This is a genomic window from Caballeronia sp. SL2Y3 (genome assembly GCF_022879575.1).
GTDB lineage: Bacteria > Pseudomonadota > Gammaproteobacteria > Burkholderiales > Burkholderiaceae > Caballeronia.
Genome location: NZ_CP084260.1, coordinates 909,205 through 966,875, shown reverse-complemented (window position 1 = coordinate 966,875; position 57,671 = coordinate 909,205). Strand labels below are relative to the sequence as shown.

Below are 57,671 nucleotides of genomic sequence, written 5' to 3'. Positions count from 1 at the left end.
CGCAAGCCGTTTTCCCATACGCTCGCCGGCACGCCCGCTGGCGGGGCCGAAGCGGGCGCCGAGGCAGGCACGGCTGACCCGTTCTGAGCGACCGCGCCATCGGTCGATACGGCGATGCTCTCAGGCGTCACGTCCTGCCGCGGCGTGAGATCGGGCGGCAGGTCCTTCTGCTCGATCACTTGCGCGGGCGCCATCACGGTGAGCCAGTTGCACAGGTTTTCGAGCTGGCGCACGTTGCCGGGAAACGGCAGCGACGCGAGATAAGCGAGCGCGCTGTCGGACACGCGCTTGGGCTCGACGCCCAGATCGCGCGCGCTCTTCTGCAGGAAGTGCCGCGTGAGCAGCGGAATGTCTTCGCTGCGTTCGCGCAGCGCCGGTAGACGCAGCCGGATCACGTTGAGGCGATGGTACAAGTCCTCGCGAAACAGGCCCTGCCGCACGCGCGATTCCAGATTCTGGTGCGTGGCGGCGATCACGCGCACGTTCGCGCGCAGCGGATTGTGGCCGCCGACCCGATAGAACTGCCCATCGGACAGCACGCGCAAGAGCCGCGTTTGCAGATCGAACGGCATGTCGCCGATTTCGTCGAGAAAGAGCGTGCCGTTCTCCGCCTGTTCGAAGCGGCCCTGCCGCATGGCCTGCGCGCCCGTGAACGCGCCACGCTCGTGACCGAATAGTTCGGACTCCAACAGATCCTTCGGGATCGCCGCCGTATTGAGCGCGATGAACGGCCCGTTGGCCCGCGGGCTATGTCGGTGCAACGCGCGCGCGACAAGCTCCTTTCCGGTGCCTGATTCGCCTGTGATGAGCACGGTCGCCGCCGAATGCGACAGGCGGCCGATCGCGCGGAACATGTCCTGCATCGCAGGCGCTTGTCCCAGCATCTCGGGCGTCTCGGTCACGCGCTCATCGTACGCGGCCTCGCCGCGCATGCTTTCGTCGACGGCGCGGCGAATCAGTTCCACTGCCTTGTCGATATCGAAGGGCTTGGCGAGATATTCGAATGCGCCGCCCTGAAACGCGGCGACCGCGCTATCCAGATCGGAAAACGCCGTCATGATGATGACGGGCAGTCCAGGCAGCCTGTCGCGCACCGTTTGCAGCAGTTCGAGCCCGGAGCCGCCGGGCATGCGGATATCGGATACCAGCACTTGCGGGCTTTCGGTTTCGAGCGCGGCAAGCGCGTCGCGCACGCCCGAAAAACTGCGCGTCGTGAAGTTCTCTCGTGCGAGCGCTTTTTCGAGCACCCAACGGATGGATTGGTCGTCGTCTACTATCCAGATCGGCTTCATATCGTTCGGCGAGAAGTCTTCGTGTGGTTCGGTGTATGCCCGTCGAAACGGTCAGGCTTCGTGGCTTCGCGCGAGAATCGCGGCCCGCAGTCTGGTGAATGTCGATGTTGGTTGATTCGCGTGTCAGTTCCCTGTGTCAGTTCCCGAAAGGCAGCAGGATGGCGAACTCCGTGCAGCCCGGCTTGCTCTCCACTTCGATCAACCCGTCATGCTGCTGCACGAACGACTGCGCGAGCGTGAGGCCGAGACCGCTTCCGTCTTCCCTGCCCGACACGAGCGGAAAGAAGATGCGGTCGCGGATATCGCCGGGAATGCCGGGACCGTTGTCAGTGATATGCAAGTCCAGTGCCAGTTTGTGCAGGCGCTTGCCGATAGTCACCTTGCGCGCGATGCGCGTGCGCAGCTCGATCTTCGCGTCGCCTTGCGAGATGCGCTCCTTGAGCGCCTCCGCCGCGTTGCGCACGATGTTGAGCAGCGCCTGAATCAGTTGCTCCTTGTCGCCGCGCAGGTCGGGCACGCTCACGTCGTAGTCGCGTTCGATGGTGAGGCCGCGCGGGAACTCCGCGAGGATCACCGCGCGCACGCGCTCGCAGACTTCGTGAATGTTGACGTCGCCGACGATATGCGGATGCCGGTGCGGCTCCAGCAAGCGATCGACGAGCGTTTGCAGGCGGTCCGATTCCTTGATGATGACCTGCGTGTATTCGCGCAACTCGTCGCGTTCGCGCCCGCCAAGCTCGAACTCCAGCAGTTGCGCCGCGCCGCGAATGCCGCCGAGCGGATTCTTGATCTCGTGTGCGAGATTGCGGATCAGTTGCTTGTTGACCGCCGTCAGATCGTGGATGCGCTCTTCGCGATCCGTGCGCAGATGGCGCTCGTTCTCGAAGAGTTCGAGCAGCACGTAATCGGGCGCGGCTTCGAGATATGCGACGATCGCATGCACGTGAAGCGGCTCGCGCCCCGCGCGTTCGAGCGCCGCGTCGAGCCGCGTCGCGTTGAAGCGGTTCTCCGCGATGGAAGCGATAGTCGTCGCCAGTTCGTCGGCGTTCGCGAAGAGTTCGGGCCAATGCGTCTGCATCAGTTGCTTGCGCGACATCTCGAGCATCGACTCCGCCGACGGGTTCGCGTACGCGATCCTGAGATTGCGCTTGTCGAGCACGAGCACGACAGTCGGCAACGCTTCGAGGCCGGGCAGCAGGCCGGTCGCGGCGAGTTGCGTGTCGTCGGAGAGCGCATCGGCGTGACCCTTTCGCGCCTTGATCAGATTCTTGAGCACCATCGTGCAATGATTGAGGTCGTTCGTGCTACCGATCTTCTTCTCGTTGCGTGACAACCGCGAGCGATTAAAAAAGGGACGGCGCGCCGTCCCTTTTCCGTCGTTCTTCATGACATGCGGCGAGCGCGCTTCATCGAATCGAAATCAACGAAACGCGCTGCCTTCATGCGTTACAGCGAGTAGTACATCTCGAACTCGATCGGGTGCACCGCCTGACGATAACGCTGCAGCTCGTTCGTCTTCAGTTCGATGTATGCGTCGAGCATCGAATCCGTGAACACGCCGCCGCGCGTCAGGAACTCGCGGTCGCCGTCCAGCGCGTCGAGCGCCTGATCCAGGCCCGCGCAAACGGTCGGGATCTTCGCGTCTTCTTCCGGCGGCAGGTCGTACAGATTCTTGTCCGCGGCTTCGCCCGGATGAATCTTGTTCTGCACGCCGTCGAGACCCGCCATCATCAGCGCGGAGAAGCACAGGTACGGATTCGCGAGCGGATCCGGGAAGCGCGTTTCGATACGGCGGCCCTTCGGGTTGCTCACGTGCGGAATGCGGATCGACGCCGAACGGTTGCGAGCCGAGTAAGCCAGCTTCACGGGCGCTTCGAAGTGCGGCACGAGACGCTTGTACGAGTTCGTACCCGGGTTCGTGATCGCGTTCAGCGCGCGCGCATGCTTGATGATGCCGCCGATGTAGAACAGCGCGAATTCCGACAGGCCCGCATAGCCGTTGCCCGCGAACAGGTTCTGGCCGTCCTTCCAGATGGACTGGTGAACGTGCATGCCCGAGCCGTTATCGCCGACGATCGGCTTCGGCATGAACGTCGCCGTCTTGCCGTACGTGTGCGCGACGTTGTGGATGATGTACTTCATCTGCTGCAGCCAGTCCGCGCGCTGAACCAGCGTCGAGAACTTGGTGCCGATTTCGTTCTGGCCCTGGCCCGCCACTTCGTGGTGGTGCACTTCGACCGGAATGCCGATTTGTTCGAGCAGCAGACACATTTCCGAGCGGATGTCCTGGAACGTGTCGACAGGCGCTACCGGGAAGTAGCCGCCCTTGGTGCCCGGACGGTGGCCGGTGTTGCCGCCTTCGAATTCCTTCGCCGACGACCACGGCGCTTCTTCCGAGCCGATCTTCACGAATGTGCCCGACTGGTCCGTGTTCCACTGCACCGAGTCGAAAATGAAGAATTCCGGCTCCGGACCGAAGAACGCGGTGTCACCCAGGCCCGAGCTCTTCAGATAGGCTTCGGCGCGCTTCGCGAGCGAGCGCGGATCGCGCTCGTAGCCCTTGCCGTCGGCCGGCTCGACCACGTCGCAGGTCAGAACCAGCGTGGATTCTTCGTAGAACGGGTCGATGAACGCGGTGTCCGCATCCGGCACGAGCAGCATGTCCGACGCTTCGATACCCTTCCAGCCGGCGATGGACGAACCGTCGAAAGCGTGGCCGCTTTCAAATTTGTCTTCGTCGAATGCCGAGACCGGCACGGAAACGTGTTGTTCTTTGCCGCGCGTGTCGGTGAAGCGAAAATCGACAAACTTGACGTCCTCGTCCTTGACGAGTTGCATGACGTCGGCCACGGATTTACTCATTACCTATCTCCTGATTAACAAAAGTCGGCGAATCGCTCCGCCGCCTCGACCAATTCTGCACTGCCGTTTCAATCGAGGGTGGAAAAAGCAGCTTCTATGCCATGCGCGTCATGCGCAGGCTAAATGACTGATGCAACGGCGTTTTTGGAGCAGGCGCCAGACGTGTCCGATTGTGCGACGTCGCCCGAGCCCCGCCGATAGCACCATCAAGGTGCATCCATCCTAGCACGGCCATCCAGGCGCACCTTCGCTGTGCTCGTCCCGATTCACGCACCGAAATAGCGCTCGAGATGTTCCGAGTTGCGCGCGTAGCCGCCAAGCTAGAATCAATTCTTTAAGCGAACGGAGACACCTCGCCATGAGTACGCTCGACCAACTGTACGGCAAAGCCGCGAGCCGGGCCGCCGAGAACAACCTCACCTACGCAGGCGCGCTCCTGCCCGCCGAAGCCTTCGAGTTCCTCCAACTGGAACCGCGCGCTCGCCTCGTCGACGTGCGCACCCGCGCCGAACTCGACTGGGTGGGCCGGCCCGCGATCAACGGCGAGCAGTACGCGCACATCGAATGGATTCGCTATCCCGGTTCGGTGCCAAACGCTGAGTTTATCGAACAATTAAGACAAATCGCCACTCCGGACACGCCGCTCGTGTTCTTATGCCGCAGCGCCGCGCGCTCGAAGCTCGCCGCCGTCGCCGCGCAGAATCAGGGGTTCACGAAAGCCTACGACCTGCTGGAAGGCTTCGAAGGCGACAAGGACGGACAAGGGCACCGCAAGACGGTGTCGGGATGGTGCTTCCGCGGATTGCCTTGGATCGGGGCGTGAGGCGGCGCGTCGGGCGCTAGCGGTCGAGCAATGCCCGCGCGCGGGCGACGGCGGCTTCGTCGACGGGCGCGAGCCCTTTGCCGCCGATCCGCACGCCCGAGCCGAAATGCACCGCCCGCACGCCTGTCGCAGCGACGAAAGGCGCGACCGCGTCCACGGTCAGCCCGGCGCCTGCCAGCACGGTGCAATGCGTGCCTTGCGAACGTTCGACGAGCGATCTGATCTGCGTTTCCGCTTGCAGTACCGACGGTTGGCCGCCCGACGTCAGCACGTTCGTGATGGCGTCGAAGCGAAGCAGCGTGTCGAAGGCGGCGGATAAATCGCGCGCCTCGTCGATCGCGCGGTGGAACGTGAGCGGCAAGCCATCGGCGGCGGCGATTACGCGCGAGAGCGCATCGGTATCGACCTCGCCGTTCTCGCGCAGCATGCCCACGACGATCGCATTCGCGCGGCTCTTCGCGATGGCGCGGACGTCGCGCAGCATGACGGCCAGATCGTCGTCATCGTAGACGAACGAGCGGCTATGCGGACGCACGATCACGTTCACCGGAATGCCGACCGCGTCCACGACCGCTTCGATCAGACCGATACTCGGCGTCAGCCCGCCCTCGCCCATCGCGGTGATCAGTTCGATGCGGTTCGCCCCGCTGCGCTCGGCGGCGCGCGCGTCCGCGACCGTCGTCGCGATGACTTCGAGCAGAATCAACGCGCGTCCTCCGGCGGCACTTCGACGACCTCGCCGCCCAGCGCCGCCACGCCTTCGCGCAGCGCCTCGAACGCGGCGTTCGCGCGCTCGGGATCGCCCTTCACGCCCAGATCGATGTGCGGCCGCGCATAGAGCGCGCCGCGCGCCGCATCGCCGACGCTCGGCAGGCTAAACGCCCGCACGCCGGCGAAATCGCGCTCGATGGCGACCATCAGCGGCGTGATGCGCGATTCCGGCAGCCCGAAGACGAGCAGCGAACGCTCGACATACGGCGTCGCGTGGTGCAGATGCGCGTATTTCGTGTCGAGCACCCATTCGATCATCGGCCACGCCATGACCGGAAAGCCCGGCACGAAGTGATGATCGCCGACAGAGAAGCCCGGAATCTTGTTGTAGCTGTTCGGAATGATCTCGGCGCCTTGCGGGAACATGCCCATGTTCAGCCGATGCAGGTTCTCGGGCGAATCGAGATCCGCAGGCTGGTCGCCCGCCATGTCGCGGATGCGCGCGCGGATCAGCTCCGCCGCTTCCGGCTGCAACGCGAGCGGCACGCCGAGCGCCTTGGCCGCGCACTGGCGCGTGTGATCGTCGGGCGTCGCGCCGATGCCGCCCGTCGAAAACACGATGTCGCCCGACGCGAACGTGCGCGCGAGCGTCGCGGTAATGCGCGCGGGATCGTCGCCGACGTATTCCGCCCAGTCGAGCGACAGCCCGCGCGCGCCCAACAGTTCGATGACTTTCGGCAGATGCTTGTCCGTGCGCCGCCCGGACAGGATTTCGTCGCCGATGATGATGACGCCAATGCCCATGAGTGCCTCTTCTTCCTGTTGACCGCCGTTCAGGACTGCGCCGTGATGGCCGGATAACGCGGCTCGTTCGCCCGCAGCCGCGCGAGCGCGTGCAGGCAGTAGTGCGCGAACCACAGCGCCGAAAACACGAGAATGAACGCATACGCCCAGATCGTCACCGCGGCCACGACCGGAAACAGCGGCAGGAGCCAGACCGACCACGCCCACAGCAGCGTCGGAACGGAGCTCAACAATCCGCTCACGATGCCGATGGCGAGCAGCGGCCAGCGCGATTCGCGCACGATCGCGCGCCGTTCGTCGGGGCTCGCGTGCATGGCGAGCGCGTCGTAGGTCATCACGCGATACGTGAGCCAGCCCCACAGGAGCGGCGGAATCAGCGCGAAGAAAGGCGGGATCAACCAGAGCGGCAAGGTCACGACGAGCGCCACGAGGCACACGAGGGTCGTCAGCACCGAATGCCCGAGGCTGCCGTACCACGAGCCGCCGCGCCGCGCTTCGAGCGCCGCATAGTGGCCCTTCGGAGGGCGCGTGAGCAGCTTGACGACGCCCGGCATCGAAAGCGTGGCGATCAGCAGGAGCACCGTCACGACGATCAGCGGAATCGTCACAATGACGACGAGGAACGGCGCAATGACCGCATGCAGCGACGAAAAGCCGACGGCATCGAACAGGCGGTACATCGCGGAGGTCAGCGCCCAGCCGTCGAGCCAGCCGTTCGCCGCGCCGGTGAGCGTCTGCCAGAAAAACCACAGGATCGCGCCCCAGACGGCGGTGGCGACCGCGAACGGCATCAGCGTGAGCCAGAGCATGCGCGGATGGAAGACGTTCGCCAGCGCGCGCACGAACGAACGCAGCAGATCATTCATGCGTCGTGATGAGTCGTTTGAAGAGTGAAGCGACAGGATAAACCAGCGCGGGTTCGGCGCGCTGGCAACCACTTGAAAGCGATTGAAAGCTCAGAGGGCAGCCGGCCGCTTGCCGGAATCCGCCGCGCGCCGTGCCGCAAGACGCGCGCCGATGCGCTTGAAGGCGAGCCAATGCTGCTCGAAGAAGCCGTCGCCGTAATTGACGGGCGCCAAGCCCGGCGCGCCCAGCTGATCGCGGATGCCGGTCGGCTCGACGGTGCGGTCGAACGACGCCGAGCGGAACAGGATGTCCCAGAACGAAAACAGCACGCCGAAGTTGCAGCCGTACGCCGTGCCTTCGTGACCATAGCCGATCGCGTGATGACGGCGATGGAACGCGGGACTCACGATCAGCCGGTCGCCCAGCCAACCGAAATGCAGGCGGATGTTCGCGTGCTGCACGCTCTGCATCAGGTTCGTGATGGCGACGAGCACGACGAACTGCGACGGCTCCACGCCGATCACGAGCGCGACAGCGGCGAAGAAGCTCGCTTGCAGGACATCGTCGAGCAGGTGGTTGCGGTCGTCGGACCACAGGGACATCTTCTGCTGGCTGTGATGCACGGCGTGCAGTTCCCACCAGATGCCGAACCGATGCTCCAGCCTGTGATACCAGTAACCAGCGAGGTCCAGCAGAAGCAGATAGATGGCGAACGTGACGAGCGGCTGCGTGGTCACGCCAGGCCACAGATTGTCGATTTCGAGCGTCGGCACGCTGTGAATGCGCAGCCAGCTTTGCACGGAATCGAAAATAGGCTGGAACGTGAAGAAGAAGAACAGATTGAGGATGCCGAGCTTCACGATCCACGTGTAGAGCACGTCCACGCGCACGCCCTTGCGGTCCTGCCATTGCTCGGCGGGGCGCAAGGCTTCCAGCGGGCGCAGGATCGCGTACATCGCGATCACTTCCAGCACGCCGACGATCACCCAGTACAGCGCGTCGTACGTGTCTTCGTCGTAGTCCATCATGCCGATCTTGAAGAGCAGCGGCTGCACGACGTCCACGTACAACGTGGTCTGCACGGAAGAAACGAAGCTGTCGAGGACCGAGAGAATGACGTGAAACATGGTGCTCCGTGGAAGTCGGCCGGCCTTGGGAAATGACGCCCAGCGGCCCGTGACTCAATCGTAGTACAGGGCGCCCGCGAGCGCCCTTCTGTCACCGTTCGCCGCCGCGTTCAGGCGCCGTTGGGCGCCGTGACCGGCGCGCGGTCGAGGAAAAAGATGCCGTGCGGCGAACGTCCCACCGCGATGGTCTGGATAAGCTTGCGGTTTGCAAGGTCGATCACGCCGACATGCTTCGCGAAGCGGAACGTCACCCAGAGATACTTTTTATCGGCGGAAAGTTCCATGTCGTCCGGTCCGGGCAAGAGACCGGTGATATCGCCGACGTTCGTGAGCGTGTCTTCGTCGATGATGCTGATGGTGTTCGCCACGCGGTTCGACACGAGCACATGCTTGCCATCCACCATCGAGCGGAAGTTGTGTGCGCCTTTGCCGGTCGTGATGGTCTTCACGACCTTCTGGTTGCGCCAGTCGACGACGGCCACATAGTCCGCGCCCGTCATGCCGACGAGGAGGAACTTGTCGCCGGGCGTCAACCAGACGCCGGCCGGCACCTTGCCGACCTTCATCTTCCACTTGACCGTCTGCGTCGGCAGGTCGATGGCCGCGATCTCGCCCGACACCTGGAGCGAAATGAACGCGGTCGTGCTGTCGTTCGAAAACGCGATGTGGCTCGGCATGGTCGCGAGCGGCAGCCGCTTGGCGAGGCTCAGGTTCTTGCCGTCGTAATGGTAGATATCGAGCCGGTCGAGGCGCAGGCCAGTGGACACGAACCATTTGCGGTCCGGCGAGAAACCGATCTGATACGGGTCCTCGATGTCCTGCACCCAGCGTTGCACCGCGCCCGTTTTCGGGTCGACGAACATCAGGTTGTTCGACACCGAATTCGCGACGATCAGCGACGAATTGTCGGGCGTCGGCATCAGGTGATGCGGCTCTTTGCCGGTCGGCACGGTGCCGATGACCTGATGCGTGTTTTCGTCGATCAGGCTCAGCGTGGCTTCTGCCGAATTGAGCACGATGACGTTATTGGCGAAGGCCGCGGTCGCGGCAAACGCTGCGACGGCCGGAACCGCGAAGCGCGCGGCGCTGGCGACGGCCGCGCGGAGGCGGCCGGAGAAGAATGTGGAGCGCATGAATGTACACGTCGGAAAGCAGGCGTCATTGTAGAACGTTTGCATGCTCCAACGCGTTGACGATGCGGCTCTTTTTGCGCAATTCGGTGCGCGTGCGCAAGAAATGCCGCCTGTTGGCGCAGCTTTCCGCCACGTTCGCGCAAGAACGCGGACGCGTCACCGCTGCATCGATTCCCAGACCTTGTGAAGACGTTTCACCGATATCGGCATCGGCGTACGCAATTCCTGCGCGAAGAGCGACACGCGCAGTTCTTCCAGCAGCCACCGATACTCCGCGAGCCGCGCATCCGCGACGCCGCCGCGCTGCGACAAGGTCCGCTGATACTGCTGCACGAGCGGCAGCAATTCCGCCATCAGGCGCGCGTCGCGGGCGGCGTCGGCCTTCAGCTTGTCGATGCGCAGTGCGATGCCCTTCAGATAGCGCGGGAAGTGCGCCAGCTGCGCGTACGGCGTATCGATCACGAAGCGTTTGCCGATCAGCCCGCTCAACTGCGCCTGCATGTCGGCGTACGCGGTGGCGAAGGGCTTCGCCTGCGCGAGCTTCTTCGTCAGTGCGGCGTATTCCGCGAGAATCGTCCCGGCGAGGCGCGCGATTTCGTTCGCCAGCAACGTGAGGCGCCCCTTCGCGGCGTCGCGGCGGGCGTGAAAGCTGGCGTCGTCGTCGGGCAGCGGGTCTTGCAGGCACGCGCGGTCGAGCGCCGTCTCGACGATCTGGTCGCGCAACTCGTCGGCGGTGCCGAGCGCCATGTACTGCATCGACATTTCGCGCATGCCCGGCAGGTTTTTCTCCAGATAGCGGATCGGCTCGCGCAATTGCAGCGCGAAAAGCCGCCGCAAGCCCGCGCGATGAATGCGCGCCGCTTCCTCCGGCGAATCGAACACTTCCACGTCGCAGTGCGTGATGCGATCCACCAGCGCCGGATACCCGAAAAGCGTCTGCCCGCGCCGGCGGATTTCGAGCAACTCGGGCAGCTTGCCGAAGTTCCACGTCGTCAGGTTTTCGTAGAGCGCGGTGCTTTCGGCGGGCGCGGCCTGCGCGGCCGGTACGTTCGAATCGCCCCCATCGCCGCCATCGCCCGAAAGCGCGTCGAGCGCGACGCTCGCCGCTTCCGCCGTGAGCTTCTGAAAGTACTGCTGCGCCTGTCCGCCGAGTTCCCCGCGCAGTTGCGCGAGATTGCGGCCCATCGCGAGTTGCCGGCCGTGCTCGTCGATCACCTTGAAGTTCATGAACAGATGCGCCGGCAGCGTTTCGAGCTTGAAATCCGCGCTTTTCACGGCGATTTGCGTCTGTTCGCGGATATCCGCGATAAGCGCGTCGATGAGCGCGCCCGCGCCGAACTTCGGCCCAGCGTGACGCTCGGCGAAGGCGGCCGCGTATTCCGGCAACGGCACGACGTGCCGGCGCAGTTTCTGCGGCAGCGACTTCAGGAGCAGTTGCGTCTTCTCCTTGATCATGCCCGGCACGAGCCATTCGACGCGGCGCGCGTCGATCTGATTCAGCCCGTAGAGCGGCACCGTGAGCGTCACGCCGTCGCGCGGCGCGCCCGGCTCGAAGTGATACGACAGCGTCATCTCGATGCCCGACATCGTCATGCGCTTCGGGAACAGATCGGTCGTGACGCCGGCGGCTTCATGGCGCATGAGGTCGTCGCGCGACAGGAAAAGCAGTTGCTGCCTGCCCTCTTTCTTCTGTTCGTCGCGATACCACCGCTCGAACGCCGCGCCCGTCCAGATGCCTTCGGGCACGAGCGAATCGTAGAACGCGTAGATCAGTTCGTCGTCGACCAGCACGTCCTGGCGGCGCGACTTGTGCTCCAGTTGCTCGATATCCGCGACCAGCTTGCGGTTATGCGCGAAAAACGGCAGACGCGTGTCGAACTCGCCTTCGACGAGCGCGCCGCGAATGAAAAGCTCCCGCGCGTATTTCGGGTCTTGCTTGCCGAAGCTCACGCGCCGCCGCGCGTAGACCGTGAGGCCGTAGAGCGTCGCGCGTTCGAACGCGACGACCTGCGCCGCCTTCTTCTCCCAATGCGCGTCCGAAAGCGACTTCTTCAGCAAATGCGCGCCGACCGTTTCGAGCCATTCCGGTTCGATTTTCGCGATGGTCCGCGCATACAGCCGGCTCGTCTCGACGAGCTCGCCCGCCATCACCCAGCGCCCCGCTTTTTTCAGCAGCGCCGAGCCCGGCCACAAATGGAACTTGATGCCGCGCGCGCCGAGATAATGCGGCTCGTCGTCGGCCTTCACGCCGATGTTGCCGAGCAAGCCGGTCAGCAGCGACAGATGCACCTGCTCGAAGGTCGCATCCGATTCGTTCAGGCGCCAGCCGTGCTCGCGCACGACGGTCAGCAATTGCGAATGCACGTCGCGCCATTCGCGCAAGCGCACATGCGACAGGAAGTTCGCGCGGCACGCGTCGGCGAGCTGCTTGTTCGACTTCTTGTGCGCGACGGCTTCTTCGAACCACTTCCAGATGCGCGTCCATTGCAGGAATTCGGAACGCTCGTCGACGAACTGGCGATGCTTCTCGTCGGCCTGCTCCTGCGCTTCGATCGGCCGGTCGCGCGGGTCCTGCACCGAGAGCGCGGAGGCGATCACGAGCACTTCGGTGAGCGCGTGATGATCGCGCGCGGCGAGGATCATGCGGCCGACGCGCGGATCGAGCGGCAGGCGCGCAAGCTCGCGGCCGAGACTCGTCAAGGCGTTGTCGTCATCGACCGCGCCGAGTTCGTTCAGCAATTGATAGCCGTCCGCGATCGCGCGGCCCGGCGGCGGCTCGATGAACGGGAACGTCTCGATTTCCGTCAGATGCAGCGACTTCATGCGCAGAATCACCGACGCGAGAGACGAGCGCAGAATCTCCGGATCGGTGAAGCGCGGGCGCGACTGCAAGTCGGCTTCGTCGTAAAGCCGGATGCACACGCCGTCCGCCACGCGCCCGCAACGGCCCGCGCGCTGGTTCGCGGCGGCCTGCGACACCGGCTCGATCTGCAACTGCTCGACCTTGTTGCGGTACGAATAGCGTTTGACGCGCGCGGTGCCCGTATCGACGACATAGCGGATGCCCGGCACCGTCAGCGACGTCTCCGCGACGTTCGTGGCCAGCACGATGCGCCGCGCGTTCGACGGCCTGAACACGCGCTCCTGCTCCTGCGCCGACAGCCGCGCGAAGAGCGGCAGAATCTCCGTATGCGGCGGATGATGCTTGCGCAGCGCCTCGGCGGCGTCGCGAATCTCGCGCTCGCCGGGCAGAAACACGAGCACGTCGCCGGGGCCTTCGCGGCAGAGTTCGTCGACGGCATCGACGATGCCTTCCATCAGGTCGCGGTCGGTCTTGCGGTCGCTGCGCTTTTGCGGCGTGCCCTGCGCGTTCTTGATCGCCTCGCTTTCCTCTTCGATCGGGCGATAGCGGATTTCCACCGGATACAGCCGCCCGCTCACTTCGATCACCGGCGCGGGCTTTTCCTCGCTGCCGAAGTGGCGCGCGAACCGCGCGGCGTCGATGGTCGCGGACGTAACGATCAGCTTCAGATCCGGGCGCTTCGGCAGGATTTCCTTCAGATAGCCGAGCAGAAAGTCGATGTTGAGGCTGCGCTCGTGCGCCTCGTCGATGATGATGGTGTCGTAAGCCTTGAGGAGCGGATCGGTCTGCGTTTCGGCGAGCAGAATGCCGTCGGTCATCAGCTTGACGGACGCGCCGGGCGCGAGATTGTCCGTGAAGCGCACCTTGTAGCCGACGACTTCGCCGAACGGCGTGCCGAGTTCCTCCGCGATGCGCCGCCCTGTCGCCGAGGCCGCGATCCGGCGCGGCTGCGTGTGACCGATCAAGCCCGCGCCGCCCGCGCCGAGACCGCGTCCGAGCGCGAGGCAGATTTTCGGCAGTTGCGTGGTCTTGCCGGAGCCGGTTTCGCCGCTGACGATGACGACCTGATTCGACTCGATCGCACGCGCGATCTCTTCGCGGCGGCCCGAGACGGGCAGCGCCTCGGGGAAGGTGATCGGCGGGATGGGGTTCGGCGTGACGGTGCGCGGTTTGTCGCGCTTGCGGTCGGGGCGGGCTTCGGCGTGGGCCGGCGTTGTGTCCTGCGTTGCGATGCGGTCAGCGCGTTCGGCGGCGGCCGCGTGCGTGTGCTCGTCGGCTTTCGCGCGGCGGGCCTCGCGATGCGATTCGCCGTCGTCGGCACGGGGCGCGTCGTTCGTTTCGCCGACCGACGATGCCGCCTCGCGTTCTTGCGACCGAGCGCGCGCCGATTCGCGCTGTTTCGATTGCGCCGGCTTTTGCGCGCCGGGAACACCGGCCGATTGATCCGCGCGATGCCGCTCCGCCGCGCTCGCACCGCGCCGGTCGGGCTGCTCGACGTTCGTGCCGTTTCTTGCGCTGTGGCCAACGTCCGACTGGTCCGCATGATGCGGCTGCGACGGGCTCCTTTCGCGCTGATTCGATTGTGCCGATCCCGCGCCGCGCACAGCAGGCGATTGCGTTTGGCGACTCGGCTTCGCCGCCTCTGCGCCGCGTTGATTCAATTGTGCCGGGTTCGCGGCGCGTTCCGCGTTCGAGACAGCCGCTGGTTGCGCCGCGCGATTGGGCTTCGTCGCGCCGGCACCGTGTTGGGTAGATTGTTCAGGCTTGACGGCACCTTCCGCGCCGAATACACCGCTCGATTGAATCGCCCGGTCCGACCTCGACGCATCCGCGCCGCGTTGGCCCGGCTGTGCCGCATTTGCGCTGTGCTCCGCGCTTCGGCCAGTTCGCGATTGCGTTGCGCGATCCGGCTTCGGTGCAACTGCGCCGCGTTGATCAGATTGAACCCGCTTCGCACCATCGTCCGTGCTTCGGGCAACGGGCGACGATGTCCCGCGATCAGACTTCCCCGATGCCGGTTCACGTTGGCTCGCCTGTGCGGGCCGTGCGGCGCTTTCCGCGCTCGACACATCAGCGCGATGCGTTTTCGCAGCACCCGATCCGCGCTCGCCCGCGCTTCGCCCTTGCGAACCCGCATCGCGCGAAGGCGATGGCTGCGTCTGCCTCGCTTCGCCTGCCGGCGCCTGCGCCCCCGCAAAGCGCCGCGCCGCCAGCTCCTTCTTGCTGAGCTCGGCCGATTCGCCCGGCGCGTCGTCCGGCCGGGCATCGCGCAACAGGTTCTCGCGCAGTTTCTTCAACTGCTCCTGAGCGGTGAGGGTCTTATCGGCGGACTGCGGCTGGCCCGGCTGAACGGGGCGTCTGGAAACATTCGGCATAGCGTCGCATTATAATCCCGGCATGAATTCCCAAACCGACCTCACCCTCGCGTCGCAGCCGCCCGCAAGCGAAGCCGACGCGCCGACTTCCCTCGGCCAATTCGTCGACTGGATGCGCTCCGTGGCGCCCTATATTCACGCGTTCCGGAACAAGACGTTTGTCGTCGCGTTCGGCGGGGAACTCGTGCAGGAAGGACGGCTGAACGCGCTGGTGCAGGACGTCGGCCTGCTCCACGCGATGGGCATTCAGATCCTGCTCGTCCACGGCTCGCGTCCGCAGCTGGACGAACAGTTGAGCCTGCACGGCGTCGAGTCGTCGTTCTCGCATGGACTGCGCATAACGGATGCCCGCGCGCTCGAATCCGCGAAGGAAGCCGCCGGCGAAGTGCGTCTCGACATCGAAGCCGCCATCAGCCAGGGCCTGCCGAACACGCCGATGGCGCACGCGCACATCAGCGTGGTGTCCGGCAACTTCGTGACGGCGCGGCCGGTCGGCATTCTGGATGGCGTCGATTTCCAGCACACGGGCGTCGTGCGCAAGATCGACGGCGACTCCGTTCGCCAGTCGCTCGCCAGCAACAAGATCGTGCTGCTGTCGTCGCTTGGCTTCTCGCCGACGGGCGAAGCCTTCAATCTGTCGATGGAAGACGTCGCGTCCGCCGCTGCCATCGCGCTGCGCGCCGACAAGATCATCTTTGTGACCGAAATTCCGGGTCTCGTCGATCAGGAAGGCCAACTGGTGCGCGAAATGTCGCTCGACGACGCCTACCGCCTGCACGAATCCGGCGAATTGCAGGGCGACACCGCGTTCTATCTGAAGCACGCCATTCGCGCGTGCCGCGGCGGCGTCGCGCGGGCGCACATCATTCCGTATGCGCTCGACGGCAGCGTGCTGCTCGAACTGTTCCTGCACGACGGCGTCGGCACGATGATCTCGTACGAGAACCTCGAAAGTCTGCGCGAAGCCACGCCCGACGACGTCGGCGGCATTCTCACGCTGATCGAGCCGCTCGAAGCCGACGGCACGCTCGTGCGGCGCGGGCGTCATCAGATCGAGCGGGATATTGATCACTTTTCGGTCATCGAGCACGACGGCGTGCTCTTCGGCTGCGCGGCGCTGTATCCGTACACGCAGGAGCGCATCGGCGAGATGGCGTGTCTCACGGTCGCGCCCGAAGCGCAAGGTTCCGGCGACGGCGAGCGGCTTCTGAAGCGCATCGAGCAGCGCGCCCGCGCACGCGGCCTCACGCGCATCTTCGTGCTGACGACGCGTACCGAACACTGGTTCCTGAAGCGCGGCTTCGTGAAGGTGACGGTGGACGACCTGCCGGAAGACCGCCGCCGCCTCTACAACTGGCAGCGCAAGTCGCTCGTCCTGATGAAACAGCTTTGAACTGACAACGGACGCGCGCCGCGCTTGTCCGGATTGCAAATCATGGAACCGGTAGGCCACGCCGACACCGGTCGATAAAGGAGAAACACAGATGGCCCGAATGGTTCAATGCGCAAAGCTCGGCAAGGAAGCCGAGGGACTGGACTTCCCGCCGCTGCCGGGCGAACTCGGCAAGCGTATCTACGAGACGGTCTCGAAGGAAGCGTGGCAAGGCTGGCTCAAGCAGCAGACGATGCTCATCAATGAAAATCGCCTGAACATGGCCGACCCGCGCGCGCGCCAGTATCTGCTGAAGCAGACGGAGAAGTATTTCTTCGGCGAAGGCGCCGATACGGCCTCCGGCTACGTGCCGCCGCAAAGCTGATTTCCGGCTCGCAACCGTCGCAAAAACCGACCCTTCGAGGTCGGTTTTTTATTGCTTGCACGTACTGTTTAGAACATCGGAGACTGAGGACACGATTAGGCGCAATCCTAAGTCCAGTAAGGGATTGCGGCGCTCCCGATGCGCCCGGAAATCAGGCCTGTTTGCAGATCGTCTGTCATCGTGTTATCATCTTCCTCGTTATCAACAGCAATTCACCATCATTCACGCGCGGCCTGCCCGGCATAGCGTTTACCGGGTAACGCGTGGTAGTGACAGTTTTTATACAAAGAGGCTTGTCGGTTAAGCAGTACGCCGGCCTTTTTCGTTCCAAGCCTTAGTTTTCGCCGACGTTGCGGTTCCACCCGCGGCTGCCTCCCGGCTCGCCGTCCGCGCGTCCAATTCGTTTGTTTTATCCGAGTGCAATTTCGCGACTTCCACCGCGAGGCACCGGCACCGCTTTTCTTCGATCGTCAGCTTCGGGCCACTGTCCGACGCTCGGCGGAGCCATTCGCTCTCGTTCCGACGATCGCAACGGCTCGCGGCGCCGTCGCGAAACTGCACTATCCGGCCCATGCGCTGCTCAGGCGGCGCGCCCGATGCTTTTCGCGAGCATCCGGCACTCGACACGGAGTCTTCAACGTATGACCGCCCTAAACGACGGCCTCTGGCGCAAGCGCCACACATCGAATCAAGCTAACGGACTTTCCCTCGACGACATCACCATCGTCGATCAATCCCTGCTCAAGCGCGCGGTCGGCGCCATGGCCATCGGCAACGCGATGGAATGGTTCGACTTCGGCGTGTACAGCTACATCGCCGTGACGCTCGGCAAGGTGTTCTTCCCCTCGTCCAGCCCGACCGCGCAGTTGCTCGCGACCTTCGGCACCTTCGCGGCGGCATTTCTCGTGCGCCCGCTCGGCGGCATGGTGTTCGGGCCGCTCGGCGACCGCATCGGCCGCAAGCGCGTGCTCGCGATGACGATGATCATGATGGCCATCGGCACCTTCTGCATCGGCCTGATTCCGAGCTATGGAAGCATCGGCGTGATGGCGCCGGTGCTGCTGCTCGTCGCCCGCCTCGTGCAAGGCTTTTCCACGGGGGGCGAGTACGGCGGCGCGGCGACGTTCATCGCCGAATTCTCGCCGGACAAGAAGCGCGGGTTCATGGCGAGCTTCCTGGAATTCGGCACGCTCGTCGGCTACGTGCTGGGCGCGGGCGTCGTCGCGGTGCTGACCGGCGCGCTCTCGCAAGATGCGCTCTTGAACTGGGGCTGGCGCATTCCGTTCCTCATCGCGGGGCCGCTCGGCCTGATCGGTCTGTATATCCGCATGAAGCTGGAAGAAACGCCCGCGTTCCAGCGCGAAGCCGACAAGATGGAAGCGGCCGCGCACGAAACGACCAAGGCGCAGTTCCGCGAAACGCTGCTCGCGCAGTGGAAGCCGCTGTTGCAATGCGTGGGCCTCGTGCTGATCTTCAACGTGACCGACTACATGGCGCTCTCGTATCTGCCGAGCTATCTGTCGGCGACGCTCAAGTTCAACGAGACGCATGGCCTGTTCATCGTGCTCGTGGTGATGGTGCTGATGATGCCGCTCACGCTTCTCGCCGGGCGCCTCTCCGACACCATCGGCCGCAAGCCGGTCATGCTCGCGGGCTGCGTCGGACTGCTCGCGCTGTCGGTTCCGGCGCTCTCGCTGATCCGCATGGGCACGGTGCCGTCGATTTTCGCCGGCATGATGATCCTCGGCGCGCTCTTGTCGACGTTCACCGGCGTTATGCCGTCGTCGCTGCCCGCGCTCTTCCCGACGAAGATCCGCTACGGCGCGCTCGCCATCGGCTTCAACGTGTCGGTGTCGCTCTTCGGCGGCACGACGCCGCTCGTCACGGCATGGCTCGTCGGCAAGACCGGCAATCTGATGATGCCCGCGTACTATCTGATGGGCGCGTCGGTGATCGGCATCGTCTCGGTGCTCGCGCTGCACGAAACGGCGAAGAAGCCGCTGAAGGGCTCGCCGCCCGCGGTCGCCACGCACTCCGAAGCGCATGCGATCCTGCGCGGCCATCGCGAGGCGGCCGAGATGGACGACGGCTTCCCGGAAGGCACCGTCCGCGCGTAAGCGACTGCTGGAAATAGAAAGCGCGAAAGGCCGGCGTCTGACAAGACGCCGGCCTTTTTCATGCGATGAGCGTGACGATGCGCGCCTCGATCCCCGCCTCGCCGATGTCGAGCAGGCCGACGCTGATCGGCAATTTGAAGCGGCGCGGCCCCGCGCTGCCCGGGTTCACGAAAAGCACGCCGCCGCGCCGCGCGACGACCGGCTTGTGCGAATGCCCGGTCACGACGACATCGACGCCGTCGAGTTCGGCGGGAACATCGGCGATATCGTGCACGATGTGGATCGTCGCGCCGGCCACTTCGATGCGCGCGTGCTCCGGCAGATGCGCGACGCTCGCGGCCACATCGTTGTTGCCGCGCACGACCGTCAGCGGCGCGAGTTGCGCGAGCGCGTCGAGCACTTCGTGCTTGCAGATATCGCCCGCGTGAATGATGTGCGCGCACTCGCGCAGCGCGTCGAGCGCCTCGGGGCGCACGAGATTGTGCGTGTCGGAAACGAGCCCGATGCGCGTCGTCGGCAAGTCAATGCTCCTCGCTCGCGAGCATGCGCTCGATGCGCCGGTCCGGCACGAGCCAGCCGGCCGCGACGACCGTATAGATGACCGCCGCGATCCAAGGCTGCCAGAACGACGCGGCAATCGCCAGCAGATACAGCAGCACCGACAGCTTGCCTTTGCGGTCCGCGCCGACGGCGCGTTCGAGCCGCGCATTCTCGCCGTGCATGGAAATCAGCACGCGCGTCAGGATGTACCAGGCAACGGCCGTCATGAACAGCACGAAGCCGTAGCACGCGGTCGGCACGGCGCTCAGATGGCTTTCGCCCATCCAGTTGGTCGTGAACGGAAAGAGCGACAGCCAGAAGAGCAGATGCAGGTTCGCCCACAACGCCGAGCCGTTGACGCGCCCGATGGCGTGCAGCAGGTGATGGTGATTGCTCCAGTAGATGCCGACATAGACGAAGCTCAACACGTACGCCGCGAGCACCGGCACGAGCGGCGCCAGCGCGGCGAAGTCGTGGCCGTGCGGCACCTTGAGTTCGAGCACCATGATCGTGATGATGATGGCGATGACGCCATCGCTGAACGCTTCGAGCCGGGTTTTGCCCATCGTGGGTCCTTGCGCGTGATCGACGGCCTGCCGTTGCGCGCGTTCTCTGGCGCGCCGGTCCGTCGGCGATTATGCGTGAGGCGCGCGAGGTTGTCGAATGGCTTTCAATACGCGCGAGTTCGCGGCGGATCGCGCGTCGTCGCGGTTTTGGCGCGACCCGGCGCAATGGTAGAATCGCGTCCGCCCTGCCGGGGTGATGAAATTGGTAAACATAGCGGACTTAAAATCCGCCGCCTCACGGCTTGCCGGTTCGAGTCCGGTCCCCGGCACCAGGTTTGCATCGTTCTTCGCACGAACTCGTGACGATGCGTGCGGCGGTTATTTCGCGCTCCTCATGAAACGCGCGGCAGGCGCCGCTACAGCCCGTGCCCGAGAATGCGCGAGACGTAATGCCGTCCCCACGCCTCGCCATGCGCCATCGCCTCCGCGACGGTCGCAAAGGGTCCGTGATCGCCGGTCATTTCGCCGGAGTCGCTGGCGAGCGTCGATCCGTGGAGCGGTCGCCCGTCGAGCCGCGCCACGCGCATGCGCACCGCGTAGCCCTCGGCGGACGCATCCACCTGTTCGTCGGCCGGCGGCGACTTCGGCAACGTGTCGAGCGCGAGCACCTAATCGCCTACTTCGATGTCCTTTCGCATGGCGGCAGCCTCCGTCGCGAACGCATTCGCTGATTGTGCTTCCGTGCCGGCCCGCGCAACAAGCGGCCTGCTCTTCGCGCGAAGCTGGCACCGGGGCGCACCGCCCGCGCCGTGTTATAAAGCATCGCCGCACATTCACCTCACGCTCCGATGCGCGCGCCGCGTCGGGCATCGACCGACTGACCCGATGAACACACGCTCTCGCCTGCTCCTGGCCTTCTCGTTTCCGCTGATGTTGATGGCGGGCTGCACGTCGTACTACCGCAATGTCGAAACGTGCAAGGACAAGGTGCGCGCGGAGTATCCGGAAGCAGCGAGCGCGCCGCTCAAGATCACCGGCTCCGGTGCCGCTTATCATGGCTCGCGCGTGGTCGTCCGAGGCGTCATCGCGACGCCGCCGACGGCGCCCGCAACCAGGAAGACGGACGTCCCCGCCGCAGCCGAATGCACGTTCAGCGAAACGACGCTCACAGGCTTCCGATGGCTAGCGCCCGAGAAGCTCGCCCCGAAGCCCGCCGCCGACGAAGACGAATGACGCGCGCGGTCCCGCGAGCGCCCTGAGCAAACGTCGCGCGTCTCCAGTATGATCGGCGGCTGGCCGAACGCCGCCTTCTTGCCGTCCGACGGAACGAACTCATGTCCGCGCAATCGCATCAGCCGCCTCACTCATCGTCTCACGCTCACGCGCCTGAACCTCATCCGCATTATTCGCGCGCCACGCTCTGGCTGCTCGCGACCATCGCGGGCGTCTCGGTCGCCAACATCTATTTCAATCAGCCGCTGCTCGGCGACTTCCGCGCGTCGTTTCCGCAGAACGCGTATCTGATCGGCGCCGTGCCGACCGCCACGCAGCTCGGCTATGCCCTCGGCATGCTCGTGCTCGCGCCGCTCGGCGACCGCTTCGACCGGCGCATGCTGATCCTGCTTCAGCTTGCCGCGCTCGGCGTCTCGCTCGTCGCCGCATGCGCCGCGCCGACGCTCGCAGTGCTGATCGCGGCGAGTCTCACGATCGGCGTCGTAGCGACGATCGCGCAGCAGGCCGTGCCCTTCTCCGCCGAACTCTCGCCGGCCGCCGAGCGCGGCCACGCAGTCGGCACCGTGATGAGCGGCCTCTTGCTCGGCATCCTGCTCGCGCGCACGGTGTCGGGTTTCGTCGCGCAGTACTTCGGCTGGCGCGCGGTGTTCGGCGCATCGGTCGTGGCGACCATCGCGCTCGCCGTCGTCGTGATGATGCGGCTGCCGAAGAGCCGGCCGACATCGACGCTTTCCTACGGCAAGCTGCTCGTCTCGATGTGGCATCTCACCGTCGAGAATCCCGGCCTGCGCGAAGCGGCGCTGACGGGCGGCGCGCTCTTCGCCGGCTTCAGCGCGTTCTGGTCGCTGCTCACGCTCTTGCTCGCGGGCGAGCCGTTTCACATGGGACCGCAGGCGGCGGGGCTGTTCGGCATCGTCGGGGCGGCCGGGGCGCTCGCTGCGCCGCTCGCCGGCAAGTCGGCGGACAAACGCGGGCCGCGCGCGGTGATCTCGCTATCGATTGGGCTCGTCGCGCTGTCGTTCGTCGTGTTCGCGCTCTCGGCGCGCAGCATCGCGGGGCTGGTGGTCGGCGTGATCGTGCTGGATATCGGCGTGCAAGCCGCGCAGATATCGAACCAGTCGCGTATCTACGCGCTGAAGCCCGAGGCGCGCAGCCGCGTGAACACGGTCTACATGGTGGCGTACTTCATCGGCGGCGCGGCGGGCTCGGGGCTGGCGTCGCTCGCGTGGCATGCAATGGGATGGACCGGCGTCTGCCTCGTCGGCCTCGCGGCGACGGGGCTCGCCGGTTTCAGTCATTGGCGCGGGCGCGAGCGGCGGCTGGTTTCGCGTCAGGTGCGCGAGGAGTGACGAGCCGCGACGACGGTTTTGCGTAGGCTTACGCGAGTCGAGCGGCAACCCTCGACCTCGCTTTCAATCCTCCTCAAACCCGCTCCCGCGCATACTCCCACAACGCATCGAGCACGCGATCGAACTCCAGCGACTTGTCGAAGAAATGCCGCGCGCCGTATTGCAGGCACCGCTCGCGATACGCCGGCAACGCGTGGTTGGTCAGCACGACGACGAAAGCGCCCTCGGCGATGCCCGACCGGTCCGCGTTCTTGAGCCACGCGAGCACGTCGATGCCGGAGCCGCGCTTCAGTTGCAGATCGACGATGACCGCGTCGAACCGCTGCGACGATAACAGCGCAATAGCCTCGTCGGGCGCATCGGCGAAAGCGGTCACGCGCCACGGACCGAGCGCCTCAATCGCTTCGGTGAGACTGCGCCGGATCAGCGGCGAATCTTCGATCAGCAGCACCGCGAGCGGTCCGCCGCGCGGCTCATGCCGCTCTTTCGAATCGTCGGTGATGATGTGGTCGCCCACGGCAGGCATCCTCCGCAAGCACTATTCGATCAATCCGTTCTTGATCGCGTAGTACGTCAGATCGGCGTTGTTCGAGAGCCGCATCTTTTCCAGCACGCGCGCCCGGTACGTGCTCACCGTCTTCACCGAAAGATGCAGTTCCTGCGCGATTTCCGTCGGAATCCGGCCGCCCGCGAGCTTGCAGAAGATCTGGAATTCGCGCTCCGACAGCAACTCGTGCGGCCGCTCGGCGGCGGGCTTGTCGAGCTTGTCGGCGAGCGCATCCGCGATGAATTCGGACAGGTAACGATGCCCGCGCGCCACCGTGCGAATGGCGCGCACGATTTCGTCCGGCGCGGCGTCCTTGTTCAGGTAGCCGTTCGCGCCCGCCTTCAGCAGGTTGATCGCGTATTGGCTCTCGGGAAAGCCCGATAGCATCAACACGCCCTGCTGCGGCCGGATCTGCTTGATGACCCGCAAGGTGTCCACGCCGTTCTTGTCCGGCATGGCGATGTCGAGCAGCACCACGTCGAACGCCGTTTCGCGTACGAGCGCGATGGTTTCATCGCCGGTCGATGCTTCCGCCGCCACTTCCATGTCCGGCTCGTCCGCGACGAACTGCCTGAATCCGCTGCGCACGATCGCATGGTCGTCGGCTATCAAGACTCGAATCATTCACGCCGTCCGCGCTGCTGTGATGAGAGAACGGTGATTCTACCGAGGCAGGCGTGAAAGCCATGCGCGGCGCAGCACGCACCGCGCTCAAGGCTTACGCTTAGCCGTTGCGGCCTTCCAGCAGGTCGGCCATGTCGTCGGCGTGCTCTTCCTCGACGGCGAGAATCTCTTCGAAGATGCGGCGCGTGGTGACGTCCTTGTCGCCGAGATAACGAATGATCTCGCGGTACGTGTCGATCGCGATGCGCTCGGCGATCAGGTTCTCGCGAATCATGTCGATGAGATCGGCGCCTTCCTTGTACTCCGAATGCGAACGCGATTTCAGGCTGTCCGGCGCGAAGTCCGGCGAGCCGCCCAGCTGCACGATGCGCTCGGCGAGCATGTCGGCGTGTTCCTGCTCTTCGGTCGCGTGCTCGGCGAATTCCTTCGCGACGGCTTCGGAGTGAATGCCCTTCGCCATGAAGTAGTGGCGCTTGTAGCGCAGCGTGCAGACCCACTCGGTGGCGAGCGCGTCGTTGAGCAGCTTGAGCACGGTTTCGCGGTCGGCGGCATAGGTCGACGTGACCGGGCCTTCGTCCATGTGCTGCCGCGCGTCGTTCCGGATTTTTTCCACATCGAGGACGAAAGCGTCCTTGGACTGGCCCGGCGCGGTCGATACAGCAGATGAATCGGACATGTGTTTGCTCCTGTGAATTGGGGGGATGGACGGATGCGTCGAGCGAATCGCCGTGCAGCTTCATAGCGTTCCGCTATTCGATCATCGTCTGCGATGCATGGCGCGTGCCCGCTCCGCTCTGTCGTCCGATGAGCGGGCGCGGGCACGACAGTTCGGCAACGTCACGTCCGGAAGACACCGAGCAGCAGCGTCACGACGAACACGACGAGGAAAATATAAAACAGGATCTTCGCGATTTCAGCGGCGCCGGCCGCGATGCCCGTGAAGCCGAACACCGCCGCGATGATCGCGATGACGAAGAAAACGGCCGCATAGTGCAGCATGGGACCCTCCTCGTGATTGTTCTATGGTCGCTCAAGGTCGGAGCCGGGCATGGCGCGAAACGCCATCCCGGCACGGCAAAGCAGGGAGCAAGCTAAGCCGCTAATCGACCGCTTTCTTGGTGATGACGAACCCGAGCACCAGAAACACGACGCAAAGAATCAGGAACAGCACGAACAGGAACTTGGCAATGGTCGCAGCGCCCGCGGCAATGCCCGTAAAGCCCAGCAAGCCGGCGATCACAGCGACGATCGCGAAAAACAGAGCCCATCTCAGCATGATCGCTCCCCGTAGGATTGGTTGACGCACTCATGCTAGCCGCGCGGTTTGCCGCGCGCATTCGGGCTGGCTCCTTTTTTGCTGTGAGAATCCACCGACATTTGCTTTCAAATCGGCTGCGCCACGCGCGCCATCTGCCCCGTCGCCGCATCGAGAACCATGTCATGAGCCACCTTCCTCACGCCGCGCTTGCCGGCATCGCCCAAGACGACGCCTCGCCCGCCCCGCCGGCGAGGCACGGCACGCGCGCCGGATTCGCGCGCATCAACGAATGGATGCATCGGTATAGCTGGGCCGTCGCGATGACGGTAGCGATCGTGATTACCGTCGGCGGGCTCGTGATTCTGGAGTCGGGCCGCATGCGCATTGCCGCCGAATACGAAACCGCGCTCGACGCCAAAAGCGCGACCGCGCAGCTTTCGGCGCTCGCCGCGGACATCGCGACGCTGTCGGCGCAGGGACAAGCCATCGCGCTGAAACCGGACGCCGCCTACAAGACGCAGTTCGATGCGACCGCCGCGCACGTGCGCCGCGCGCTCGCCACGCTCGATGCCTACTATCGCCGCATCGGCGACGACACCGCGCTCGCGAGCTTCGCGCAGATTCGCGCGGCCGCCAACGACGCCATCGAGCGCGCGGCGGCGCCGTCGGCCGCGCCTTCGGATGCATCGACCGACAAGGACATGACGCTCGACGCCGCGCTCTCGCTGTTGCGCCTGAACGAGGAGCAGCGCGCGCAACACGCGCTCGACGCGAGCCGCGCCGATCAGCGCATTTCGACGCTGTGCGTCGCGGCGCTCTGCGCGCTGAACATCGTGTTGTTCCTGCTGCTGTTTCGCAATCTCGGCATTCAGCTCGACAAGCAGGATCGCGTGCAGAAGGCCCTGATCACGCAGCAGGAAGAACTGGATCGACTCGTCTTCGAACGCACGCGCCAGCTCGAAGCGCTCGCGTGGCATCTGCAATCGGTCAGCGAGGATGAAAAGACGCAGCTTGCCCGCGAACTGCACGACGAGCTCGGCTCGATCCTGACCGCGAGCAAGATGGATGTCGCGTGGGTGCGCGGCAAGCTGCGCGAATCGGAGCCGGCGATGGCCGAGAAACTGTCGCGCGCCATCGGCAATCTGGATCAGGGCATCGCGCTGAAGCGGCGGATCATCGAGGACATGCGGCCGACGGTGCTCGCCAGTTTCGGTCTCGTCACGGCGCTGCGCTCGCTCGTGGACGAAGCCGCGCAGCGCAACGGCTGGACGGTCGAGGCCGATCTGCCGGACGACGAAGTGAAGCTCGGTGAAGCCATCGAGATCGCGCTCTTTCGCGTGGCGCAGGAAACGCTCACGAACGCCGCGAAGTACGCGCGTGCGAGCCGCATCCGCATTGCACTGACGCTCGACCCGGCGAACGTCGCGCTCGCCATCGACGATGACGGCATCGGCATCCGGCCGCAGGATCTGAAGCGCACGCAGACGCACGGACTCGTCGGCATGCGGCAGCGCGTGTCGGCGCGCGGCGGGCGCTTCGAGATAGAACGCGCGACGCCGCACGGCACCAGCATCCGCGTGTCGATGCCGCGCGAGCGCGTCCACGCGGATGCGGACGTGGACGGTGCGGCAGCCCGCGCCGCCGCGTAGGACGATGCCGACGCGAAATGCGGAGTCCGCCGACACAAAAAACACATGTGTGCCTACAGCGCGCGCTCGGGCGCTTTTTTAAGATTATTCCACCGGTGAGGCCCATCGAACGAGCAGCGGCCAATCCAGACACTTCACTTCAAGGGGATTGAACATGACTCGAATCATCGCTTTGCTGCTGATCGCGGGCACCGCTGCGCTGGCAGGCTGCAACACCATCTCGGGCGCAGGTCAGGATCTGTCGAAGGGCGGCCAGGCTATCTCGAACTCGGCGGAAGAGCATAAGTAAGCCGGGCGCTTTCTAGATACGTAGCGTAGTCCCTGTCATCTCGCCGCCTCGCGCGGCGAGATTTTTTTTTGCGCGTTAAAAAACCCGCCCGACATCACTCGGGCGGGTTTTCGTCACGGCCTGACGCGCAAGCGCTTACTGCGTATCCGGCAACTCCAGCGCCGGCGTCTGCGTGTTGCCGCCCTGCGCCACCAGCACCCGAATCTTGCCGGGCACGACCTGCGACAGCGCGTTGCCCGAAGGCAGCGTTGTCACGAGCCAGTCCGCGTTATTGCCGAGATTGAACGAAGCCGACTTGTACACCGGCGTCTTCGAACCCGGCAGCGTCGCGATCAACTGATATGTGCCGCCCGAGACATAGATCGAGTCCTGCGTGCTCGCCGGGACCGCGCTCTTGAAGGCGACGCTCGGCATCGTCGCGTTGACCGTCGCGATGTCCGTCCCCGGCGCGACCAGATAAAGATCGAGATTCTGCGCGTTCGCCGATGCGTTGAAGCCGCGCACGCGCGCGCTCGTCGACAGAAGACCCTTGTCGAACGGATCGTCGATCACGGCGATCGACGGCAGGAAGCCCGCGTCCGGCAGCGCGATGACCGTGTATTCGTGGCCCTTCGCCGCGTTGCTGATGCTGGAATCGGATGCGAGCAGGGTCGTCGTGTTCACGGCCGCGTAGCCGAAGTTGTGCTGGCCCGTGCCGATGTTCGCGAAGTTGGTCACCGCCTTGTAGCCGATGTTCGGCTGCAGCACCTTGCCGTTATCGTAGAAGTCGACGTTCGGGCCGCTCGGAATCGCGTGGACGAAATGAACCTGCGCTTGCGTGAGGCCGAGTTCCTTGCCGACGTCGTCCGAACTTCCGCCGCATGCGGACAAGAGCGAAGCGACGGCAGCGAGCGCCGTGACAGTGCGGATGAGCTTCATGTGCCACCTTCCTTTTTGTGATCGTTGATGGTGTCGTGAAGGCTGCGGACGGCGGGCGGCTGGCCCGCTACGCCGCGTCCTCGCCGAAAGGAACGCGTCTTTGTTTCATCGGAATGACGCGCCTCGCGGGTGGCGCACATGGAGCAACAGCCGTGCCCTTTTGCGGTGCGCGAGCGCGCGACTTCGGCTGGAAGCCTTATCGCGCAAGGCCGCCGCTTTCATTAGAGGATTCGTTCGGGGCGTAAGAGCACAGCGGCGTGTGCGCGCCTTCGAGCGCTGCGTGAGCGTCGTTCTTACAAGCGAGGCGAACGGAACGCCGAAAACGCGATCACACCAACCCGCGCCTTCGATAATCGAACCAGAAAGAAAGCGCGACGCTCAGCAGAATGACGACCGTCGCAATGACGGTCCAGCGCGTGATCGCCTCGCCGAGCAACAGCGCGCCGAGCAACACCGCGACCACCGGGTTCACGTACATGCAGCTGCTCGCGATGATCGGGCTCGTATGCCGGATCAGAAAGCCGTAGGCGACATACGCGGCCATCGTTCCGACGAGCATCAGATACAGAAACGACAGCCCCGGCACGAAGCCGATGCCCGTTAGCCGCTCGCCAGAGAGCAACGCGACCGTCGTCGAAATGGAACCGCCGAGGCCGATCTGCAGCGCCGTCGACATGAAGAGGTCCGACGGCAGCTTCACGCGGCTCGCCAGGTGCGCCCCGCCCGCCCAGAAGATCGCGCCGCACAGAATCGCGATGCTGCCCGCGGTCGAGCCGGAGCCCGAATCGCCGTGATTCAGCAGCACGATGCCGACGAGCCCGAGCCCGACCGCCACCCACTCGCCCTTTGCAATCCGCCGGCCCGTGAGCGCGGCGATGATCGTCGCGAAAAGCGGCACGGTGGCGACCATCACGGCGGCGGTCCCGGTCTCGACGGTGCGCATGCCGTAGGCGAGCATCCCGCTCGACAAGCCGACGAGCAGCGTGCCGACGAGCGCGGCATTGCGCGCTTCGGCCAACGTCGGCCAGACCGGCTTGCGGCGCGCCGCGAACACGAAGAGCCCGATGCCCGCGAACAGATTGCGCAAGCCGGAAAGCAGAAGCGGCGGAAACGACGCGAGCGACAGATGCACGGCGAGGTACGTCGAGCCCCACACGAGATAAACGACGGCGAGCGCGAGCGCGACTTGTCCCTTGTGCGAACGCGGCGCGCGAAACGGAAAACGATCGGGCAGTGAGAACGGCAAGCGCGGCGGCTTCGACATGTGTTATCCGGCCAGCGTGCAAGACCGAGCCGTGTCTTCGATCCGACAGACGGCAACCGAACGGGCGAGAAAAGCGTCGCGACAAACGAGACAGGACGACATGGCGAAACAGTTGGATGCGAACGCGGGCGCAGAGAGAAACAGCGGGCGACGCGGGGCGTCGATTGCGGCTGCCGGGCGGTCAGGGAAAACACGCAGGCCGGGGCGAGCGACATTATGCAGTAAGCGCCCCGCGCGAACGACGAATCGCCCGACGAATTTTCGGATGGTTGCCAACACGCCACGCTGCGGTGTATGGTGGCGGCTGCTAACGCGGGGGTCCTGCGTTGCGCATCGCGATTGCGGCCGGTTTCATCGAGCGCAGTCGCCTCGCGCGGCGCGGGTGAGAAATACCCTTTGAACCTGATCTGGATAATGCCAGCGCAGGGAAGCGTTCGGGTTTCGACAGTCGCGCCGCATCAGACTCCTTCTTCCGAACCCGTACCTTTCCGTCTCGTTCCTCCCTGTTTAGCTCCTGAGTCAGCCGAGCGCTGCAACGCTCGCATGTCAAAACGTCCCACAGGAGAGACAGCACATGAATGCCAATCCCAAGTTTCTGTCGGAAAACGCCGTCGTCGATGCCGCCGCCATCGCGCCGCTGCCGAACTCGCGCAAGGTCTACGTGACCGGCTCGACGCCCGACATTCGCGTGCCGATGCGCGAGATCACGCAGTCGGACACGCCGGACGGCTTCGGCGGCGAAAAGAATCCGCCGGTGTACGTGTACGACACGTCCGGCCCGTACACCGATCCGGACGCGAAGATCGACATCCGCTCGGGACTGCCCGCGCTGCGCGCCGGCTGGATCGAGAAGCGCGGCGACACGGAAGAACTCGCGGGCCTGTCGAGCGAATTCGGCCGCGAGCGCGCCGCCGATCCGAAGACGGCCGAACTGCGCTTTCCCGGCCTGCACCGCAAGCCGCGCCGCGCCGTCGCAGGCAAGAACGTCACGCAGATGCACTACGCGCGCGCGGGCATCATCACGCCGGAGATGGAATACATCGCCATCCGCGAAAACCAGCGTCGCGCCGAATACCTCGAAAGCCTGCGCAAGAGCGGCCCGAACGGCGAGAAGCTCGCGCAGATGATGGGCCGCCAGCATCCCGGCCAGGCGTTCGGCGCGGCGGCGTTCGGCAAGGACGCGGCAAAGGAAATCACGCCCGAGTTCGTGCGCGACGAAGTGGCGCGCGGCCGCGCGATCATTCCCGCGAACATCAATCATCCGGAAAGCGAGCCGATGATCATCGGCCGCAATTTCCTCGTGAAGATCAACGCGAACATCGGCAATTCGGCGGTCAGCTCGTCCATCGGCGAGGAAGTCGACAAGATGACCTGGGCGATCCGCTGGGGCGGCGACACGGTGATGGACCTGTCCACCGGCAAGCACATCCACGAGACGCGCGAGTGGATCATCCGCAATTCGCCGGTGCCGATCGGCACGGTGCCCATCTATCAGGCGCTCGAAAAGGTCAACGGCAAAGCCGAAGACCTCACGTGGGAAATCTTCCGCGACACGCTCATCGAGCAGGCGGAGCAAGGCGTCGACTATTTCACGATTCACGCGGGCGTGCGGCTGCAATACGTGCCGCTGACGGCGAACCGCATGACCGGCATCGTGTCGCGCGGCGGCTCGATCATGGCGAAGTGGTGCCTCGCGCATCACAAGGAGAGCTTCATCTACGAGCACTTCGAGGACATCTGCGAAATCATGAAGCAGTACGATGTCTCGTTCTCGCTCGGCGACGGCCTGCGCCCCGGCTCCATCTACGACGCGAACGACGAAGCGCAGCTCGGCGAGCTGAAGACGCTCGGCGAACTGACGCAAGTCGCGTGGAAGCACGACGTCCAGGTGATGATCGAAGGCCCCGGCCACGTGCCGATGCAGCTCATCAAGGAGAACATGGACCTGCAGCTGCAATGGTGCGACGAGGCGCCCTTCTACACGCTCGGGCCGCTCACCACCGACATCGCGCCGGGCTACGACCACATCACCTCGGGCATCGGCGCTGCGATGATCGGCTGGTTCGGCACGGCGATGCTCTGCTACGTGACGCCGAAGGAGCACCTCGGCCTGCCGAACAAGGACGACGTGAAGGAAGGCATCATCACGTACAAGCTCGCGGCGCACGCGGCGGATCTGGCGAAGGGGCATCCCGGCGCGCAGGTGCGGGACAACGCGCTCTCCAAGGCGCGCTTCGAATTCCGCTGGGAAGACCAGTTCAATCTCGGCCTCGACCCGGACAAGGCGCGCGAATTCCACGACGAAACGCTGCCGAAGGACTCGGCGAAGGTCGCGCACTTCTGCTCGATGTGCGGCCCGCACTTCTGCTCGATGAAGATCACGCAGGACGTGCGCGACTTCGCCGCGAAGCAGGGCGTGAGCGAAACCGACGCGCTCACGCACGGCATGCAGACGAAGGCGATCGAGTTCGTGAAGAAGGGCGCGGAAATCTACCAGCCGACCTGATGCGCCGTCTTTGACGGACTGAAAGCCTGACCGGAAACGGCCTGTCGCGCGGCGAGTGCGACAGGCCGTTTTGCTTGCTTCATTCCCGGCCAAAGCCTTGCTTAGTAAGGCTCCGCGCTCATTCAGACGATTCGGGCATCTTTCCTGCTGTCTATCGAACGAACCGGCGAAAAAACGCGGCATGCGCCGGACCGTCGTCCTGTCCGGGAAGTTACGCCGCAGCCGATTCGTTCCATCATCACTGGAGAGTCGACATGAAAAACATCAAACAAATCGGCGCCGCAGCAATGCTCATCGCTTCTTTCGCCGGACTGACCGGCTGCGACAACATGACCACGCGTCAGCGCGACACCGCCATCGGCGCGGGCGTCGGCGCAGCGGGCGGGGCCGTGATCGGCGGCAGCGCGCTTTCGACGCTGGGCGGCGCGGCCGTCGGCGGGGTCATCGGCAATCAGGTCGGCAAGTAAGGCCGCAGCGCATCGAGCGTGCGGCGCGACATCGTCGGCGCCGCACGTGTTTCAAGTCTGTTACAGGAAGCGATACCAGCCATCGTTCCTCACCGGGCGCATGCAACGCGCCGTGCATCGATCGACTAAGCTCCTCTTTAACGGACCGGATCGGTTCTATCGAGACCACTGAACCCGAAGAGTCCCGCAGGCAATTGAAGGAGCAGCATCATGATGTCCGCACGCATCGTCCACGCGAAGAGCGGCATGGCCGCGCTCGCTGCGGGGCTTCTGGTCAGCGGGTGTTATTACGCGTATCCCGACTACCCGGGCGCGGGCTACCCCACTGTCAGCGCCGTCTATGCGCAGCGCGAATTCGCGCTGCCGGCCAACGCAGCCTCGGGCGCATCGGCGGTGCCGGGGACCGGCATCGTCTACTCGACGGAACAGGTGCCCTACTCGGCCGTCTACCCCTATGCCGCCTACCCTTATGCCGGCTACTACGGCTATCCGTACTACCCGTACCCTTATCCGGCGTATTACGGCTACGGCTATCCGGCGATCTCGGTCGGCTTCGGCTACTGGGGCGGCGGATGCTGCTGGGGTCACGGACATGGATGGCACGGCGGCGGCTGGCACCACGGCGGCGGCGGATGGCACGGCGGCGGGACATGGCAAGGCGGCCACGGCGGATACGGCGGGTACGGCGGCGGCTGGCACGGAGGCGGCGGTCACGGCGGCGGACGCGGCCACTGATTCGCGCGGCGCCTGTTCGTCCGCGTTACAAAATTCGGCGGCTTGCAGCCCGCGATTCGGCGCGCCGTAACGATCCTGAAACGTTTTCTGCCGACTGGCGCTCGGCGTGCCGGGTCCTCGGCTTCGTGCGCTGTGCCACTTTCCTTTTCCGACAAGGCTTTGGCGGAATTGGACAGACAATTGGCACGTTTCTGGCTACTCACCGTCCCTATTTACCGCGATGCGACGGCACACCGCCGCCGCGCACTTCACGTTCTCGGGGAACAGGACATGATGGCCTTCGTGTTTTTTCTGCTTTGGATGCTCGCGTCGATCGCGCTCTTGACCGTCTGGGTGTTCCGGCAGACGCCGCCCGCCAACCGCGACAGCGGCGCCGCCGCGGCAGCAACGGCCGCAGCCGTGGAAGGATGAGTAACGCCTGATCGAATCCGACGAACCCTGTCGCGTACGCGGGCTTTCACCGCTTGACGCGGCTCATCGGTCACCTATTCTTAGTGGGCGTGTTACGCCGGCGCTTAAGACGGCGCACGCCGGGCGTGAGCGACTGAAACATCGAACTCCGCGCGCATGGCGGCAGCGACCGCCGCTTCGCCAACAAGAGAAGAAAGGAGACTCGATGTTCCATCAGCTACTCACGCCCATTGCCGGTTCGCTGGCGCTGTCGTTCATCGTGGCGGCGCTGCCGATCATCGTCGTGCTGGTGCTGCTCGGCTGGGCGCGCCGCCCCGCGTGGCAGGCATCGCTCGCGGGACTGATCGTCGCGCTCATCATCGCCGTCGCGGGCTGGAAGTTCCCGGTCGGCCTCGCGCTGAATTCGGTCGCGGCGGGCGCCGTCTTCGCGCTCTGGCCGGTCATGTGGATCGTGTTCGCGGCGATCCTGCTGTACAACGTCGCGCAACGCTCCGGACGCTTCGAAGCGTTTCGGCTCTGGATGGTCGATAACCTGCCGAACGACAGGCGCATCGTGCTGGTGGTGATCGGCTTCTCGTTCGGCGCGCTGCTGGAAGGCATCTCCGGCTTCGGCACGCCGATCGCGATCACGAGTTCGCTTCTGATCCTGCTCGGCTTTCCGACGCTCGAAGCGCTCACCTTCACGCTCATTTTCAACACGGCGCCGGTGGCCTTCGGCGCGCTCGGCGTGCCGATCACCGTGCTCGGCGCGGTCACGCACCTGCCGACGGACGCGCTCGCGAAAATGGTCGGCCGCCAGTTGCCGCTTTTCGCGTTCTTCTTGCCCTTCTACGTGATCGCCGTGTACGCCGGCTTTCGCAACATGATGCGCGTGTGGCCGGTGCTGCTCGTCTCCGGCGGCGCGTTCGCGCTGACGCAGTTCGTCACGTCGAACTACATCAGCTACGCGCTCACGGACGTGCTGTCGTCGCTCGTCTCGCTCATTCTGACGATCGCGTTCCTGCGCGTCTGGAAACCCGCGCCCGACGAACGCTTCGCGGTCAACGTCGATCGCGCGGGCACGACGCGCGCCGCGCTCTCGGGCGGGCAAGGCTGGCTGCCGTGGATCGTGGTGTCGATCGTCGTGATCGTGTGGACCGTCGCGAAGATCTTCCTGATCGGCGACGTGAAGGTGTCCTGGCCGGGGCTCGACAAGGCGGTCTACATCACGCTGTACAACCAGCCGTACGGCGCGATCTGGGACTTCCAGCCGCTCGCCACGGGCACGGCCATCCTGGTCGCGGCCATCATCACGGCCGCGCTCGTGAAGCTGCCGGCGCGTGAATTCGGCGCGGCCATCGTCGATACGTGGGTGCAGACGCGCATCGCCATTCTGACGGTGGCGACCATCGTCGGCCTCGCGTATCTGATGAACTACTCGGGCATGAACTACACGCTGGGTCTGGGCGTGGCGTCGGTCGGGCCGCTGTTTCCGCTCGTTTCGGCGTTTCTCGGCTGGGTCGCGGTCTTTCTCTCCGGCAGCGACACGTCGGGCAATGCGCTCTTCGGCAACCTGCAAGTGGTGGCGGCGCACCAGCTCAATCTCGATCCGGTGCTGATGGCGGCGACGAACTCGTCCGGCGGCGTGATGGGCAAGATGATCTCGCCGCAGAACATTTCGACGGGCGTGGCGACCACCGACCTGAAGGGCAAGGAAGGCCTCGTGTTCGCGCGAACCTTCAAGCATTCCATTCTGCTCACCATCATTCTCGGCGTGCTCGTCTGGCTGCAACAGAACGTGCTCACGTGGATGATTCCGCCGCACTGAGCACGCCCCCGCGCCCCGCTCGGCGACGAGGCGCGTTCCTGCTTTGTTCCTGCTTTGTGCCTGCTTCTTGCGGTCTCTTTCGGCAAACGCTTCGCGGCGCGCGGCGCGGTGTAACATGCGCGGACTTTTATCAGCAGGCAAGAAGTCCGCAACGTCATGTCCATCGTCAATTTGTTTCAATTAGTCGTCCTGGCCGCCATGTGGGGCGCGTCGTTTCTTTTCATCCGCGTGGGTGTCGCCGAGTTCGGCGTCGCGCCGCTGATGGCCGTGCGCGTCGGCATCGGCGCGTTGTTTCTCATCGCGATGCTGCTCGCGCGGCGCCCGTTTGCCCACACGCTCTCGACGATGCGCAAGCGCGCCGTGCCGCTTTTCGTCGTCGGCATTCTCAATTCGGCCGCGCCCTTCTGTCTCTTCGCGTTCGCGGAACTGACGCTGTCGGCGGGCGCGACCTCCGTCATCAACGCGACGACGCCGCTCTGGGGCGCGCTCGTCGCCTACGTGTGGCTGAAGGACCGGCTGACGACGATGCGCACCATGGGCATGGCGATCGGCTTCGCGGGCGTGCTGCTGCTCGTGTGGAACCAGATCGCGACGCCGGGCGCGCACGACGCGGGCGCGGCCGGGCTGCCAGTGCGCGGGCTGCTGGCGGCCGCGGCGGCGCTGGCGGCATCGGCGCTCTACGGCGTGGCGGGCAACTTCGCGAAGAAGTACCTGATGGACGTCGACGCGACCACCAACGCGGCCGGCAGCATGATCGGCGCGACCCTCGCACTTGCGCCGCTCGCCGCGATGACGTGGCCCGCGACGCCGATCTCCGCGCATGCGTGGGAGGCGGTGATCGCGCTCGGCGTGTGCTGCACGGGCATCGCGTATTTCCTGTACTTCGGGCTGGTGGCGTCGGCCGGCCCGGCGCGCGCGATGACGGTCACGTTCGTCATTCCGCTTTTCGGCATCTTGTGGGGCGCGCTTTTCCTCGACGAGCACGTGTCGCTCGTGATGATGGAAGGATGCGCGGTCGTGCTCGCGGGCACGGCGCTGGCGACGGGGGTGGTTAAGCGGATGCCGTTTGGGGCGAGGAAGTCGCTGGCCCGGTAGTTTTCGGGCTCATTGCGCTGCGTCGCGGGGCATCGCGCTTCGCTTCGGCGGCGCAGTGCGGGCCTAACCTTCTCTCGATAAACGCGTGTCGCTCGTGATGAAGGATGCGCGGGGACGGCGCTGGCCGCCCTCCCTGCGCGGTGTCGCCGCTCGCGTCGAGCGTCGCAATGTCGAATACGCCCACGCGATCGCCCGAGAGGACCCCGTGGAGTTGTCGAGTGTATGCCGGCTCGGCATCCGCGCCCGGCTCCCGCGACGCCCGTTGTTGAGCGGATGCCGTCGAGCGCGCGACAGGCGTTTTCCCGCTCATCTTTCCGCCCGCTCGAATGAAGTCGCGGGGGTTTGCGCTTCACTTTCGCGGCGCAGCGCAGGCCGCGCTCCGCTCCCGCGACGCCTGTCGTCGAGCGGATGCGGTCCAACGCGGCGACAGGCGGTGTCGCGCAGTTCCTTCCGCCCGTTTGAACGAGTCGCGCGGGTTCGCTCTCCGCTTTCGCGGCGCAGGGCAGGCCGCCGCCATTCCCGATGATCACGTGTTGCTCGTGAGCTTGAAGTGATGCGGAGTTATGCTCGCGGGCACGGCGCTGGCCACCGGAACTGTCGAGCGGATGCCGGCTCGGCATCCGCGCTCGGCTCTCCCGGCGCATTAGAAGCCACGAGCACGTCCCGCTCACGATGCGCGCGCAAACGACACTGGCGGCGGACGTCATGGAGCGCTTGGCGCATCTTCCCGCTCTACTCGTCGCGCACGCGAAGCAACAAGCACTTCCCGCTCGCGATGCTCTCTCGAACGACACGGGCGGCGGCCGTCATCGAGCTTGCCTTTTGGCGCTCCGCCTCGCTTTACTCGTCCCGCACGCGTCCGCGCCCCGCTTTCACCGCGCCGCGTTTCACTTTCCCTTCGACACGGCGAACCTGCGACGCGCGCGTGGGCTTCGTCGCGATGCGTTTGCGGCGCGTGACGCTCACGCTGCGAATGAGTTCGTCCAGCCGCGCGAGCGCTGCGGCGCGATTCATGTCCTGCGTGCGATGCTCCTGCGCCTTGATCACGATGACGCCGTCGCGCGTTACGCGGCTATCGGCGAGCGCGAGCAGACGCGCCTTGATGTGCTCCGGCAGCGACGACGCGCGAATGTCGAAGCGCAAATGAATGGCGCTCGACACCTTGTTGACGTTCTGGCCGCCCGCTCCCTGCGCGCGCACGGCGGTCAACTCGATCTCGCCCGGCGCGAGCGCGAAGCTATCGGTCATGAGTTTGACTCCTTCGAATAGGCACGCGCCTCAAGCCCCGGCGCTCGCGCTCATCAACCGCCGCATTCTCGCCGCGAGGCCGGAATCGCGGCGCGTCGGCGCATCGACCGCCTGCGCGAAGATATCCGCCGAGCCGATCACCTCGACCCGGCGCTTGGCCCGCGTGATGGCCGTGTAGACGAGTTCGCGCGACAGCACGCGCACAAAGCTCCCCGGCAGGACGAGCGCCGCCTCGTCGAACTCCGATCCCTGCGACTTGTGGACCGTGAGCGCGAACGCCGTATCGTGCGGCGGAAGCGCGGCGGGCGAGACGTAGCGCAAGGAGCCGTCGGCCATGCGGAATGCCACCCGCAGCGCGCCGTCCGCGCCCGGCAGCGCGATGCCGATATCGCCGTTGAAAAGCCCGAGCGCGTAGTCGTTGCGCGTGACGATCACCGGCCGCCCGGCGAACCATTGTGCGCCGAGCGCAAGCGCAATGCCCGCCTGCTCCCGCACTTTCGCCGCGATGCGGGCGTTCACTTCGTCGACGCCGCGCGGGCCTTTGCGCGTCGCGCATAGCAGGCGAAAGCGGTTCAGCGCGTCAAAGAGCCGGGCTTCGTCGTTTTGTGCGCCGACTGAATTCGAGCGCCGCGCCTCGAGTACGGACGAGAGCGCGTCGGCGTACGGCGCAAATCCTGTTGCCAGATGCGCGAGCGTGCGCTCGGAGAGCGTGGTGTGCGCGTCGTCGAAAAGCACGGCGGCTGCGTCGTCACTCGTCGCGGGCGATTGCCGGATATCGAGCGCGGCGAGGGCAGCTTGCGCATCGCCGTCGCGGATGGCGATCGACAAGCGGCCGATCGCCGAATCCAGCCCGAAGCGGTAGTTGCGCGCGAGCCAGACGACGCAGTCGGTGAGCGGGGCGTCGGTGTGGTCTGCATCGTCGGGCCCGGTGCGCCTCCTTTGCTCGTCATGCTTGTTGTGGCCGTGGTGCAGGTTTCTGCCGTTGCGCTCGTTGTGGCGGTAGTGCTCTTGGGGCCGGTCCTGTTCACTGCGTCGGTCACGCTCGCTGTCGGCGTTTTGCTCGCCGCGCCTGTCACGCTCAACTCGACGGTCGCGCTTCTCGGACTGATCGCCCTCGCGTTGCTCGTTAAGCTCGTTAAGCTCGTTCCGCCGTTCGCGCCCCGCGTTTTCGTCCCGCTCATTGCGCTTGTTCGGCGCCTTTTGCTGAATTCGCTCGTCGTCCACGTTCCGCCGCGCACCGTCGCTACCTTCGTCTTCCGGATACGTCTCGGTATCGATGGTGGCGAAAAGGTCGGCGTAGCCTTCGTCATCGAAAACGGCTTGCGTGCGCGACGCCGATCCCGCGCGCAACGCCGCAGCCTTACCGGCCGGCGCAACGGGAGCTTGCTCATCGCGTCGCGCGTCTCGCGGCGCGAACAAGTCTCCATCGTCTGCGCTCTGGGTCGCCGCACGCCCCGCCGCGATCGCTTCGCCGTCCAAATCGTCCGCTGATGACGAAACCGAAGCCGAGCCCGACGACAACGCCGCAGCCCTACCGGCCGGCGCAACGGGACTTTGCTCATCGCGTCGCGCGTCTCGCGGCGCGAACAAGTCTCCGTCGTCTGCGCTCTGGGTCGCCACAAGCCCCGCGCCGATCGCTTCGCTGTCCGAATCGTCGTCTGACGACGAAACCCAAGGCGAACCCGACGGCAACGCCGCCCGCAACCGCGCATAGTCCACGCCGAGCGCCTCGGCAATGCGACGCGCGCCGCCCTGGCTGAACGATGGCTGCGCGCTCAGTTCCGCGAAGACCGCGCCCGCTTCGACCGCGGAAAGCTGGTCTTTGTCGCCGAGCATCACGAGCCGGCTCGTCGGCGCGACCGCTTCTAGCAGATGCGCCGCGAGCGCGACATCGATCATCGACGCTTCATCGACGACGATAACGTCGTACGGCAGCGGATTGTCCCGATGGTGCCGGAAGCCGCCGTCCGGCAGCACGCCCAGCAGTCGCTGCAGCGTGAACGACGTGCGCGGCAAGCGTTGCGCGAGTTCGGGCGGGAGCTTGTCCGCGCGCTCGATCAGCGCCTCCTGCATGCGCTGCGCGGCCTTGCCGGTCGGCGCGGCAAGCGCGATGCGCAGGTTGGGATCGGCGTCGAGCAGACAGGCCAGCACGCCGACCACCGTCGTCGTCTTGCCCGTGCCCGGACCGCCGCTCACGATGGTCAGCCGTCCCGCCAGCGCCACGAGCGCCGCGACCCGTTGCCAGTCGATGTCATCGCCCGCGCTCGGCCCGAAATAGCGCGCGATGCGCTCGGCGTGCGCCGCCAGCTCGCGCCCGGACACCGTCACCCGCGCGGCCTGCGCCCGCTCGACGAGCGCAAGCGCGAGCCGCCGCTCGTAGTCGAAGTAACGCGCGAGATAGAGCCGGCCGTCCTCGTCGATGACGAGCGGCCGCAAATCCGCCGCGTGCATGGGCGACTGCGTGCGCGCGAGGCTCGCGACGCCGCTCGCGAGCAGCGCCTCGCGGACCTCGCGCGGTCGCCCGCCGTGACGGCGCGCGAGCGCCGCGAGCGGCATGCAGACGTGCCCGAGCGCGGTCGCACTGCTGATCGCGAGCGCCGCGCGTTCGGCCCATGCGACGGCATCCGCGCTCGCACCCGAGCGCCGCGACAGTTCGGCCATGCGCCGCGCAAAGCCTTCGGCGAGCGCAGCGCTTTCGTCCGCGAAGCGCGATGCCGGCGCGTTCAGGTCCATCGTGCGCATGTCACGCCTCCGCACATCGGCCGGTCCAGCGCCTTGGCGAACGCCGCGCTTTTCTCCGCGCTTTTCTCCGCTATACGCCATACCGGCGCATTGACGTCCATCGTGCTCATGCCGTGCCTCCGCACATCAGCCGGTCGAGCGCAGCGCCTTCGTCCGAGAAGCGCGATGTCCGCGCGTTCCGGTTTCATCGTGCCCATGCCACGCCTCCGCACATCGGCCGGTCGAGCGCGGCGCTTTTAACCGCGGAGCGCGATGTCGGCGCGTTCCGGTCCATCGTGCTCATGCCACGCCTCCGCACATCAGCCGCCGGAGAGCGGCGCTTTCGTCGGCAAAGCGCGATGTCGGCGCGTTCAACCGAATCGTGCTCATGCCACACCTCCGCAAATGAGCCCGTCGAGCGCGCCGCCTTCATCCGCGAAGCGCGACGCCAGCGCGTACAACTGGACCTTGCTCATGCCACGCCTCCAAACATCAGCCGGTCGAGCGCCTCGACGAGCGCGAGCGGCGGCCGTCCGCGATGCACGCCGCTCGGCGCGCCGCTGTCGCCGTCGCGCCAATCGGGCCGCACGCCACGCACGAACAAATACAGATAGCCGCCGACGTGCGTCTCATAGTCGTACGCAGCGAGCCGCGCGCGCAGATACCGGTGCAGCGCCACCACATACACGAGCGCCTGAAGGTGGTACGCGTGATGCGCCATCGCTTCGGCGAGCGGCGCGGCGCTGTAATCCGCGGCGCGCTCGCCGAGATAATTCGACTTCCAGTCGATGATCCAGTAGCGCCCGTCGTGCTCCACGATCATGTCGATGAACCCCTTGATAAAGCCCCGCAACGCGCCCGCTTCCAGCGCGACGTCGGGATAGCCGTGCGCGGCGAGAATCCGCCGCAGCGCCGCGAAGTCCAGCGACGGCGCGGGAAACAGAAACTCCAGTTCGTTCATGCGACGCGCGGGCGGAATCCGCGACAGCCGAAGACCCGGCGCGATCTCGGTCGAAAGCGTATCGGCGAGCAGGCGCTGCATCATCGGCCGAAGACGCCGGGCGAGCGGCTCGGGCGCGGGCGTCGGATGCTCGCGCAGCGCACGGTCGATCGCATCGGGCCAGGTCGCGGGCTGCGTGAAGTCCGCCAGTTCGTACATGCGATGCAGACATTCCCCCGCCGCCGCGCCGCGCGGAAACGCGAGGATGTCGTCGTCGGCGAGCGCCGTCTCGTCGCGCGGGGCGGCTTGCTGTAGAACCGGCACATCGAGGTCCGCCAGTTCGTCGTGATCGGGCCGCGCGTCGACCGGCTGCGGCTGATTCGCCTCGTCGCGGGCGCCCGCCGCGATCAGCGAACTGAAGCTCGCCATGCGCCAGCGATCGCGCAACAGGCGCTGATTGGTGCGCGCGGTCATCGCGTGCGGCCCCGCGGCCTCGGCGGCGAGCGGCTCCCGCGCGCCGATCACCGGCAACGGCGCCACGCCGATCGCGCCATCCGCTTGTGCTTCCAGCGCGTGCCACGCCGCGACGATGCCCGCTTCGTCGGGCGGCTCTTCGCAGAACGCGTCGAAGTCCTGCCCCGCGCCCGCGACGAGCCAGTTGAGCACGCTTCGCCGCGACTCCTTCGTCGACTTGTTCGAGACATTCGACATATACACGCCCGCGACGACGTAGCAGCGATACACCGCCCGCGTCAGCGCCACGTAGACGAGGCGCGCGCGTTCCGCCGCCTGCTCGCGGGCGATGGCGGCGCTCACCTCCTTCGATTCGTCCTCGTCGATGCCGTAGTGCAGCACCGCCTCGCCCGCTTCGTCGTGATACTCGCTGGCGTCGGGCAAGCCGGACTTCGGCGCGTCGCGCGATGCGCCGTCGTTGAGGAACGGGCAGAACACGACCGCGTACTCCAGCCCTTTCGACTTGTGAATCGTCACAATCTGCACGAGATTGCGGTCCGATTCCAGCCGCAACTGCGCGTCCTCGCCGCCGCCTTGCTGCGCGCGCTGCGCGGCGAGCCAGCGCAGCGTCGGCGCGATGCCGGGCTGCTCGGCCGAACGCGCCTGCAACAGTTCCGCGAGATGGGTGATGTTCGTGAGCCTGCGCTCGCCGTCCGGCCGCGTGACGAGGCGCGCGGCGATCGACAGTTCGCGCGTCAGCGTGCGCCACATCACCGCGAAGCCGCGCTCGTGCCAAATGGTGCGGTAGCGCGAAAAACGCTCGACCCAGCTCGTGGAGTCGTTCGGTCCGTCGTTCGAATCCGCTGCGGACACCGCATGTTCCAGACGCCAAAGCGCGCCAGCATCGAGCCCGAACCAGTCGGTCGCGAGCGCGGCGCGCAGCCGCCGCAAATCGCCCGGCGTGTCGATGGCGGCGAGCACGCGCTCGATCTGCTCGGCGTCGAGCGAGCCGAACACCGACGCCTGCGCCAGTTCCACGCTGCCGACGCCCCACGCCGCGAGCACGCGCTTCACCATGCTGCCCTGCCGGTGCGTCTGCACGAGCACCGCAATATCCCCCGCGCGAAGCGGCTCGTCGCCGATGCGCACTTCGCCGCGTTGCGCGCCGCGCAAGAGCCGCGCAATTTCGGCGGCGCAGGCTTCGGCCGCATCGCGCTGCGCGTTGCCCTTCGAGAGCGCCGAATCGCCGTGCGGCAGCATCCACACGCAAAAATCAGCGAGGTCGGAATACGCGGCGGCGGGCGTTGCATCGACGAACGGCCCACGCGAGCGCGTGCCGGCGCGCACCGGCTGATAGTCGAGCCCTTCGAGGATGAACGCCGACGGATTCGCGCCGAACACGCGATTGCACGCCTCGATGATGCGCGCAGTCGACCGCTGGTTCACCGCGAGCGTGTAGCGCGCGCTCGCGCCCTCGCGCGCCGCGAGATACGTGTGCAGATCGGCGGCGCGAAAGCTGTAGATGGCCTGCTTCGGATCGCCGACGAGAAAAAGCGGCCCGTGCGGCGCGAACACGCGATTGAAGATGGCGTATTGCAGCGGGTCCGTGTCCTGAAACTCGTCGATGAGCGCCGCCGGATAACGCTCGCGCAGCGCCTCGGCAAGCCACGCATGTTTGACGAGCGCGTGATGCAGGTTCGAGAGCAGGTCGTCGAACGAGACGACGCGGCGCGCGCGCTTTCTCGCCGACAACTCGGCCGGCGCGTAGTCGAGCCACTCCCGCACGATATCGAGCCACAGCGCGCGCTGCGACGCTTCCGCAGCAGCGGCCGCCGCGGCAAGCGTCTCCGCGTGCTCGAAAAACGGATGCGCGGGCGGCGTGTGCTTGACCTTCGTGCCCTTCGCGAGCGCCGACGCGGTGATCTTCAGCGCGTCTTTCGGCGGCGGCGCGTGACAGTCGGCATCGGCGAAATACTCGGCCCACGCGTCGATGGCCGCTTCGATCATCGACCGCTTGTGCGAGGTCTGCTTCAGCATGGCCTCGGCGTCGAAGAGCAGCTCCGCGATCGCGTCGCGCTCGGCGTGCCATAGCGCGCAGGCTTCATCGAAAAGCGCTTTGGCGTCGGCGGCTTCTGCGGCTTGTACTTCGGCGAAACTACCCCAGCGCAGCGTCGCGAGCGGTTTCTTCAGGCGGCGCGCGAGCTGCGCATCGAGCGATGCCGGGCCAGCGCCTTTCGCGACCAGCCACGATGCAAACGAAGGCACGCGCGCCGCCGCCGGCTCGACGCGCTCGCGCCAGAAATCGGCGGCGAGTTCGAAGCGCAGCGTGCTGTCGTCGGCTTCCATGTCGAACGCGAACGGCATCGCAGCGGCGAACGGCGCTTCCTGCAGCGCGCGCTGGCAGAACCCGTGGATCGTGTGGATCGCGGCCTGATCGAAGCTATGCAGCGCGATGCGGATGCGTTGCAGCGCCTCGTCCGGGTCCATCTGTTCGAGCGTGGTTTCGAAGAGCCGCTCGATGAACGGATCGCCCGCCGCGTCGCCGTTTTCGATCGCATGCGCGACACCCGCGAGCCGCGTGCGGATGCGCTCGTGCAGCTCCGCGGTCGCGGCCTTCGTGAAGGTGACGACGAGAATGCGCTCGACGCTCAACTGCTTCTCCAGCAGCAGGCGCACGTACAGCGCGCAGATGTTCCAGGTCTTACCCGTTCCGGCGGACGCCTCAATCTGGTTGACGCCATCGAGCGGGCACGCGAAGACGTCGAGTTCCTGCACGGTTTCGTGATTCACAACGTCAGTCATGGTGGTCATGCGCCGCTCCGCAGATGCTCTCGAAGCGGTTCGAACACGACGCGCGCCAGCGCGGCGAAGCGTTCGTCGAGCTTTAATGATTCACCGCGAAACGCGATGCGATACGCCGGATCGTCGGACTCGGCGCGCGTGCGATCGGACTCCCACGCGGCCTGCGCTTTGACATCGCCTTCGGTCAGCTTGAGCCATGCGCTCTTCGGATAGAAACGCAGCGGCATGCGCCGTCCCGCGCGATACAGCGCCGCGAGCGTGCCGAGATGCGCGAGCGGATCGGCGACGGGCGCGAGTTCGAAATCCGCCGACTGCGCGCCGCGCCCATGCCAGATGGTGCGGCGCGGACCGTCCGGCAGCGCCGCGCAATAGGCCAGATGCGCGAGCCACGCCGACAGATAATCGCGGGCGCGCGGCTGATCGTAGCGGTAGATCACCTGCCCTTGCGGCGTCAGGCGATTGAGCGTGCCGGCGAGCGTGAACGGCCGCTCGTCGATGAGCGCGTCGTCGTACTTCTCGAAGAGCGGCACGCCGGCGGTATCGGGCCAGCGCGGCGCGATATCCAGCACGAACGGCAGCCGCGTCACGCCTTCCGCCACCGACACGCGAATGCGGTCCGCCAGATGCGCGAGCGCGTGCATCTCGCGCGCCTGCCAGACCGCGCCCGTCGCGCCGCCCGGCATTTCGGGGCTCGTGCGCGCGACGTGGCGGGCGCGTTCGCGGGCGCGCGCGGCGGCATCGTCCGTCGCATCGAGCAGCGACGGCAGCACGCGGGCCGCGAGCGCATCGCGGCCCGCGAAGCCCAGTTCGAACGGCTCGGTGATGTCGAGCTCCGCATCGGCATCGACGAGCGCAATGCCCAAGCGATCGCGCAGCAGCGCCCGCGCCGGGTGCCGCCAGAAGCGCACGAAGTCGTCGAACGCAACGATGTCTTCGTCTTCTTCCGGCGGCAGCGGCGCATCGAAGAACGGCGGGCTGTTCTGCGTGCGGCCTGCGGCGAGCGCGCGCGCCAGTTCCGCCCGCTCGGGCTCGTACGTGAAAAGGCGGCCGCCCGGCTCGAAGTACTCGGGCGCGAACGGCTGAAGCGGATGCTCGTGGACGAACAAGGCGCGCGCCTCGCGCAGGGCTTCCGGCGCCGCATGCTTGCCCGCGACCGCCTGCGCCAGATAGTCGAGCAATTCGTCGATCAGCGCGGCGGGCGGCAGCACGGCGTTGTCGCGAATGCTGCGCCCCGTGTACGCGATCAACAGCCGGTCGCGCGCGGCCAGCATCAGGTCGAGAAAGAGATTGCGCTCGTCGTCGCGCCGCTGGCGGTCGCCGAGCTTCCCGAAGCGCGCCATCAGATCGAACTCGTCGGCGCGCGTGAGGCTCGGCAGCATGCCGTCGTCCATGCCGAGCAGGCACACGACGCGATACGGCAAGCCGCGCAAGCTCGTGAGCGACGAAAACGTGACGCCGCCCCACGGCACGCCGCCGCGCGCCGGATCGTCGAGCGTATCGGTGAGCGCGGTGCGGATCACGGCGGCCGGCACGTGCGTGTCGCGCGCGCCTTCGTCGATGGCGGCGATCAGCGCGTCGATGGCGTGGCGCACGTCGCCGATGGTGTCGTTGAACGCGACGCCTGCATCGAAGAAACGCTCGAGCGCATCGAGCAGCAAATCGCCCCACGCGCGCGCAGTGCGCGGCGTTGCGATCTCTTTCGCGAAGGCGTCGATGTCGTCGATGAAGCGCGTGAGACGCCCGAGCAGTTCCGCCTCCGAGCCTTGCGGGCCTTCCACCGGCAGCCAGTCCGCGACCGGCGCGCCGCCGCCGGGCAGCGCGTAGCCGAGGTAGAGCCGCGTGAGCGCGTCGGCGAACGTGTGGCGCGCGGCGGGCACATGCTCGCTCGTGACCTCGTCGGGCCGCAATCCGCGTCGCGCGCCCGCCTGCGCGAGCCATTCCTGCGCCGTTTCGAGCGATGGGGCGTCGATGCCGTAGCGCGTGGCGATCGCATCGACGCGCAGCCACTCGATCAACTCCGGCGCGCCGACGCCGCGCTCGGCAAGCGCGAGCCAGTCGAGCATCGCGCGCGCGACGGGGTTCGCCTGCGACGGCGGCAAGCCCGTGATGCGATACGGAATACGCCGCCGCTCGTTGCTGGCCCCGGCGGGCGCGGTGCCGAAAATTCCGTCGATCAGCGGGCCCGCCACCGCGAGATCCGGAAACGCGACGAGCACGTCGGACGGCTCCAAGCCTTCTATCGAGTCGAACCAGTCGAGCAGACGGTCATGCAGCACTTCCAGTTGCCGCGAGAGGCTATGGCAAACGTGGACTTCGACGCCCGTATCGACGATCTCTTCCGGCAGCGGCGAGGCGTTGTCTTCATCGAGCGTGAGGATGCCGTTCTGCACGCGCGCGAGCCATGTCGGCGCGGGGTTCTCTTCGAACAGTTCGCGCTCGCTCGACGCGGCGCTCTCCGTCAGTTCGTTGAGCATATGCAGTTGCGCTTGCGTCTGCCGGCCCCACTCCGCCAGCAGCGGATGACCGACTTCCTGAAAATCCGCCTCGCCCTTCAGTTGCAGTTGCTCGACGCGCGCCTCGCTCACGATATCGAACCAGAACTCGCGGCACGGATTGAGCGCGTAGATGCGCACGTCGATCCAGCGCGACAACTCGCGCAAGAGCGCGATATGCAGCGGCGGCATGGTCGGCAGCGCGAAGACGCTGATGCGGCGCGGCCACTCGGCGCGCATCGCGGTATCCAGATCGAAGCGCGGCGCTTCGGCAAGAAAGCGGTAAGCGGGCGGCGTCGGGTCGTGCTCGCGATCCGGCGCTGCGAGGTCTTCCAGCAACGCACGCCACAGCGCCGCCTGCCAGATTTCGTCCTGGCGCTGGATGTCGCTCGCGCCGGCAAGACGCGGCCCGCGCGCGTCGATCTGCGCGCCGCCGCCCGCGAGAATCGAGCCGCCCGCCTGCCAGTGCGTGAGCCATTCCGGGCGATAAGTCAGATAGTGATCGAACACCGTCGCGATGCGGCGCGCAAGTTCGTAGCGCATGCAATCATCGGCGGCGTTCAGATACGTCGACAGGCGCGGCGCCTCTCGGAACGCGGGTTCGTCGAACGAGCGATAGCAGCGCCACGCGAGCCGGTCCGGCGCGAACGGTGAATGCGCGGGCACCGGCAGCACGCGGCCGATCTGCGCCCACAGCCACTGCGCGAGATAGCAGAACTGCACGTTCGCGCAGATGCCGAAACGCTCGGCCATGTCGAGTTCCAGCCGGCGGCGCACGGCTGCGCTCGGCACGATCACGGCCTCGCTCGCGAAGGGATCGCTCTCGCGCATGGCGAAGGCGTCGAGGTCTTCGAAGAGCGCGGCAGCAAGCGTTTCGTGGCGATTCGAGTAGAAGAGTTCGAGCATGAAAGGCGGTCGGGATGCGCTGTGAAAGCCGCGAAAGGCAAAGCTTTGTCAAATCAAGCGCCAGCATAACAAAGGGTCGCACGTGCCGAGAACTCGGCCATTCGGCCGAGGTCCGAAGGCCCGGTGAGTTGGGTTAGACTCGACATCGCCCTTGCCCGCCCGCGAGCGTCCTCACAGGAAGTCGATGCGTTACTCGTTCGAAATCAGGAAGTTCATTTACAGCCAGTACTTCTTTGGCGGCTTGCGCTGCGCGCTCGGCATCTCGCTGCCCGCGGTGCTGATGCTCACGGTGTTTCACAACCGCGAGCTCGGCTTCACCATCGCGACGGGCGCGCTCGGCGCATGCGTCGTCGACATGCCAGGCCCGCTCAAGCACAAGCACAACGAGATGCTGGCGTGCACGTTTATCGGCTTCATCTCGGCGCTTGCCACCGGCATGGCGACGGCGCATCCGCTCACGCTCTGGCTGACCGTGGTGCCGCTCACGTTCGTGCTCTCGCTGATCGTGGTCTACGGCAACCGCTGGCCGCAGATCAGCTTCGCCACGCTCTTCATGATGATCGTGACGCTGGAAGAGCATTTCACGCCGATGCAGGCGCTCATCAACGCGTCGTGGATTCTGCTGGGCGGGCTCTGGTACACGTACTGGGCCACGCTCGTCTCGCATCTGCTCGTCTATCGGATCGAGCGGCAGGCGCTCGCGCAAAGCATCTTCAGTTGCGCGGAATACCTTCAGGCGCGCGCCGAGTTCTATGACAACGACGCCGATCTCGACGAGTGCTACAGAAAGCTGATCGAAAAGCAGATCGCGGCGGTCGAGCAGCAGGAAGGCGCGCGAGACATCGTGCTGCGCAATCTGCCGAAAGTGAAAAGCGGCAAGCTGGATGCGCGGCGCGCGCGGCTATTCAATCTGTTCATCAACATCGTGGATCTGCATGAGTTTTTCGTCGGCGCGCACACGGACTATCCGCTCGTGCGCAAGACGTTCGCGGGCTCGGACGTGCTCGTGTTCTATCGCGACCTGATGCGCAAGGCGGGCGAAGACTTGCAGGATATCGGGCTCGCGGTGCTGCAGAACCGTCCGGCGCCGAAGCAGATCAGCACGAAGGCCGAACTGCGCGCGATCGAATACGAACTCGAACTCATGCGCAAGCACGCGCTGCCGGAGAAGAATCCGGAAGCGTATGCCGCGGCGGCAGCGGTGTTCCGGCGGCTCTGGAGCGCGACGCGTCTCATCGACAAGATGCGCCGCCGCACGCGCGACGACGCGAGCCCGACCGAAACCGAATTGCAGATCGACCACGCGCTCTCGCGATTCATCTCCAGCCGGCGCGTGCCGTTCAGGCAGATCTTCTCGAACCTGACCATGGCGTCGCCGAGCTTTCGCCATGCGCTGCGCGTGACCATCGCGGTGGGCGTCGGCTTCTGGCTCGGCAGGCTCTTGCCGCTCACCAACGCGTACTGGATCGTGATGACCACGGTCATCATCCTGAAGCCCGGCTATTCGCTCACCAAGCAGCGCAACACGCAGCGGATCATCGGCACGGCGATCGGCTGCGCGGTCACCATCGCGCTCATTCTGCTCGTGAAGGACCCGCACATTCTGCTCGTCGCCATGTTCGCGTCGATGGTGATGAGCTACAGCCTGCTGCTTTTCAACTACGCGGGCAGCGTCGTGTTCACGTCCAGCTACGTGTTGCTGATGTTCCATCTGCTCGCGCCGGGCAGCTTGCGGCTGATCGGCGAGCGGGCCATCGACACCGTCGTCGGCTGCGCGATTGCCATTGCGGCGAGCCACCTGTTCCCGTACTGGGAATATCGGCTGATGGGCAAGCTCGTGAAGGACCTGCTGGCCGCGACGCGCAATTACCTCGAAGCCAGCTGGGGCTGGAAGGCGAAGGCGGCAGCGGGCGCGGGGCGCGCGGCGGCCACTGCAACCGCAGCGGCAACCAGCGCGCCGAGCGCCGTCTTTGCCGACGGTCAGACGCGCGCCGCGTTCGCCTCGTCGATGCAGCCGGTCTCCGTCTCCGCCGAAGCCGCCAGCGAGCCTTTGGAAGCCACCACGACGGCAGAAGCCGAAGCCGTCGCGGCGAGCGCGATCAAGGCCGCGAGCGCAACGGCGGAGCGGCTGTCGTCGGCGGGCATCGGCGAGAGCACGGCTGCGACCGCGAGCAAAGGTGCATCGGCCGCCGCCACGGTCGTCGCCTCCGCGCTCGATCACGACTACGGCTATCGGCTCGCGCGCAAGAACGTGCACGTCGCCTTCGCCAACCTCGCGCAGGCTTTCCAGCGCATGATGCTGGAGCCGAAGGCACAGCAACGGTATGTCGCCGAACTCAACGATCTGCTCGTGCAAAGCCACGTGCTCGCGTCGCAGATCACGGCGGCCGCGCCGCTCTTGCAGTCGCTCAACGGTGCCGACGGCCAGTCATTCGAACCAGTGCAGCGCGCGTTCGCCGTCGTGCGCGACAACTTGTCGGAAGCGCAGGCGGTCGTCTCCCAGGAAGACGGCGCTGCATCGCCCGATGCGATCAAGACGCTGCGCCGCGATCTGGATTCCATGGTCGCCGCAGCGGAACGCGCGCAGAGTCTGCCCGCCGATGCCATTCAGGATCTGAAACTGCTCGCGCATCAATGCAAGCAGATGCTCACGGCGTCCGCGCTCATCCGCAAGGACGCGACGCAAATTCACCTGCCCGCGTGAAGCGAACGCCTTACTGCGAGGCGCCGGTGGCCGGCAGTGCCCGACGCGCATCGCTCGCGGCGGCGGGTGGCGCGTTGTGCTCGTCGAACTCCCGCTTGTCGCGGATCGCGTTGAAGAGCAGCGTGAAGATCACGAGCAACACGACGACCACGATGAACACCGTAATGCCCAGAGTCGGATTCTTCTTGCGCGGGAGGTCGGGGCGATTCTGGCGAGGGTCGTCGGTCATGGCGGGCGGAGCGGCTCGTTGCGGATTTCGAGATAAAGCCAGCATCGTACCCGGACAGCTTTTCAGTTGGATTGCGAACCGGTCGTCGACATTTCGCCCACCGAACAGCGCGCGTGAAATTCACTGCTGCATCGCTCGCCTTGAAGCGAGTGCGCCTGATTCGCCATACTCAACGCGATTCCATGCGCGTCCGATTCCGGCGAGGGCTTGAAGGGGCAAGACCGGAATACCTAGTGACCGGACGTGTTGCGCCGCCCTCCCCGGGCGGCTTTTTCTTGCGCGCTGCGTTCTTATGCGACGCGGTCAGGCGTCGGCAACGGGCCGCACCGGCAGCGCCGTCGAGTACTTGATCTGTTCCATCGCGAAGCTCGAACTGACATCGTAGAGCGGCACCGCGCGAATAAGCTGTTTATAGACGCGGTCGTAATCGTCGATGTCGGAGACCACCACGCGCAGCAAGTAATCCGTCTCGCCGCTCATCCGGTACACCTCGACCACTTCCGGAATGTCTCTTACGGCGCGCGTGAATTCGTCGGCCCAGCTTTGCGTGTGCTGATTCGTGCGCACCGCGACGAACACCGTCGTGCCGACGCCGAGTTTCTTCGGATCGCACAGCGCCACCTGCGCGCGAATCACGCCGGTCTCCTTAAGACGCTGTACCCGCTTCCAGCATGGCGTCTGCGACAGATTCACCCGCGACGCCAGTTCCGCGATAGGCATGGTCACGTCGGTTTGCAGCAGTTCCAGCAGCTTGCGGTCGATGAGGTCCATTCCCATACTGCACCCCCGATAGGAAAATTTTCTATTTTTGCTTCTCCGGGCGGAATTATATGGAAACCGTTTCCGGATGCAAGCCGGTATAAATTCGTGATCGACATCACCGGCACGCGTCATCATGAAACTCGAACTGGCCACTCAATACAGCGCGCATTTCCCGGCTGACCGGAATGCTGCCGTCAGCCGCCTCTGTCACGAAATCGACGCCGCGCTCGATGCCTCGCTCGATGCCGGCGTGTCGTTCGGCGTGCGCGTGCATGCGGCGCTTTCCCGGGCGATCGAAGACCCGACGCTTCTGCGTGCCGATCAGCGCGCCGGCAGTCCGCAGGGCTACCAGCGTCATCTGCTCGCCGCCGATCCGCTCGGCCGTTACGCGATCGCCGCGCTCGTCTGGGAGCCGGGGCAGTCGAGCCCCGTGCATGCGCATCGGACATGGTGCGGTTATGCGGTCATCGACGGCGCGCTCGCCGAGACCCAGTATCGCTGGGACGCGAACGCGCATCGTGCCATCGAGATGCGCCGTCATCCGCGCGAAGCGGGCGCCGTGTCGTACGCGGACGCGGGACGCGGCGCGATTCATCAGCTCTGCAATCCCGCCGATGCGACGACGCGCGCCGTATCGATCCACATCTACGGCGTGGCCGGCGAGCATATCGCCACGCACGTCAACGATCTTCTCGCCGCCTGAGCGGCCCGGTCGACTCAGCCCTTGCCGGGCTCGGGCGCGGTCGTGATTTGCGGCGGAATCGGCACCGAGAGATCCGTGGCGGGCGGCGCGGGCCGCGGCTCGTGGGATACGTCGACTGCCTTGACGGTCGCCGCCGGGCCGGACTCCGCGTCGGCGAGCGGTGGCTCGTCGTCCAGCCAGATGCGCTTGGCCTTCGCGGCGTGCGCCGCATCGCCCGCGCTGTGCCCGCCGTTCTGCGCCATCTGCACCTGCATCTGCGGCACGGGAATCTCCATGCCCGCTGCGTCCATTTTCCGCTTGATGCGCAAGTTGAACGCGCGCGCGACGCTCCATTGCAGAAGCGGCCGCGTCTTGATCTGGCCTTTCACGACCATCCAGTTCGGATCGAACCGGTCCAGTCCCCACACCTCGACCGGCCCCAGCATCTCGCGCCGGTAGCGCAGATCGTCCATCAACTCGGCGCCGACCTCGCGGATCATCTCCGTCACTTCGTCCACGTCCGCCGAGAACGGCACGCGCACTTCGAACACCGCGTAGGCGAAGTCGCGCGACAGGTTCTTCACCGTCTTGATCTGCGAGAACGGAATGGCGTGGATCGCGCCCTGCCCGTCGCGCAGCCGCACGGTGCGTATGGTCAGGCTCTCGACGATGCCCGCGTGACCGCCTTCCACTTCGATCGAGTCGCCGACCGAAATGGTGTCTTCGATGATGATGAAAAGCCCCGTGATGAGATCCGCCACCAGCGATTGCGCGCCGAAGCCCACCGCGAGACCGATCACGCCCGCGCCGGCGAGCAGCGGCGTCACGTTCAGCCCGAGATTGGCCGCCGTCACGATCGCCGCGACTAAGAAGAGCACGACGAACACGACGTTGCGCAACAGCGGCAGCATGGTGCGCGCCCGCATGCTCGGCCCGCGTCCGCTGCGCCGCGCCGAATCGGGCTTGAGCGCCTCCTGGATGCCCGTGTCGATCAGAATCCACACGAGCCATACGACGAAGAACGTCAGCACGATCATGCCGACCGCGTGCGTGATGCCGCGCGCCGCCACGCTGCGCTCGGCCATCTGCGCGAGCGAGAAGCCCCAGAAGCGCGACGAGACTTCGAGGAACGCGAGCCATATGCCGACGACGATCATCGTGCCGACGAACTTCACGAGCCGCCGCACATACGCCGACTGGCGGCGCGGCCTGCGCGATCTGGGCCGTGAGATGCGGATGACGATGGCCGAGAGGAAGAACGCGACGACGAGCGAGCCGGCCGTGGCGATCGCCATTTGCAGCACGTTCTCGGACGTGCCGATACCCGCGAGCGTCGCGACCACCGACGCGCACGCGAGCAGCAAGAGCGGGAATTGCCACAGCGACGCGACCACCTCGAACGTTTCGGTCGCGGCCTTGCGCGTGTTGCGCTGCTCGTAGGTGCGGCTGCGGATCAGATGCGCGACGGGCCGCTGGAACGCCAGCGCGAAGTACGCCGTGAGTCCGGCCGCGAGCATGTTCGCGAAGGTCGAAATGAGCGCCGACAGATTGGTGCCGAGCTGCTGGGCGACGTCGTAGTTGGCGGCGGCATCGCCGAGCGCGCCGAACGTGCCGATGGCGAACAAGAGCCGCCGCGCGTGAACGATCAGCACGTTCACCGCGACACGCCGGTGCGCCGACCCGAAGAGCGAGAACATGATGAGACAGATCGCCGAGAACACCGCGCCCGCGACGATCGCGTAAGCGGTGACCATCGCGAGTGTGCGGCCGAGCGACTGCGGCATCAGGTGCACGAACGTCAGCGCCGCGACGAACGCGAAGACGTAGGGCGCGACGCGCCGCATCGTGAAGAGAAGCAGTTCGCGCGTGGTCGGATTCGAATGCAGCCCGGCTTCGATGCCATAGCGCCTGTGCACGCGGCGCTGCAGGCTCACGAGCAGGAACGCGCACGCGCCCCAGCCCGCGAGCGTGGCGACGTAATTGAAGAGCGTGCGGCCAAATGGCTCGCGGCTCTGGCTCGTGACGATGGTGAAGAGCTCGTTGCCTGCCGCGTTGAAACGCCCGCTCCAGTACGCGACCGGCGTCTTGCCACGCTTCACGTCCGCTTCGATGCTCGTCAGCGCCGACGCAATTGCGCCGAGCAAACCGGCGTTCTGCGCGATCGCGGCCACCACCGATGACGCGGCGGTGGGCGTGGCGGTCGGCGGCGTGGTCGGCTGCGTCGATGCCGGCTGTCCGGCGGCTGCGGTCGGCGGCGCGATCGCGGCGGCTTCCGCCGCGCGCTTGGCATCGCGCAGCTTCTTCAGTTGCGACACGAGCGCGCTGCGCTGGCGGTCGCTGTCGAGCGTCGAAATGACGGTGTCGAGCGAGCGCACCATCTCGGCATCGGAGGGAATGGACGCGGATGCACCCGACGCCGCGTCCGCCGGCGCCGCTGCCGGCGCGGGCGGCGCGATCAGTTCCTGGAGCGATGGCAGATCGAGCGCCGGGGCGGCTTCTGCGGCGGGGATCGTCAGCAGGAAAAGCGCGGTGAAGATGAGCGTCGTCAGGAACGATATCGCACGGATTCCGGGGATGCCCGCCTGCTGTACGCCGCGCCGCAGCGCGAGAGCGGAGATCCGGGATATCGCGACAAACGCCAGCGCGCCGCGATCCGCGAGCTTGCGTAGTTTCATAACGGTCTCGATTTCCGAAAGACCGCCAGTTTAGCGGCTGACCCGCGCGCGCCGCGCACTGTCGAGGTAACCGAATGTTAAGCGCGCGCCTGCTCGACTGGCCGCTTACTTGTCCATGTCCGTGCGCGTGCCGGCATCGCTCGCCGAGTCGGAACCGGACGCCTGCGTGCCCGACGCACCGCCGTCCTTCGCCGACCACTCCTGCAGCTTGCGGCCCGCCGTTTGCAGTCCCGCGCCGGTTGCGCTCGCGGCATCGGCGATGGCGGCGTTCGTGGCGCTCGCCGCGTTCTGCAGATTCGCGCGCGCCGACGCGGCCACGCTGCTCGCGGACAAGTCCGGCGCCGAGCCGGCGTGATCGAAACTCTGTTGTGCCGACTGCTTCGCCGCGTCGACCTTCTGGCCGACATAGCTCGCCGCCTGATCCAGCTTCTGCGTCGTCTGACTGGCCAGATTGTTGTAGGCATTCGCGGCCTGGCCGGCGGCGGCGTCGTGCTTCTCGCATGCGGCAAGCACGCCGAGCACGGCGAGCGCGAATGCAATGCGCGCGATTGGAGTCATCAAGTAAGTCTTCATGGTGCTGCCTCCTGCTTCATGCCGAGATTCGGGCGCATCCCGAAGCGCGGGCTCATCATACGCCTCGAGTTCCGCAACTCGCGAAACCTTGCATTGCAAGCGAACTGCGGCGACCTGGGCGCGGCGGCCAACGCGCTCACTAGAATGTTTCTTCTACATTTAGGACACTTCTTCTTTCGGCATGGTTCGGTCGGGTCTATATTCGCCGCAGTCTCGCCCCTCCCACCGAAACCCCGCCATGATTTACATGAACCTCGCCATCGCCCTCGTCGCCGGGTTGATGCTCTTCGAACCTTTCACCCGCGCTCCCGTCTCCCGTTTCACCACGCATCGCATGCGCCGCATTCTCGCGAAACGCTCGTACTATCAGGCGGGCGGCGCCTTTTTCGCCGCGCTGGTCGTCGCGACGAGCCAGCCCGCGCCGGAACGCGTATCGCCGCTTCTCGTGATGGGCGTCGCCTCGGCGCTGCTCGCAGCGAGCCTGTACTGGATCGTGCGCGGCAAGCTGTTGCTCCGGCAACGCCGCGTCTTCACCGAACTGCATTGATCTCTCCGCGCGGCGCGTTCTTACGCCGCGCTCGCCCGTGGCGCGAATTCAATAAACACTGCATACCTTTTCGGCGCATATTCGGGCCAAACTGGCCCAAAGCAATCAACGAAAAGCAACCGGCGAAAAAAAAGGCGCCACGTTTCCGTAGCGCCTTAAAAGTTCTAGCCATTCCGAGGGCCGTGCTAGAACCTGAGAGACTGTATTCGAAGCCTGGAGCGGAAAGCGGTCGCGCACGTCGCCCAGTCCTTTCGAAATCGGATTCCATTTTTTCCGGGATCACTGCTCAAGTCAAGCAAAATTTCAGCGTCCGGGCATCTGCCCAACGGTGTCGCCCGGAATCGGTTCCGAGCACATCGTTTTAGCGCGTGCAGCTTATCATCGTGCCTTGCATCGCTTGCAAGCTTCAGGCGTCGTCTGAATGGAATGTTCCACTCAGCGTTCGAAACGATGTTTCACAAAAATAGATGCCCACGATGAGCGACCGGTCCGCGAACCGCATAAAAACGAAAGACAGGGATAGCGACGAAGTCACCGCCCTCGCGCGCGGTCTCGATGTGTTGCGCCGCATTGCCGCTGCGGACGCCCCGGTCAGCAATCGCGAACTGACCGAATGGACCGGCATTCCTAAACCTACTGTGTCGCGGATCACGGCCACGCTCGTCGGCGCGGGATTGCTGCTGCGTCTGCCCGACAGCGAGCGCTTCGTCCTGACCGCGTCGGTGCTGGAACTCAGCAACGGCTTCCTGCGCAACTTCGACATCCGCGCGCGAGCGCGGCCGTTCCTGATCGCGCTCGCCGAACGCACAGGACTCAGCGTGCATCTGGCCGTGCGCGACCGGCTCGAAATGGTCGTCATCGACGCCATCCGGCCGCGCTCTGCCGTGCTCGTCTCGCGGCTCGAAGTAGGCGGCCGAATGGATCTGAGCCGCACGGCCGTCGGGCGCGCGTATCTCTCCGTTCTGTCGGACGCCGACCAGCAGGCGCTGATCGGCAGCCTCCAGACCGCATCCGGCGACGACTGGCCGAGTATCTCCGGCGGCTTGCAGCGCGGTCTCGACGACGCGCGCCGCCGTGGTTTCGCGATTTCGCTCGGGGAATGGCATCACGGCCTCAACGCGGTGGCCGCGGGCTTCGTCGGGCCATCGGAGGAGCGCTATTCGGTCAACTGCGGCGGTGCGGCGCATCAGTGTCCGCACGAGACGCTGATCACGACGGTGGTGCCCGCCCTGCTCGATTGCGTCGCCCGGATCGCGCGCGAGATCGGCGGCACGGCGGGCGCCGCGCCGTCTGCCGGAAGCAATTAAACTTACGCGCTTTGCCGCACGCGTCGGGGGCCTTCCTTATCGCGTGTAACGCTCGTAATCATCCGAAAGAAAGCCCGGTGGACGGGCATCGGCGCGCGACGTAGCATCATGCTTCGCGCGCACCGGGGCCGCGCCGGGACCTCTCGCTCAGGCTCTGTCCAGCCTAGAACGCGCGGGCCCCGCCCGCCGCCTTTCCCCGGCTTTTCCCCGACCGCATCGCGAGATGCCGCCCATCCGCGCCCCCGTACGACAGACTTGGAAAGACCCAGCCACCACACGATGGACGACCGAAAGAATCCCGCCGCCGAGCCGCGCGCGACGCCCGCGCGCCCCGCCGATCCCACTCCGACTGCCCCGCCCGCAAAGCCCGCCGTGCCGCCGCGCCGCCGCCGTGTCGTGCCGCTTGTCGTGGCCGTACTGATCGTCGCGGGAGCCGTCGCGTGGTGGCATCCGTGGAATCGTGGCGGAACGGCGGGCTCGCCGCAGCATGCGAGTCAGGGCGGACGGCGCGGCGGCGCGAACGCGATGAACCAGCCGCAGCCGGTGCACGTGGCGACCGTGTCGCAAGGCGAGATGCCCGTCGTCATCAATGCGCTCGGCACGGTCACGCCGCTCGCGAACGTCACGGTCAAGACGCAGCTCAACGGCACGCTCATGGAAGTGGCGTTCCGCGAAGGCCAGATGGTCAAGAAGGGCGATCTGCTCGCGCAAATCGACCCGCG

The 57,671-nt window shown here is 65.8% G+C and carries 46 protein-coding genes, 1 tRNA gene and 1 riboswitch (2 of these 48 only partly in view); of the genes, 20 read left to right on the top strand and 27 right to left on the bottom strand.

All coding sequences use genetic code 11. The features are described from left to right. From ntrC to glnA, 3 genes are all read right to left on the bottom strand, one after another. A protein-coding gene (gene ntrC, locus LDZ26_RS04510) for a nitrogen regulation protein NR(I) (RefSeq protein WP_244848346.1) crosses the window boundary here: on the bottom strand, window positions 1–1,292 show its 5' portion. It extends 193 nt beyond the left edge of the window; 1,292 of the gene's 1,485 nt are visible here — the first part of the coding sequence; it begins with the start codon at window positions 1,290–1,292; the stop codon falls past the left edge of the window. Between the two features lie 136 nt (window positions 1,293–1,428). Next, entirely contained in the window at window positions 1,429–2,571 is a 1,143-nt protein-coding gene (gene glnL / locus LDZ26_RS04505) for a nitrogen regulation protein NR(II) (protein WP_244848950.1), read from the bottom strand. Window positions 2,572–2,738: 167 nt separating this feature from the next. Further along, window positions 2,739–4,154: a type I glutamate--ammonia ligase gene (gene glnA, locus LDZ26_RS04500; protein WP_175939973.1), complete on the bottom strand. Its 1,416-nt coding sequence runs from the start codon at window positions 4,152–4,154 to the stop codon at window positions 2,739–2,741. Between the two features lie 358 nt (window positions 4,155–4,512). On the opposite strand from glnA, the gene LDZ26_RS04495 reads away from it, so the two are divergent. Then, window positions 4,513–4,977 carry a rhodanese-like domain-containing protein gene (locus tag LDZ26_RS04495; RefSeq protein WP_244848345.1) on the top strand — a complete coding sequence of 155 codons (465 nt, stop codon included), beginning with the start codon at window positions 4,513–4,515 and terminating at the stop codon, window positions 4,975–4,977. Between the two features lie 16 nt (window positions 4,978–4,993). On the opposite strand, the gene LDZ26_RS04490 is transcribed toward LDZ26_RS04495, so the two are convergent. The 6 genes from LDZ26_RS04490 to hrpA form a co-directional block, all read right to left on the bottom strand. Further along, window positions 4,994–5,683 (bottom strand): copper homeostasis protein CutC, encoded by a 690-nt coding sequence (locus tag LDZ26_RS04490; protein ID WP_244848344.1) that lies wholly within the window; start codon window positions 5,681–5,683, stop codon window positions 4,994–4,996. Beyond that, window positions 5,680–6,492: a molybdopterin-binding protein gene (locus LDZ26_RS04485; protein ID WP_244848343.1), complete on the bottom strand. Its 813-nt coding sequence runs from the start codon at window positions 6,490–6,492 to the stop codon at window positions 5,680–5,682. Before LDZ26_RS04485 ends, LDZ26_RS04490 begins: the two co-directional genes overlap by 4 nt. 29 nt (window positions 6,493–6,521) lie before the next feature. Continuing rightward, entirely contained in the window at window positions 6,522–7,358 is an 837-nt protein-coding gene (locus tag LDZ26_RS04480) for an EI24 domain-containing protein (protein WP_244848342.1), read from the bottom strand. Between the two features lie 90 nt (window positions 7,359–7,448). Next, a complete protein-coding gene (locus tag LDZ26_RS04475) occupies window positions 7,449–8,465 on the bottom strand; it encodes a sterol desaturase family protein (protein ID WP_244848341.1) in 1,017 nt (338 codons plus the stop codon). 110 nt (window positions 8,466–8,575) lie between these two features. Beyond that, on the bottom strand, window positions 8,576–9,598 hold the full coding sequence (locus LDZ26_RS04470; RefSeq protein WP_244848942.1) for a beta-propeller fold lactonase family protein: 1,023 nt from the start codon (window positions 9,596–9,598) through the stop codon (window positions 8,576–8,578). Between the two features lie 156 nt (window positions 9,599–9,754). Further along, the gene (gene hrpA / locus LDZ26_RS04465) at window positions 9,755–14,122 is read right to left on the bottom strand and encodes an ATP-dependent RNA helicase HrpA (RefSeq protein ID WP_244848340.1); all 4,368 of its coding nucleotides are present in this window, start codon (window positions 14,120–14,122) and stop codon (window positions 9,755–9,757) included. A gap of 736 nt (window positions 14,123–14,858) precedes the next feature. Here hrpA and argA point away from each other — a divergent pair. The 3 genes from argA (at window position 14,859) to proP (ending at window position 18,710) form a co-directional block, all read left to right on the top strand. Next, complete coding sequence (gene argA, locus LDZ26_RS04460) at window positions 14,859–16,229, top strand: amino-acid N-acetyltransferase (RefSeq protein WP_244848339.1); 1,371 nt, start codon at window positions 14,859–14,861, stop codon at window positions 16,227–16,229. 91 nt (window positions 16,230–16,320) lie between these two features. After that, complete coding sequence (locus LDZ26_RS04455) at window positions 16,321–16,593, top strand: oxidative damage protection protein (protein WP_062636188.1); 273 nt, start codon at window positions 16,321–16,323, stop codon at window positions 16,591–16,593. Between the two features lie 641 nt (window positions 16,594–17,234). Then, window positions 17,235–18,710: a glycine betaine/L-proline transporter ProP gene (gene proP, locus LDZ26_RS04450; RefSeq protein ID WP_244848338.1), complete on the top strand. Its 1,476-nt coding sequence runs from the start codon at window positions 17,235–17,237 to the stop codon at window positions 18,708–18,710. A 58-nt stretch (window positions 18,711–18,768) separates the two neighbouring features. Here the strand turns inward: proP and LDZ26_RS04445 are convergent, their stop codons facing one another. Then, window positions 18,769–19,230 (bottom strand): metallophosphoesterase family protein, encoded by a 462-nt coding sequence (locus LDZ26_RS04445; RefSeq protein ID WP_244848337.1) that lies wholly within the window; start codon window positions 19,228–19,230, stop codon window positions 18,769–18,771. A gap of 1 nt (window position 19,231) precedes the next feature. After that, window positions 19,232–19,816 carry a TMEM175 family protein gene (locus LDZ26_RS04440; protein WP_244848336.1) on the bottom strand — a complete coding sequence of 195 codons (585 nt, stop codon included), beginning with the start codon at window positions 19,814–19,816 and terminating at the stop codon, window positions 19,232–19,234. Window positions 19,817–20,003: 187 nt separating this feature from the next. Between LDZ26_RS04440 and LDZ26_RS04435 the strand changes: the two genes are divergently transcribed. Next, window positions 20,004–20,088: transfer RNA gene (locus tag LDZ26_RS04435), tRNA-Leu, on the top strand. An 84-nt stretch (window positions 20,089–20,172) separates the two neighbouring features. On the opposite strand, the gene LDZ26_RS04430 is transcribed toward LDZ26_RS04435, so the two are convergent. Continuing rightward, window positions 20,173–20,424, bottom strand: a complete 252-nt coding sequence (locus tag LDZ26_RS04430) for a hypothetical protein (protein WP_244848335.1) — start codon at window positions 20,422–20,424, stop codon at window positions 20,173–20,175. Between the two features lie 217 nt (window positions 20,425–20,641). Between LDZ26_RS04430 and LDZ26_RS04425 the strand changes: the two genes are divergently transcribed. Both LDZ26_RS04425 and LDZ26_RS04420 read left to right on the top strand, forming a co-directional pair. Next, window positions 20,642–20,989: a hypothetical protein gene (locus LDZ26_RS04425; protein WP_244848334.1), complete on the top strand. Its 348-nt coding sequence runs from the start codon at window positions 20,642–20,644 to the stop codon at window positions 20,987–20,989. A gap of 101 nt (window positions 20,990–21,090) precedes the next feature. After that, on the top strand, window positions 21,091–22,338 hold the full coding sequence (locus tag LDZ26_RS04420; protein ID WP_244848333.1) for an MFS transporter: 1,248 nt from the start codon (window positions 21,091–21,093) through the stop codon (window positions 22,336–22,338). Between the two features lie 73 nt (window positions 22,339–22,411). Here LDZ26_RS04420 and LDZ26_RS04415 read toward each other — a convergent pair whose 3' ends face one another. From LDZ26_RS04415 to LDZ26_RS04395, 5 genes are all read right to left on the bottom strand, one after another. Then, window positions 22,412–22,855, bottom strand: coding sequence for a response regulator (locus LDZ26_RS04415; RefSeq protein ID WP_244848332.1), 444 nt, complete (start codon window positions 22,853–22,855; stop codon window positions 22,412–22,414). A 21-nt stretch (window positions 22,856–22,876) separates the two neighbouring features. Then, window positions 22,877–23,509 carry a response regulator transcription factor gene (locus tag LDZ26_RS04410; RefSeq protein ID WP_175939957.1) on the bottom strand — a complete coding sequence of 211 codons (633 nt, stop codon included), beginning with the start codon at window positions 23,507–23,509 and terminating at the stop codon, window positions 22,877–22,879. Between the two features lie 100 nt (window positions 23,510–23,609). Further along, on the bottom strand, window positions 23,610–24,185 hold the full coding sequence (locus tag LDZ26_RS04405) for a bacterioferritin (RefSeq protein ID WP_175939956.1): 576 nt from the start codon (window positions 24,183–24,185) through the stop codon (window positions 23,610–23,612). 161 nt (window positions 24,186–24,346) lie between these two features. Further along, complete coding sequence (locus LDZ26_RS04400; protein ID WP_040048814.1) at window positions 24,347–24,508, bottom strand: DUF1328 domain-containing protein; 162 nt, start codon at window positions 24,506–24,508, stop codon at window positions 24,347–24,349. A gap of 100 nt (window positions 24,509–24,608) precedes the next feature. Continuing rightward, on the bottom strand, window positions 24,609–24,785 hold the full coding sequence (locus LDZ26_RS04395) for a DUF1328 domain-containing protein (RefSeq protein WP_159835737.1): 177 nt from the start codon (window positions 24,783–24,785) through the stop codon (window positions 24,609–24,611). A 164-nt stretch (window positions 24,786–24,949) separates the two neighbouring features. Between LDZ26_RS04395 and LDZ26_RS04390 the strand changes: the two genes are divergently transcribed. Together LDZ26_RS04390 and LDZ26_RS04385 are read left to right on the top strand one after the other, a co-directional pair. Then, window positions 24,950–26,416: a sensor histidine kinase gene (locus LDZ26_RS04390; RefSeq protein ID WP_244848331.1), complete on the top strand. Its 1,467-nt coding sequence runs from the start codon at window positions 24,950–24,952 to the stop codon at window positions 26,414–26,416. Window positions 26,417–26,570: 154 nt separating this feature from the next. After that, window positions 26,571–26,705, top strand: coding sequence for an entericidin A/B family lipoprotein (locus tag LDZ26_RS04385; protein WP_040048920.1), 135 nt, complete (start codon window positions 26,571–26,573; stop codon window positions 26,703–26,705). Between the two features lie 135 nt (window positions 26,706–26,840). Here the strand turns inward: LDZ26_RS04385 and LDZ26_RS04380 are convergent, their stop codons facing one another. Both LDZ26_RS04380 and LDZ26_RS04375 read right to left on the bottom strand, forming a co-directional pair. Beyond that, a complete protein-coding gene (locus tag LDZ26_RS04380) occupies window positions 26,841–27,623 on the bottom strand; it encodes a DUF4397 domain-containing protein (protein WP_244848330.1) in 783 nt (260 codons plus the stop codon). A gap of 328 nt (window positions 27,624–27,951) precedes the next feature. Then, window positions 27,952–28,887: an EamA family transporter gene (locus LDZ26_RS04375; protein ID WP_244848329.1), complete on the bottom strand. Its 936-nt coding sequence runs from the start codon at window positions 28,885–28,887 to the stop codon at window positions 27,952–27,954. A 304-nt stretch (window positions 28,888–29,191) separates the two neighbouring features. Further along, a riboswitch (TPP riboswitch) is annotated at window positions 29,192–29,334 on the top strand. A gap of 127 nt (window positions 29,335–29,461) precedes the next feature. Between LDZ26_RS04375 and thiC the strand changes: the two genes are divergently transcribed. The 6 genes from thiC (at window position 29,462) to LDZ26_RS04345 (ending at window position 35,908) form a co-directional block, all read left to right on the top strand. After that, window positions 29,462–31,393 (top strand): phosphomethylpyrimidine synthase ThiC, encoded by a 1,932-nt coding sequence (thiC, locus tag LDZ26_RS04370; RefSeq protein WP_244848328.1) that lies wholly within the window; start codon window positions 29,462–29,464, stop codon window positions 31,391–31,393. 254 nt (window positions 31,394–31,647) lie between these two features. Continuing rightward, window positions 31,648–31,860 carry a glycine zipper 2TM domain-containing protein gene (locus LDZ26_RS04365; RefSeq protein WP_244848327.1) on the top strand — a complete coding sequence of 71 codons (213 nt, stop codon included), beginning with the start codon at window positions 31,648–31,650 and terminating at the stop codon, window positions 31,858–31,860. A gap of 210 nt (window positions 31,861–32,070) precedes the next feature. Further along, window positions 32,071–32,595 carry a hypothetical protein gene (locus LDZ26_RS04360; protein ID WP_244848326.1) on the top strand — a complete coding sequence of 175 codons (525 nt, stop codon included), beginning with the start codon at window positions 32,071–32,073 and terminating at the stop codon, window positions 32,593–32,595. Between the two features lie 168 nt (window positions 32,596–32,763). Then, window positions 32,764–33,006, top strand: a complete 243-nt coding sequence (locus LDZ26_RS04355) for a hypothetical protein (protein ID WP_244848325.1) — start codon at window positions 32,764–32,766, stop codon at window positions 33,004–33,006. Between the two features lie 205 nt (window positions 33,007–33,211). Further along, on the top strand, window positions 33,212–34,813 hold the full coding sequence (locus LDZ26_RS04350) for an L-lactate permease (protein ID WP_244848324.1): 1,602 nt from the start codon (window positions 33,212–33,214) through the stop codon (window positions 34,811–34,813). A gap of 156 nt (window positions 34,814–34,969) precedes the next feature. Continuing rightward, on the top strand, window positions 34,970–35,908 hold the full coding sequence (locus LDZ26_RS04345; protein WP_244848323.1) for a DMT family transporter: 939 nt from the start codon (window positions 34,970–34,972) through the stop codon (window positions 35,906–35,908). A gap of 840 nt (window positions 35,909–36,748) precedes the next feature. Here LDZ26_RS04345 and arfB read toward each other — a convergent pair. From arfB to recC, 4 genes are all read right to left on the bottom strand, one after another. Then, window positions 36,749–37,156, bottom strand: a complete 408-nt coding sequence (gene arfB, locus LDZ26_RS04340) for an alternative ribosome rescue aminoacyl-tRNA hydrolase ArfB (protein ID WP_244848322.1) — start codon at window positions 37,154–37,156, stop codon at window positions 36,749–36,751. Window positions 37,157–37,186: 30 nt separating this feature from the next. After that, a complete protein-coding gene (locus LDZ26_RS04335) occupies window positions 37,187–39,898 on the bottom strand; it encodes an AAA family ATPase (RefSeq protein ID WP_244848321.1) in 2,712 nt (903 codons plus the stop codon). Window positions 39,899–40,349: 451 nt separating this feature from the next. Next, the gene (recB, locus tag LDZ26_RS04330; protein WP_370650664.1) at window positions 40,350–44,072 is read right to left on the bottom strand and encodes an exodeoxyribonuclease V subunit beta; all 3,723 of its coding nucleotides are present in this window, start codon (window positions 44,070–44,072) and stop codon (window positions 40,350–40,352) included. A 5-nt stretch (window positions 44,073–44,077) separates the two neighbouring features. Continuing rightward, entirely contained in the window at window positions 44,078–47,470 is a 3,393-nt protein-coding gene (recC, locus tag LDZ26_RS04325) for an exodeoxyribonuclease V subunit gamma (RefSeq protein WP_244848319.1), read from the bottom strand. 184 nt (window positions 47,471–47,654) lie between these two features. On the opposite strand from recC, the gene LDZ26_RS04320 reads away from it, so the two are divergent. Beyond that, window positions 47,655–50,174, top strand: coding sequence for an FUSC family membrane protein (locus LDZ26_RS04320; protein WP_244848318.1), 2,520 nt, complete (start codon window positions 47,655–47,657; stop codon window positions 50,172–50,174). A gap of 10 nt (window positions 50,175–50,184) precedes the next feature. On the opposite strand, the gene LDZ26_RS04315 is transcribed toward LDZ26_RS04320, so the two are convergent. Together LDZ26_RS04315 and LDZ26_RS04310 are read right to left on the bottom strand one after the other, a co-directional pair. Next, a complete protein-coding gene (locus tag LDZ26_RS04315; protein WP_244848317.1) occupies window positions 50,185–50,403 on the bottom strand; it encodes a hypothetical protein in 219 nt (72 codons plus the stop codon). A 303-nt stretch (window positions 50,404–50,706) separates the two neighbouring features. Further along, window positions 50,707–51,174 carry an Lrp/AsnC family transcriptional regulator gene (locus LDZ26_RS04310; RefSeq protein WP_244848316.1) on the bottom strand — a complete coding sequence of 156 codons (468 nt, stop codon included), beginning with the start codon at window positions 51,172–51,174 and terminating at the stop codon, window positions 50,707–50,709. A gap of 124 nt (window positions 51,175–51,298) precedes the next feature. On the opposite strand from LDZ26_RS04310, the gene LDZ26_RS04305 reads away from it, so the two are divergent. After that, window positions 51,299–51,868, top strand: coding sequence for a cysteine dioxygenase family protein (locus tag LDZ26_RS04305; protein ID WP_244848315.1), 570 nt, complete (start codon window positions 51,299–51,301; stop codon window positions 51,866–51,868). 14 nt (window positions 51,869–51,882) lie between these two features. Here LDZ26_RS04305 and LDZ26_RS04300 read toward each other — a convergent pair whose 3' ends face one another. Next, window positions 51,883–54,522 (bottom strand): mechanosensitive ion channel family protein, encoded by a 2,640-nt coding sequence (locus tag LDZ26_RS04300; protein ID WP_244848314.1) that lies wholly within the window; start codon window positions 54,520–54,522, stop codon window positions 51,883–51,885. A 105-nt stretch (window positions 54,523–54,627) separates the two neighbouring features. Beyond that, window positions 54,628–55,095, bottom strand: a complete 468-nt coding sequence (locus tag LDZ26_RS04295; protein ID WP_244848313.1) for a hypothetical protein — start codon at window positions 55,093–55,095, stop codon at window positions 54,628–54,630. A 238-nt stretch (window positions 55,096–55,333) separates the two neighbouring features. On the opposite strand from LDZ26_RS04295, the gene LDZ26_RS04290 reads away from it, so the two are divergent. From LDZ26_RS04290 to LDZ26_RS04280, 3 genes are all read left to right on the top strand, one after another. Further along, window positions 55,334–55,642 (top strand): hypothetical protein, encoded by a 309-nt coding sequence (locus tag LDZ26_RS04290; protein ID WP_206467890.1) that lies wholly within the window; start codon window positions 55,334–55,336, stop codon window positions 55,640–55,642. Between the two features lie 467 nt (window positions 55,643–56,109). Further along, complete coding sequence (locus LDZ26_RS04285) at window positions 56,110–56,949, top strand: IclR family transcriptional regulator (RefSeq protein WP_370650644.1); 840 nt, start codon at window positions 56,110–56,112, stop codon at window positions 56,947–56,949. Between the two features lie 279 nt (window positions 56,950–57,228). After that, window positions 57,229–57,671, top strand: partial view of an MdtA/MuxA family multidrug efflux RND transporter periplasmic adaptor subunit gene (locus tag LDZ26_RS04280; RefSeq protein ID WP_244848311.1) — the 5' end (the start) only. Its footprint extends 928 nt past the window's final position; the window shows 443 of its 1,371 coding nt (coding positions 1–443); the start codon lies at window positions 57,229–57,231; its stop codon lies off the right edge, out of view.

What these genes read in the sequence shown, in the direction of transcription:
- glnL (WP_244848950.1), bottom strand. Translation starts at nt 2,571, where the DNA reads ATGGTGCTCAAGAATCTGATCAAGGCGCGAAAGGGTCACGCCGATGCG.
- glnA (WP_175939973.1), bottom strand. Translation starts at nt 4,154, where the DNA reads ATGAGTAAATCCGTGGCCGACGTCATGCAACTCGTCAAGGACGAGGAC.
- LDZ26_RS04495 (WP_244848345.1), top strand. Translation starts at nt 4,513, where the DNA reads ATGAGTACGCTCGACCAACTGTACGGCAAAGCCGCGAGCCGGGCCGCC.
- LDZ26_RS04485 (WP_244848343.1), bottom strand. Translation starts at nt 6,492, where the DNA reads ATGGGCATTGGCGTCATCATCATCGGCGACGAAATCCTGTCCGGGCGG.
- LDZ26_RS04480 (WP_244848342.1), bottom strand. Translation starts at nt 7,358, where the DNA reads ATGAATGATCTGCTGCGTTCGTTCGTGCGCGCGCTGGCGAACGTCTTC.
- LDZ26_RS04475 (WP_244848341.1), bottom strand. Translation starts at nt 8,465, where the DNA reads ATGTTTCACGTCATTCTCTCGGTCCTCGACAGCTTCGTTTCTTCCGTG.
- LDZ26_RS04470 (WP_244848942.1), bottom strand. Translation starts at nt 9,598, where the DNA reads ATGCGCTCCACATTCTTCTCCGGCCGCCTCCGCGCGGCCGTCGCCAGC.
- argA (WP_244848339.1), top strand. Translation starts at nt 14,859, where the DNA reads ATGAATTCCCAAACCGACCTCACCCTCGCGTCGCAGCCGCCCGCAAGC.
- LDZ26_RS04455 (WP_062636188.1), top strand. Translation starts at nt 16,321, where the DNA reads ATGGCCCGAATGGTTCAATGCGCAAAGCTCGGCAAGGAAGCCGAGGGA.
- proP (WP_244848338.1), top strand. Translation starts at nt 17,235, where the DNA reads ATGACCGCCCTAAACGACGGCCTCTGGCGCAAGCGCCACACATCGAAT.
- LDZ26_RS04440 (WP_244848336.1), bottom strand. Translation starts at nt 19,816, where the DNA reads ATGGGCAAAACCCGGCTCGAAGCGTTCAGCGATGGCGTCATCGCCATC.
- LDZ26_RS04425 (WP_244848334.1), top strand. Translation starts at nt 20,642, where the DNA reads ATGAACACACGCTCTCGCCTGCTCCTGGCCTTCTCGTTTCCGCTGATG.
- LDZ26_RS04420 (WP_244848333.1), top strand. Translation starts at nt 21,091, where the DNA reads ATGTCCGCGCAATCGCATCAGCCGCCTCACTCATCGTCTCACGCTCAC.
- LDZ26_RS04410 (WP_175939957.1), bottom strand. Translation starts at nt 23,509, where the DNA reads ATGATTCGAGTCTTGATAGCCGACGACCATGCGATCGTGCGCAGCGGA.
- LDZ26_RS04405 (WP_175939956.1), bottom strand. Translation starts at nt 24,185, where the DNA reads ATGTCCGATTCATCTGCTGTATCGACCGCGCCGGGCCAGTCCAAGGAC.
- LDZ26_RS04400 (WP_040048814.1), bottom strand. Translation starts at nt 24,508, where the DNA reads ATGCTGCACTATGCGGCCGTTTTCTTCGTCATCGCGATCATCGCGGCG.
- LDZ26_RS04395 (WP_159835737.1), bottom strand. Translation starts at nt 24,785, where the DNA reads ATGCTGAGATGGGCTCTGTTTTTCGCGATCGTCGCTGTGATCGCCGGC.
- LDZ26_RS04390 (WP_244848331.1), top strand. Translation starts at nt 24,950, where the DNA reads ATGAGCCACCTTCCTCACGCCGCGCTTGCCGGCATCGCCCAAGACGAC.
- LDZ26_RS04385 (WP_040048920.1), top strand. Translation starts at nt 26,571, where the DNA reads ATGACTCGAATCATCGCTTTGCTGCTGATCGCGGGCACCGCTGCGCTG.
- LDZ26_RS04380 (WP_244848330.1), bottom strand. Translation starts at nt 27,623, where the DNA reads ATGAAGCTCATCCGCACTGTCACGGCGCTCGCTGCCGTCGCTTCGCTC.
- LDZ26_RS04375 (WP_244848329.1), bottom strand. Translation starts at nt 28,887, where the DNA reads ATGTCGAAGCCGCCGCGCTTGCCGTTCTCACTGCCCGATCGTTTTCCG.
- thiC (WP_244848328.1), top strand. Translation starts at nt 29,462, where the DNA reads ATGAATGCCAATCCCAAGTTTCTGTCGGAAAACGCCGTCGTCGATGCC.
- LDZ26_RS04365 (WP_244848327.1), top strand. Translation starts at nt 31,648, where the DNA reads ATGAAAAACATCAAACAAATCGGCGCCGCAGCAATGCTCATCGCTTCT.
- LDZ26_RS04360 (WP_244848326.1), top strand. Translation starts at nt 32,071, where the DNA reads ATGATGTCCGCACGCATCGTCCACGCGAAGAGCGGCATGGCCGCGCTC.
- LDZ26_RS04350 (WP_244848324.1), top strand. Translation starts at nt 33,212, where the DNA reads ATGTTCCATCAGCTACTCACGCCCATTGCCGGTTCGCTGGCGCTGTCG.
- LDZ26_RS04345 (WP_244848323.1), top strand. Translation starts at nt 34,970, where the DNA reads ATGTCCATCGTCAATTTGTTTCAATTAGTCGTCCTGGCCGCCATGTGG.
- arfB (WP_244848322.1), bottom strand. Translation starts at nt 37,156, where the DNA reads ATGACCGATAGCTTCGCGCTCGCGCCGGGCGAGATCGAGTTGACCGCC.
- LDZ26_RS04335 (WP_244848321.1), bottom strand. Translation starts at nt 39,898, where the DNA reads ATGCGCACGATGGACCTGAACGCGCCGGCATCGCGCTTCGCGGACGAA.
- recB (WP_370650664.1), bottom strand. Translation starts at nt 44,072, where the DNA reads ATGACTGACGTTGTGAATCACGAAACCGTGCAGGAACTCGACGTCTTC.
- recC (WP_244848319.1), bottom strand. Translation starts at nt 47,470, where the DNA reads ATGCTCGAACTCTTCTACTCGAATCGCCACGAAACGCTTGCTGCCGCG.
- LDZ26_RS04320 (WP_244848318.1), top strand. Translation starts at nt 47,655, where the DNA reads ATGCGTTACTCGTTCGAAATCAGGAAGTTCATTTACAGCCAGTACTTC.
- LDZ26_RS04315 (WP_244848317.1), bottom strand. Translation starts at nt 50,403, where the DNA reads ATGACCGACGACCCTCGCCAGAATCGCCCCGACCTCCCGCGCAAGAAG.
- LDZ26_RS04310 (WP_244848316.1), bottom strand. Translation starts at nt 51,174, where the DNA reads ATGGACCTCATCGACCGCAAGCTGCTGGAACTGCTGCAAACCGACGTG.
- LDZ26_RS04305 (WP_244848315.1), top strand. Translation starts at nt 51,299, where the DNA reads ATGAAACTCGAACTGGCCACTCAATACAGCGCGCATTTCCCGGCTGAC.
- LDZ26_RS04300 (WP_244848314.1), bottom strand. Translation starts at nt 54,522, where the DNA reads ATGAAACTACGCAAGCTCGCGGATCGCGGCGCGCTGGCGTTTGTCGCG.
- LDZ26_RS04295 (WP_244848313.1), bottom strand. Translation starts at nt 55,095, where the DNA reads ATGAAGACTTACTTGATGACTCCAATCGCGCGCATTGCATTCGCGCTC.
- LDZ26_RS04290 (WP_206467890.1), top strand. Translation starts at nt 55,334, where the DNA reads ATGATTTACATGAACCTCGCCATCGCCCTCGTCGCCGGGTTGATGCTC.
- LDZ26_RS04285 (WP_370650644.1), top strand. Translation starts at nt 56,110, where the DNA reads ATGCCCACGATGAGCGACCGGTCCGCGAACCGCATAAAAACGAAAGAC.